Raw genomic sequence first — 45,304 nt, 5'->3', positions numbered from 1 at the left:
GTTGCCGGGGGAAGGTCGAGTCCGTCCGCCCTGCCCTGACCGGGCTGGGGCTGGGCCCGGCCGTCTTCGGCCGGGCCCCACGCCATACCCACGTCACCTTTCACCCGAAGTAGGGGATGGCCCGGGCGTATCGGGCGCAAGGCGGGGTACGTGTACGGCGCACCGGCTCCGCACGGGGCAGCAGTTGGGACCCTGCGCCTCCAGCTCTGCGGGGCCGGTGCTTTGTTGGTCGCCCGCCCGAATGGAACGCAGTACGTACGGTCTACATCAGAGCCGCCGAGGACGCTCCACTGGGTTCGCAGAGACGAACGACCTCAGGATCAGCGCGGTGAAGCCCAGGACGTCGGGACCTCAGGAGTGTGCGAGGAGTCCACGTTCCAGGGCGATGACGACGGTGCGTGTGCGGTCGCTGACGTCGAGTTTCGCGAAGATCCGCAGAAGATGCGTCTTCACCGTGGCCTCCCCGATCACCAGTCGACGGCCGATCTCGGCGTTGGACAAACCGTCGGCGACCGCGCGCAGCACGTCCCGCTCGCGGGGAGTGAGCGCGACCGGCTCGGGGCGGCGCATGCGGGCTACGAGACGCTCCGCGACCTTGGGTGCAAGGACCGTCTCACCGCGCGCCGCCGAGCGGATGGCATCGGCCAGTTGCTCGCGGGTGGTGTCCTTGAGGAGGTAGCCGACGGCACCGGTCTCAACGGCTCGTTCGATCTCCACGTCCGTGTCGTAGGTGGTGAGGATCAGCACCCGAGTGGGTGTCGTCCGGGCGACGATCTCGGCAGTGGCGGCCACACCGTCGAGGACCGGCATGCGCAGATCGAGGAGGGCCACCTCGGGGGCGAGCCGCTCGACGAGGCCGACGCCCTCGCGACCGTCGCTCGCCTCACCGACGATCTCTATCGTGGGTTCGTCGGCCAGCAGGGCGATGACTCCGGCGCGCATGACGGCGTGGTCGTCGACCACGACCACCCGGATACGGCCGTACGGTGTGTCGGTCACGGTCAGTCCTGACTGTGCGTGGGAAGGCAGGCGAGGACGAGGGTGCCGTCCCCGAGGGAGCTGGTGACGGTGAGTTCGCCGTCGAGTTCGGCCAGCCGTCGGCGCATGCCGTCGAGGCCGAACCCACGGGACTCCTCGACGACGAACCCGCGACCGTCGTCGGTGATCTCCAGCTCGACACCGCCCGCGCGCTCGGAGAGGACGACTCCGACGGCGGAGGCATCCGCGTGCTTGCGTATGTTGGCGAGGGATTCCTGCGTACAGCGCAGCAGGGCGACGCGTGTGCGCTGGTCCAGGTCGATGTCGGGCAGTTCGGCGGTGACGGTGAGTCCGGTGTCCTGGACGAAACGGTCCAGGGTCCTGCGCAGGGTGGCCGCCAGGGATCCGGCCGCGACGCCGCTCACGGGGGCGGAGCCGACGAGTACCCGGGCCTCGGCCAGGTTCTCACGCGCGGTCTGCTCGATGGAGGTGAGCTGCGCGGCGCAGCGTGCCGGGTCGGTGACGGTGGCGGCGCGGGCGTCCTCCGCGAGCACCACGATGGAGGCGAAGCCCTGGGCGAGGGTGTCGTGGATCTCCCGGGCGAGCCGTTCACGCTCCTCGGCGGCGCCCTGCCGCTGATACGCGGCGGCCAACTCCTGCTGGGCAACGGTCAGTTCGGCGGTGAGTCGCTCCTGTCGCTCGTTGCTCTGGCCGACGAAGCGGTGTATCCACAGTCCCAGACTCACCCCCGCGACGTAGGCGACGACGGTGGACACCGCGTTCCCGGTGAGGAATTGCGGGCTCCAGCCCTGGCCGAGCGTGCCGCCGGCCACGGTGAGCGCCGCTGCTGCCCCGCTGAGCCTGATCGCGTCCGCCGGAGTGCGGGTGAAGAGCCAGAACTGCGGCAGGGACACCACGTAGAAGGCGGCGCCACCGTTCAACAGGTAGGACGCCGCGCCAAGGACGAGGGGGAGGACGGCAAGGTAGATGCGCGGAGTCAGGACGGAGTTGCCCGGCCGGGCGAGAACGGCGCCGTGGCTTAGCGCGATCAGGGCGAGCAGGCCGAACATCCAGCCCGTCCGGGCCGCCGACGCGTCGAGCACGGCGATGGCCGGGGGGAACAGACCGAAGAGGATCCAGGCTGCCAGGTTCCAGCGGAGGGTACGGTCCTGGATGAGCTGGCCACCCGGCTGCTGCTGCCACTGACTCACGCTGATTCACTTCGTTCGTGGGGGAGTTGCGGGGCCCGCGGTCGAGTTGATCAGCTTACCGATGCGAGAGCGGATGGTCCCGACCGGCCTGGGCACATCGGTGGCCCGGTTCGGCCTCAGGTGAGAGAGGCGAAGGAGGGGGGAAAGCACGCCGTCATCAGCCTCCAGGCAGGCCGGTCGTCAGCGGGCTCCCGGTGAGGGGGTGTCGTCCCCGGGGCAGAGCAGATCGGGGTGCTCGCGAGTGGGCCCGTGCAGAGGGGGTCCCCATCCGGCGAGGGGGTCTGCGGCACGGGAGGCGTCGTCGGGGTGGCTTCCGGGGGCTGCGGGGTGGCTTCCGGGGGCTGCACCCCTGGGGAAGCGCAGATCGGGGTGGTCGCTAGCGGGGTGCCGTTGCAGACGGGGTTCGGCGGGGGGTCCTGAGCGGCCACTGCGGTAACGGTAGGGGTCGCGTGTGGGGCGGCCGCGGCGCCCGGTGCCACCGCGACGAATCCGGCTGTCGCAAGGAGAACCAGCGGCACCAATGGACGGCTGTGACGAGAACGCAGATGCACGGTGCAACACCTTTCCTCGGCCCGCGATGACCCGGCAGGGACACTGCGGACCACTGGACACCATCGAGGTCTGGCGCGCTCCCTGGATGAGCCGAACAGCGGATCGGCCCCGAGGTCCGCGCCCTGACCTGCCGCGTCCCGCGCTTCCGTGTGCCCATCCAGTACACCCACATGGGTGATACCCGAGGCCGCCCACGGCTGCTCGCCTCCGGCTCAGCCGTCCGTGTCGTCCGTGTCGTGCGGGCGAAGCAGGGGGCTGATGGTCATCTGTGGGGCAGAGTGTCCCGAAAGTTGGCGGAGGGGTTACGTGCGTGTGTGCCGGGCACCCGGTCGTCATCGCGAAAAGTCGCGTCGGCCGGGGATAACTACCGGTAGTACGACGTAAGGCCCGAGGAGTGACCTTGAACATGGGCATCAGCAGGGGAATGCCCCGGCACCGTGAGTCGGCACTTGTCCTCCCGCGAACGAAGCAGGTCTCCTGCCAGGGAGGCGGACCGCGATGTGTGGTCTGAGTGGCGAAGTCCGCTTCGACGGTGAGCGCCCCGATCTCGCGGCCGTGGAGCGCATGAGTGAGCAGCTGGCTGCTCGTGGACCCGACGGCCGCGGAATCTGGACAAGCGGCGCGGTGGCCCTCGGGCACCGCCGATTGAAGATCATCGACCTGTCGGACCGTGGAAGTCAGCCCATGACCGACGCCCAGGGAGGGATAACCGGCGTCTTCAACGGCTGCATCTACAACTACCGGGAGCTGCGCGAGGAACTGCGGGGGATGGGCCACCGCTTCGAGTCGACGTCCGACACCGAGGTGGTACTGAAGGCCTACCAGCAGTGGGGGACGGCCTGCGTCGAGCATTTCTTCGGCATGTTCGCCTTCGCCCTCGCCGAACACCGCACCGGCCGTGTGATCCTGGCTCGTGACCGGCTGGGCATCAAACCCCTGTACCTGGCGAGCACGCCGGGCCGTCTGCGGTTCGCCTCCTCACTGCCCGCCCTCCTCGCCGCCGGAGACGTGGACACCTCCCTCGACCCGGTCGCCGTCCACCAGTACCTGAGCTGGCATGCCACCGTCGCCGCACCGCGCACCGTCCTCAAGGGCGTGGGCAAGCTCCCACCGGCCACCGTGCGGGTCGTGGAGCCGGACGGGACGTACCGCGACCACCGGTACTGGCAGCCCTCGTACACGCGGCGGCCCGAGTACGCCGGTATGTCCCCGGACGAATGGCGTGACGCGGTGCTGGACGCCCTGCGTACCGCGGTGCGCCGCCGGATGGTCTCCGATGTCCCCGTCGGAGTCCTGCTCTCCGGTGGACTGGACTCCAGCCTGATCGTGGCGCTGCTGGCCGACGAGGGCCAGCACGACCTGATGACGTTCAGCGTGGGTTTCGAGACCGAGGGCGGTGAGAGGGGCGACGAGTTCCGGTACTCCGACCTGGTCGCCCGCGAGTTCCGCACCGCCCACCACCAGTTGCTGGTTCCCTCGGATCGCGTGTCGGCGGATCTGGACGCGGCTGTGGCGGCGATGAGCGAGCCGATGGTCAGCCATGACGTGGTCGCCTTCCATCTGCTCTCCGAGCAGGTGTCCAAGGAGGTGAAGGTGGTCCAGAGCGGGCAGGGGGCGGACGAGGTCTTCGCCGGATACCACTGGTACCCGGAACTGGCGGAGGTCGCCCGCGAGGACGAGGCGGAGAGGTACGCCAAGACGTATTTCGACCGTGCGCACGCCGACCTCGCACAGGTCCTGCAACCGCACATGCTGCCGACCGAGGACGTCTCGGGCCGCTTCGTCGAGGAGCACATGGCGGTGCCCGGGGCGGAGACCGCGCTGGACGCGGCTCTCCGGCTGGACACGCACGTCATGCTCGTCGAGGATCCGGTCAAGCGGGTCGACAACATGACCATGGCCTGGGGACTGGAGGCCCGTGTGCTGTTCCTCGACCACGAACTGGTGGAACTGGCCGCGGCCTGCCCACCGGAACTCAAGCTGGCGGACGGGGGCAAGGGTGTGCTGAAGGAGGCCGGCCGAAAGCTGCTGCCCCGCGAGATCGTCAACCGGCCCAAGGGGTATTTCCCGGTACCGGCGATCCGCCATATGGCGGGCCCCGTTCTGGACCGGGTGCGCGAGGCGATGGAGGCACCCGAGGCCAAGGGGCGCGGTCTGTTCCAGGAGGCATACGTGGCTGAGCTGCTCGCGTCGCCCGACGAACACCGCACCAGGCGCGGAAACAACGCGCTGTGGCAGGTGGCCCTGCTGGAGATATGGCTGCAGACGCACGGAATCACATGACCGGCGAGCCGTGGTCGCGGTCCTGGCAGGTGCTGCCCGACAGGACGGCCGCTCCTCCTTCAGGGGCCACCGGCGCTGCGGTGGATGCCCTCCAGCCGCCCGGCATCTCGGCGGCGCGCATGCCTGGGGCGGTCGACTTCGATCCCACGCCGGTGCTGCTGCCCGAGGCGAGCGGTCCGCGCGACACGGTGACCGTGCTGCGCACGCACGGATGCTGGTATCCCAGCTCCAACGCCGACGGTACCCAGGTGGCCTTCATCTGCGATCGCGGCGGAGTGCCGCAGCTGTGGGTCGCGTCCGTGGACCGTGACGACGCCCGGCTGCTGGACTCCTCGGCGGAACCCGTCACCGAAGTGTCCTGGTCCCCGGACAACCGCTGGATCGCGTACACCGCCTCCCCGGGTGGCGGTGAACACACGCGCGTGCTGTGCGTGCGGCCCGATGGTTCCGACCGCCGTGTCCTGGCCGGGGCCGATCCGGGCAGCTCCGCCCATCTGGGCTGCTGGACGCACGACGGCTCGGCCATCGCCGTGACCGTCGCCGCCCCGGCCGTCCGCCTGACGGCCGTCCGCCCGGCCCATGCGCCGCCGTCACCCACCTCGGTCACCACCTCACTCACGACCTCTCTACGAGCGCACCGGGCCGACCGGGACGGGCGGGCGACGCTCCTGGGGGAGGACCGGCTCCTCACCCCACCTGGGACGCCTCCGGCACCCGACCACCCGGATCTCGCGGCGCCGGCCACCACACCCTCCACGGCCCAGGCGGGCGGGGCCCTGTCGGCCTATCTGATCGACCCCGACGCCCACACCTCTCCGGTGTTGCTGGTCAGCGAATTGGGCGCCGCGTCCCTGCGCGTGTGCGACCTCAGCCATGACGGGACGCTCGCGCTGCTGCGCAGAGGGCCACGCGGGCGGCGCGAGGGGATCGTCTGGCGTACGGCCGACTGCGCGAGAACGTATACGGTGCCCGTCGCCGACGAGGATCCATGGATCGGCCGGTTCTCACCCGACGGGTCGACCCTGTGGCTGCGCAGCAACGCGGACCGGGAGTACGCGGCGCTGTTCGCGGTCGCCCTCGGCGCCGACGGCGGGCCCCGCGGCAGCTCTGTGGTGGCGGAACGCGCGGGCCATGACCTGGAGTTGCTCGCGATGGACCATGACGGCCGTACAGCCGTACTGGTATGGAACATGCAAGGCGCGAGCGAAGCCGAAGTCGTGGAAACGTTCCCGGCCGACGCGGCCCCGGGCCCGGGCAAGACCGGCCCGGTCACTCCGCTGGCCCTTCCCCACGAGGTCGTCACACGCGTCACCCTGGCAGGGCCCGGCAGGCTCCTGCTTGCGCTGTCCGGTTCGCAGCGCCGTCCGGGGGTGTGGTGGGCTCATGACGAGGGGTCCTCGGGGTCCTTGGGCTCCCTGTCGCGCACGCCCTGGTCCTCCCGCGACGTAACCGCCGTCGCGCCGGGCGGCCCGCCGGTACGGCCCGTCCCCCTGCGTTTCGCCGCACGCGACGGACTGCCCCTGAGCGGCTGGTACTACAAGGCCCCGGGGAGCGCGGCGGGGGAGCGGACACCGTGCGTGATCCACTTGCACGGCGGTCCCGAGGAACAGGAACGGCCCGTGTTCAACCCGCTCTACCAGGAGTTGCTCGGCCGAGGACTGGACGTCTTCGCTCCCGATGTCCGCGGCTCCTCCGGGCACGGCAGGTCGTTCGTCGACGCCGACCTGGGCAGCGGCCGCTTCGCCGCTCTCGACGACGTCGCGGACTGCGCGGCCCACCTCATCACGGCGGGCCTCGCCGACCCGGCCCGGCTGGCGGTCACGGGGCGCTCCTACGGCGGCTACCTGACGTTCGCCTCGCTCGTATGGCACCCCGACCTGTTCCGCACGGGGGTCGCCGTCTGCGGCATGTCCGACTTCTTGACGTTCTTCGCCGGCACGGAGCCGTGGATCGCGGAGTCCGCGGCACACAAGTACGGGCATCCCGAACATGACCGCCCGCTGCTGCGCGCCCTGTCCCCGATGAGTCGCATCGACAAGCTGCGCGTCCCCGTGCTCGCTGTACACGGCGAACACGATACGAATGTGCCGCCGGGAGAATCCGAGCAGTTCGTCCGGGCGGCCCGGGAACGCGGTGTGCCCGCCGAGCTCCTGACCTTGCACGAGGAAGGCCACGACTTCCTCCGCGCGGACAACCGTCGGCTGTTCCGCCGTACCGTGGCCGACTGGATGGAACGGTATCTGCGCACCTGACCACCTCGGCGCGCTCAGACACCCGTAACCAGCGTGCCGACGTGGTGGTGTGAGGCTCGGCGAGCAGGTGCAGGGCGGCCGGGTGCGGCCGCTGAGCGTCAACCGCTGTACCGAGGCTCCCCGAGGCCGGAACAGTCGCCCTGGGGCCCGTCCCGCCAGGTCACCTCGCCGCACGCACCCGACTCCGCCTCGGTCAGAAGGTCGATGACCGCCTCAAGGCCTCCCGACTCCAGCGCCCGGCGCTGGCGGTCCGCTCCTGTGCCCTGCCGCAGCAGCCGATCGACGAGAGAGGCGATCTCACGGCCGTCGCCCGCCTCCTCCAGCGCAGGCCCCACGTACTCCGTCAGCCTAGCCACGGCCTCACCGGCCCGACAGGGTTCCCCTGTGGGCAGGACCAGCTCGCCGCCGAGCCCGTAGCGTGCGGCCTGCCACATCGCCAGGTCCGCCAGCTCGGGAGGGAGGCCGGGGGAGGCGACCCCCGCCCGGGCCTCGTTCATGGCGGTCACGACGAGGGCGCGTACCAGCCCGGCGAACATCACCGCCTCGTCCGCGCGCAACTGCACGTCCAGGCTGCGCACTTCGATGGTGGGGTAGGAATCGGAGAGGCGCGCCTGCCAGTACAGCTGGCGAGTGTCCCGGATGACCCCGGTCGCCAGCAGCCGCTCCACCCGTGCGTCGTAGTCCGCGCCATCGGCGAAGGCGGGAGGCAGACCGCTGACCGGCCAGCGGTCGAACACCACGGTGCGCCAGCTCGCGAAACCGGTGTCACGTCCGTCCCAGAAGGGAGAGTTTGCCGCCATGGCGGTCAGGATCGGCAGCCATACGCGGATCCGGTTGAGTACCTCGACCCCCATGGGCCGGTCGGGTACGGCGACATGGACGTGCATGCCGTTGACCAGTTGCTCGACCACCAGTTGCGGTGCCTGCCGCTGGATGGCCCGGTAGCGGACCTGGTCCGTGACAGGCACCGGCAACGGCTGCCGCAGCGGTGGCGTCCCGCCGGCCATGACGCGGCAGCCGTATGCCTCCGCCGCCCCCGTCACGGCGAGCCGCAGACGCAGCAGATGACCGCCGACCTCCTCCAGCGAGTCACACACCGGCGTGGCCACCTCGACCTGCGCCTGGAGCAGCTCCGACTGGATCTCCTGGGTGGTGACGAAGGGCTCGAGCCCGGCGGCGGCACGCACCTTTTCGGCCAGCGCCACCAGCCGGCCCGTCGCCGGATCGAGCAGCATGTACTCCTCTTCCACGCCGACGGTCGTCATCCAAGACCTTCCTTCCGGCGACGCTGCCGTCGCGGGGAAACCCTGTCGAACGTTGTCGCGCGCCCCCATGGCGGACGCCCGCGCCGTTCCCGATGCCCTCATCGTGCCTGCTGAGCCCGCACTTCCCGTGGGCCACACGCCGGGCCGAAGAGGACGCGACCCGTCCCGGATCCCTCTCAGTCGTCGAGCAGGTTGGCCGGGGGTGCGTCGGGGAGCAGATGGGCGAGTTCGAGAGCGGGATTCACCTCGGTGGCGAGCAGCAGCAGCCTCAGTGGCTGGGGCGCGAGGTTGGTGACGGTCGTCTTGCGCGTCGGGCCCTGGGGTGACGGCTGCTCGAAGAGCAGGTGGAGGCCCGCGACGTCCATGAAGCGGGCATCGTGCAGGTCCCAGACCAGCTCGGTCACCTGCTGCGGCAGCCCCGCAGCGGCGGCGCGGAGCGTGGGCAGGGTGGCGTAGTCGATTTCTCCGTGCACGGTGACGTGGGCGGTGGTGCCGTCGATCCGCAGAGTGAAGTGCATGGTGGGCGAGCCCCCTTCTCGGGGGTGAGGAGCCCAAGGGCGAAGCGCCCTGTGTGAGGGGCGGGCCGACGATGGCGGGAGCTGGATGCCCTGAAAGGGGGCAACGCCCAGAACCCAAAGACCGGCACTAGCGGTGCCGGTCGGTCTCGTGTCCGTCCATTGTCGCACAGTGGACCCGCGGGGCCTCAGACGGCGATATCCGGTCATCACGTACGCCTGCCGAACACCGGCCCGCCCGTAGCTGCCCCAGCCGATGACGACCCTGGTCATCAGCTGGGGCGGCCGCGGGCGGGCCGGTGCTGGGCGCGTTGGTGCCGACGGGTGACCTACTCGGTGTGCAGCACCGAGGCGATGGTCATCCGGGCCGCCGACCGGGCAGGGAGCAGGGAGCCGAGGACGGCGATGGCCACACCCGCCAGGAGCATCGCCGCCAGCTGCGGCGCGTGCCACACGTCCTTCATGTACGTGGGGAAGTCGACCACCCCCACGTGGTCCACGACCAGGCGGTGCGCCACGATCCCGAGCGGGATGCCGAGCAACCCGCCGACCGCGCCCAGACCGGCGACCGAGGTCACCGTCATCACCACCACCTGCCGGGGGGTCATCCCGATCGACTTGAGCATGCCCAGGTCCCGGCGCCGCTCACGGGTGTTGAGGAGCACGGTGTTGAAGACACCGAGCGACGCGACGATGGTCAGCAGCACCGTGAACACCGTCGAGAAGGCGATGACGGTGGCGGTGCCGGCGTTGCCGGAGACCAGCACAGAGGTCTGTAGGCCCGGGTCGAGTGCCGCGACCGCCTCGGCATAGGCGCGCGCGTCGGCGCCACGAGCGAGCCGCACCGTGTATTCGGTGGCATGGGCGCCTGGGGAGAGCTGGCCAAGACTTGCCCAAGTAGCCTCCAGGGCACGGGCGTTGCCCTCCATGAGCTGACCCACGACGGTCGCGGTGATCTTCCTGCCGTTCAGCTCCAGCGTGACCCGGTCACCGAGCTTCAGGCCGCGCTGGGTCAGGAACGCGGGCCCCGCCACGATCTCACCCGCCGCGGCCGGTGCCCGGCCCCTGACGATGGTGTGCTCGTACAAGGAATCGTCGCCGCGGTAGAAGTCGGCGAAGACGGGCTGGGTCTGCCCGGTCATGTTCACCTGGGACAGCGCGCGGGCCCGTACTCCCTTGGCGCCCGGCAGGGACCTCAGCTCCTGCTCGATCTGCGGGTCGCTGAGCCGCGGCCGGGTCCGGTCGCTGCCCGGCCCCCCGGTCGTCACATGGATCCTGGCGCCCGCGTCCTCCCGCCCGGCGTTGTCGTACGCCACCATCGTGCTGGTCAGGCCGGTCGACAGGGTCACCGTGGTGACCCCCAGGACGATGGCCGCCATGGTCAGCAGGGTGCGGCCGGGGCGGGCGAACGGCTGGCCGAGGCCCAGGCTGACCGGGCGCGGCAGCCGGGTGGCGCCGAGCACCCGCTGGACGCGCAGGCCGCGCCCGGTCAGCGGCGCGCCACCCGCGCTGATCGCCCGAGCGGCGGGCAGCCGGTGGGCGCGCAGGGCGGGCACCAGCGCGGCCAGCACGACGAGGGCGGGCATACCGACGAGACAGGCCACGGACACCCAGGGGCTGACGTCGCCGATGGAGGCCCGGCCCACGTCGATGCCGGTGAAGGCGACCTTCAGGATCGGACGGGCCAGCGCGTTGCCGGCCAGCGTGCCCAGCACGCAGCCCGCCACCGCGGGTACGGAGAGCATTGTCAGGTAGACGGCGACGACCTGGTTCGGGGTGAAGCCCAGGGCCTTGAGCACCCCGATGTGCCGGAATCCCGAGACGACCGCCCCGCTGACCACGTTGCCGACGATCAGGGTGGAGACGAGCAGGCCGAGGATGCCGAAGAGCGTCATGAACGGCAGGTAGGAGTCGGCGAGCGCGGAGAAGGCGTCCTTGAGGGTGAGGTAGGTCTGCGTGCCGGTCAGCGAGCCCTTGGGCAGTCCTGTGGTGGCCCGGGCCAGTGAGGCGGTCAGCTGGGACTGCGTCGAGGCGTCCGTGAAGCGGTACAGCATCTGGGCGGAGGCCGGGTGCAGTGCCTCCACCTGCTCGGGCGAGACCCAGGCGCTCGCCGACTTGCTCATACTGGTGGCGAATCCGACGACGGTCAGCGTCGTTCCGCCGGGGGTCTTCAGTTCGGTACCGAGGAGCGCGGTGCCGGGGGAGCCCTGCGCGGACCAGTTGACGACGATCTCGCCGGGCGCGGTGGCCCAGTGGCCCTCCAGGAGTTCGATCCGGTCCACCGGGCCCGCCGGATCCGAGCGGCCCACCACGGTGAGGGTGCCGCCCGCCATCCAGAGCCAGTCCTTGGGGATGTCGACGACGGCTTGTCCGAACGGTCCGGCCGCGGCCTCCATCCCGGGCTGCCGGGCGGTCCTCGCCAACTGCTCCCGCGAGACCTTCGTGGCGTCGAAGGTCGCCACGGTGTGAGCGCCGTGCTGGGCGGCATAGGCCTTGTCGAAAGGGTCCGAGGCGGCGCCGAGCAGCGCCAGCGCGAGCAGGACGGTCGTGGTGGAGCAGAGTACGACGAGCCCGATGACGAAGGTCTGGAGCCGGCGGCGTTTCACGGCCGCGCGCGAGGCTCTCCATACGGCGCTCACGCGGTCGCCTCCAGCGTGCTCTCGCGGGCGACCCGGCCGTCGGCGACTTCGATCAGGCGGCTGGCGCAGCGGGTGGCGAGCTGCGGATCGTGGGTGACGATCAGCAGGGTCTGGCCGATCTGGTTGAGGTCGATCAGCAGATCCATCACCTGTTCACCCGACCGGCTGTCGAGGGCACCGGTGGGCTCGTCGGCAAGCAGCAGGGCAGGACGGTTCATCAACGCCCTGGCGACGGCGACGCGTTGGCGCTCCCCTCCGCTGAGCGTGGCCGGATAGTTGTTCCTTCGCTCGGCGACACCGAGTTCGTCCAGGAGTTCCAGGGCACGGCGCCGGGCCTGCCGGGCCGGGGTGCCGGTCAGTTGCGCGGCCAGTGCCACATTGTCCAGGACGGGCAGATCGTCGATGAGGTTGAAGAACTGGAAGATCATGCCGACGCTGCGCCGCCGGAACAGGGCCAAGCCGGTCTCGTTGAGTTTCCCGAGGTCATGACCGTGCACCTCGACGGTGCCCGAAGTGGGCCGGTCCAGGCCCGCCACCATGTTGAGCAGGGTGGACTTGCCGCAGCCGGAGGGGCCCATCACGGCGACCGCTTCTCCCGCCACGATCTCCAGCGACAGACCGTCCAGGGCCTTCGCGTCGCCGTACTCCTTGTGCACGTTGTCCAGCCGCACCACCGTTTGCCGGGCGCTGTCGTGATCAGTTGTCATGGCCAGAAACCTATGGCGGAGCCCCGGACGGGGCGTCACCCCCCGGATGTATCCGTCCGGGCGGGTCATCCCGGGGATGTACACGGGAGCGTACGGGGGCTGATGCGGGGCGCGCCGTACACCTGCGAAGATGGTCCGGTGTGGGGGTCCGGGACGGTCTGGCTGGTCATCGCCCTGGCGGCGGCGGTTGGCGCCGCCGGGTGTTTGGGCGTGGCGGTGGTACGGGCGCGACGGGCGCACCGGGCGGCCCTCGAGGAACGCGGCTGGCTGCTGGAGCGCGAACGCGAGAGCGCGACGCGGACCGCGGTCGACGCCGAGCGGGCCAGGATCGCCACCGAACTCCACGACATCGTCAGCCACAACGTGAGTGTGATGGTGGTCCAGGCCGGCGCCGCCCGTGAGGTGCTGGCGACGATGCCGGACGAGGCCGCGGCGGCGATGAGCGCCGTCGAGACCGCCGGGCGGAACACGATGACCGAGCTGCGGCACCTGCTCGGCCTGCTCGCGCCCGCGCAGAACGGCGACGACGAGCCCTACGACGTCGACCTGTCACCGCAGCCGAGCCTGAGCCGGCTCAGCCCGCTGATCGACCGGATCGCCTTTGCCGGCCTGCCCGTGGAGATGCGCGTCTCGGGCGAACCGCGCCCGCTGCCGAGCGGGATCGATGTCACCGCCTACCGGATCATCCAGGAGGCCCTGACCAATGCCCTCAAACACGCAGAGGGAGCGAAAGCCGAGGTGACGGTGCGATACGCGGACCACTCCCTACGCGTCGAGGTGCTGAACAGCGGACCGAGCATCCTGTCGGGCGGCCGGCCCGCGCCGGTAGAGGAGCCCGCGCCGGGAGAGCCCGTGCCGGGCCGGGCGGACGGAACGGGACGCGGGCTGATCGGCCTGCGCGAGCGGGTCGCCGTGTACGGCGGCGACCTGGACGCCCGCCGCCGTCTCGGCGGCGGCTACCGCGTCCGCGCCCGGATCCCGCTGGACCGCCCATGACGACGAACACCGCGTCCGCCCCGCGCGTCGTGATCGCCGACGACCAGGAGCTGGTACGCACCGGCTTCCGCCTGATTCTGAGCGCCCGCGGCATCGATGTGGTGGGCGAAGCCGGGGACGGGGTTGAGGCCGTGGCAGCCGTGCGGAGACTGCGGCCCGACGTCGTACTCCTGGACATCCGGATGCCCACCATGGACGGCCTGGAAGCCGCCCGCCACATACTCGCGCAGGTCCCGGACTGCCGGGTGATCATGCTGACCACCTTCGACCTCGACCACTACGTCTTCGCGGCCCTCGCAGCCGGGGCCAGCGGATTCCTGCTCAAGGACGTCACCCCGGCGCATCTGGCCGCCGCCGTACGCCTGGTCGACACCGGAGACGCGCTGCTCGCCCCCTCGATCACCCGCCGCCTGGTGGAGCGCTTCGCCTCCGGCGCCCCCGGAACCGGTCAGGGCCCGGCGACTCCGGCCGTCCACCGGGACCTGGCCGCGCTGACACCGCGCGAGCGTGAGGTGCTGACACTCATGGGGAGAGGTCTTTCCAATGCGGAACTGGCGCGGGAACTGACGCTCAGCGAGGCGACGGTGAAGACCCACGTGGCCCGGATCTTCGCCAAGCTGACCCTGCGCGACCGGGCCCAGGCGGTCGTCCTCGCCTACGAGACCGGCCTCGTCGCACCGGGCGAGGCTGCTGGCACCTCCCCTCCCCGCTGATAGCCGGCACGCGCACTCCGAAGACTGCATTTCCCGGCTTTTCCGGCTTTCCCGGCCGAGCGCCGACAGGCCAGGACGTCAGGCTCAGGAGTTCACTGTCAGTCGGTCCGGGGCCGTCCCCTCCCGGCTCCAGGCTGTGGCGATCTTCCGCGCAACGGCCCGGTAGACGACGTCCTCGATGCCGTCTTCAGGACGGAGTTTTTCGTTGGCCTTGTCGAGGATCAAAAAACGTTCCGGATCGGTTCCGTTCGAAAACGAGTAGCGCGCTTCCTGCGCGCTCTCGCCAACCTTCCTGATTGCGGCGGCAATTGCCATCATCCACTCCCAAGAGACGTTTGCGTGTCCGGCGTTGGGGAGGTGTGGCTCTTCCTCCCCGGCGTAGTCGTCATTGGCCGGTCGGGATGGCGCGGGACTGTGCAGAGGCGGTCGGTGGCGCGAACAGTGCCTCGATGGTTTCGACGGCCGTCTCGCGCAGCCAGGCGTGGGCGCGGTCGTCGTCGTAGCGCTGGTGCCACAGCAGGTACAGGGGGACGTCGGGCACCGGAAGCGGAAGCGGCAGCGTGACGAGACCGAGCTGGTCGCGGGCCGCACGGGTAACCGCCTCCGGAAGGGTGACGACCAGGTCAGTACCGAGGGCCAGTTGCAGAGCGAAGGCAGCGGTGGGACCGGCCGCGATGACACGGCGTTCGTGCCCGTACGTGGTCAGGGCGTCGTCGATCCGGTCGTGCAGGCTTCCACGCCGCGACACGGTGAGGTGTTCCGCGGCCGCGTAGCGCTCGAGGCTCAGGGTGCCTTCGGTGAGCGGATGGCCGGGGCGGACCGCGACGACCAGCCGGTCCTTGCCGACGAGGCGGTGGCGGATGTCGGGGAGCGTGGGCCGGCTGGAGCTTGATTCGAGGTCGACCTCGCCCCGGCGCAGCTCGGGGCCATCCGTGCCGGGTTCGGCGGGCAGGCGCAGTTGGACGCCAGGTGCCTGGCGGTGGACGGCGGCGATCAGAGCGGTGCCGCACGCGGCGATCAGGGAGTCATGCCAGCGCACGGTGAACACCCGCTCCAGACCCGCCAGATCGAGCTCCTGCTGCGCGGACATGAGCTGATGGGCCTGCTGCACGAGGGCGTGGACCTGTGCGCGCATGGCGAGCGCGCGGGTGGTCGGGACCATGCTGCGGCCGGTGCGCACCAGGATCTGGTCACCCGTGGCCTTGCGTATGCGGCCCAGGGAGCGGCTCATCGCCGGTGCGGTGACGTGGAGACGGGCGGCGGCACCGGCGACGCTGCCCTCTTCCAGCAGAGCGTCCAGAGCGGTGAGGAGGTTCAGATCCAGTTGCATGCGAGTAACTCTACGAGTAAATAGCATGCACTTGTTGTTAGTTGTCGCGGCATCTACCTTCGAAGTGCGGGTGCGGGACAAGCCGCCTCGCAGCAACCAACCCAGGGAAGTCCGCCATGAGCACAGCCATGCCTTTCGACGCCGACACGACGCTCCTGTCCGACGTGACCGCCGCGGTGAAGACCGCCGGTCTCACGCTGCGCGACCGCTACACCGCGCACACCCGGGGCGTGAGTCTGGACGAGATCGTCGACGAGATCCACGCCAACGACGACGCGGTGCTGGACGTCCTGCGGGAGCCGCTGCTGCGAGCCCGACGAGGATCGCAGTGGGCCGAGGACGAGCTGGCCGGCGGCGCTCTCCCGTCGGGGGAGTGGTGGATCGTCGACCCCGCCGAGGGCAACATCAACCACGTCCACGCCATGGACGACTGGGCCGTCACCGCCACATTGGTCCGTGACAACCAGCCGGTACTCACCGTCGTGCACCTGCCGCTGACCGGTGACACCTACACCGCAGTTGCGGGCGGCGGCGCCCGCCTCAACGACCGGCCCCTGAAGGTGTCCGCCAAGACCGACCTGGGCGCCGCGCTCACCGGCACCGGCCAGGCCAAACCGGGCGAGGACGAGCGCACCTTCCGGCAGATCGGTGACTCCGTCACCGCCATGCTCATCAACGGTCTGGTCGTGCGTGTCTCGGTTCCCGCCACGATGCAGCTCATCCACGTCGCCGCCGGACGCATGGACGCGTTCTGGCAATTCTCCGATGTCCGCTCCGGCCTGGTGGCCGGCGCCCTGCTGGTCTCCGAGGCCGGAGGCTCCGTCACCGACCTGGCGGGCGAGCCGTGGAATACGGGCAGCCGCGACTTCCTGGCCGCCGCCCCCGGCATCCACGCCGCCGCCCTCAAGATCCTGTCACCGATCGCCTGACGACCAAGCGGCCCGCCCTCCCGCCAAGTCCCACCCCACACAGCAAGGACGGTCTCACAACCTCATGACCACCATCGGCATCCTGGGTGCCGGACGCGTCGGCACCAACCTCGCCGGCAAGTTCGCCGCCACCGGACACCACGTCATCCTCGGCCACCGGAACCCGACAGAAAAGCCCGCGCCGGCCGCCGAAGGCACAAGCTCCCGCCTCTCCTTCGCCGACCAGCGCACCACCGCCCGCACCGCGGACATCGTGATCAACGCGACGCCCGGCGACAGCGCCCTGGAGCGCCTGGCCGGCTTGCGTACCGAACTCGCCGGCAAGATCCTCGTCGATGTCTCCAACGCGACCCGCGACGCCGGTGACGGCCTGCCCGGAGATCTGTGCTACCCCGGCAGCAGCCTGGCCGAGCAACTCCAGGCCGCTCTCCCCGACACCCAGGTCGTCAAGACCCTCAACACCATGTTGTACATGGTCATGACTGCCCCTGACACCCTGGCCTCCCCACCGACGGCCTATCTCTCCGGCAACGACGAACGCGCGAAGAGGACCGTCACCGGTCTGCTCGGCGACCTGGGCTGGCAACCCGCATGGATCGAGGACCTCGGCGACATCATCACGGCCCGCGCCACCGAAGCCATGATCCTCGTGGTTCCGCACATCCTGCGCCGCAACGGCTTCCAGCCCTTCGCCGTCTCGCTGGCCCGCTGATCCCGCCAAGGCTGAATTCGCTGTACCCACCCACGTGCCCGGGTATTTCAGGGCAGAGGATTCGGCCCCTGGGTTCTCCCCTTCGCCCCTCGTCCTGCCTGCGCGGACTCGTATAGGAAGGGACGGAGGAAGTGGGGGCGCGATGCGCACGAAGAAGCGGTCCGAGGAGCCGGAAGAGGACTCGGGTGCCGGTCGGCGGGGGTCGCTTGCGACGCGGCGCACGAGACAGCCGCGTCCCTGGCTTCCGGGGCTGTAGGGGCCGTGACGCCGCACAGCATGGCCGAGCTCCAGGGTGACGCCGGCAACGCCCGGCTCGCTCCGGCGATCGCGCAGCAGCGGCAGGGTGCGACACCGGCGTCGTCACCACGGCAGTCCGGAGGGCGCTGTTGGTCCAAAGGGCCCGGCGGAAGGCAAACCCCGGCGGACCGATGACTCCCTGGAGGGCGGCTCGGCGCACAAGCAGGTCAGGACGGATACCAGTGAGACCTCCTCCGACGAGGAGAGGGAATGGGCGCCGACCCACGCTGCACCCGAGCAGCAGAGAGTCAACATCGGGGCGAAGAGGGAGAAACGATACCGGCGGGACGCGACAGCGATCGAATACCGCCTGGACAGCACGAAGCGAGAGGCTCGCCGCGTGGCTGAGCTCCGTATGCTCGACCGTGTCGCCCGTGTGCTGATCTCGGGGCTGAAACGCCTCAACGCGGGAGCGTCGACACCCCACCTCGCGGTCGCCCTGACGGGTGGCACCCTGACCGTGCAGGGAAACTCGGACCACCCGGTCACCGCCGAGGCGAGAGCGGCGCGCAGCTCTTCTTGGACAAGGCCCCAGGGCCAGACCCCCGACAACGTCCTGGCCGACGACAAGAGGCGGTTAGCGAAGGACGCGCGGAAGCTGCACGCCTTCACGCTGGACCAGTACGGGACACCCCTGGACGCCGAGTGGCAGGTAGCTTCGGCAAGGCGCTGGCCGCGCACGTGACCTGGGGCGCGGTGACGGTCCGGGGGGGGGCGGGCACCACGTGAGACCGGGCCGTCGGGCAGCAGGGTGCACGGCGAGATGACCCTGCTGGGCCGCCTGGTCGCCGAACACACACGCCCCGGTCACACGCACGGTTCGGCCGCGGCGGCCTCCGGATCGGTGACCCCGGTCTATCTGGGCGGCTTCAAGAAACCGTGCCGGGCCTGTCGCTGGGTCATCGACGCGGTCAACGAGACCGTCGGCGCGCAACACGGCTTCCAGATCGTCGCACCGACCACGCACACGAACTACTACGCCCACTGGTCCCCTCCGGCGTGGCTGGCGGAGAGCGAGTACGAGGAGGTGTTCGACCGGGTCAAGGACAAGGCGCAACGCGACGGCCCGAAGTTCGTGGGGAACAGGCCGTCGGGCAGGACGGAACAATCCGCCGGGAGAGCAGGCGGCCGAGTCCGACTCGGATTACGCGTAGGTGTGGGGGCAGGCGGGGGGACGGGCTCCGGGTCCTAGGGCCCGCCGCCGGCCCCCCAACCCTGCCGCCTGGCGCATCCGCACAGGTGACCTGAACTGGCTGGGCCCTCCCGATCACCATGGATGAACCCCTAGCGTGGTTCCGAGAATCCGGCAAGCGTCGTGCGGACTTGGGGAGGCACCGATGGACACCAAACCCGTGATGGGAAAGCACCGCTCGCCGATCGGCGATGACGGGCAGCAGACGGGCCGACCGATCCCGCCGCCCAAGCCGTCGAAGTAAGGACCCCCTGCTGTGACGAGTGCTGGCCAGTCCGGCCCCTCCGTACGGCCGGACTCCGGGGAGCAGGGGCTGGTCGCTGAAGTCGCCCGACAGTTCGAGGAACCTCTGCCGCAGCGGTACGAGGATGCGCTGCGGAGGGTGTCGCGGCATTTGTTCTTGCCGGATGTGGTGTGGCCACGAGACGGCGTGGGCGGCTGGCGGCCGGTCACCCGTGAGAGCGAGCCCGCTGCCTGGTGGCAGGCGGCGTACGCGGATGCCCCGCTCGTCACCCAGTTCACCGACGGGCAGCCGTCGTCATCGGCTTCGATGCCTTCGTTGGTGGTGCGCGCCTTGATGCTGGCCGACCCCGCCCGCCACGTCGGCACGGCCGTCGACCGAGCGCCGGGTGCCGGTACCGGTCAAGGAAGGTTCCGGTTACTGGAGTTGGGCACTGGCACGGGCTACAACGCGGCCCTGCTGTGCGCCCTGCATGGCGACAGCGTCGTCACCACCCAAGAACTTGATCCGCAGCTCGTTCAGCGGGCGCGGCGAGCGCTCAAGAGCGCCGGATACACGCCGACAATCGTCATTGGCGACGCCTCCCGCGAACTCCCCCACCGGGAGGGGTTGTTCGACGTCATCGAGGCGACGTTCTCCGTCGACCATGTCCCGGACACATGGCGGGCAGCCGTACGGCCCGGCGGGCGCATCGTCACCCCCTGGTTCTCCGACTGGTCCGCCTTCGGCACCCTCGCCCTCGACGTGTACGCCGACGGTGCCGCCGTGGGCCGCTTCCATCCGTTCGGGTCGTTCATGACGATGCGCACCCCTGGCGCGCCATCAGAAGGGGCCACCACGCAAGATTCCGATGGCACGGGACAGCAGAGCCGTGCCGCCGCGGTGAGCACGACGTCACTGTCGCCGTGGCGCGTGGCCGGCGCAGGCCCGGATGCCGACTTCCACCTCGGGATCGCGGTCCCGCACGTCTCCTACGAGTGGGACACCAGCGGGCAGCACGCCCCCGTGCGGCTGTGGCTGGCCCACGTCGACCAGGAGTCGGTGGCCGCCATCGACTACGACGGCAAGGACGCGGACGCGTCCCGGTTCACGGTCCGTCAGTGGGGCCCGAAACGCCTGTGGGACGCCGCTGAGGCGGCCTACGCCCGGTGGGAGCTCCTCGGATGCCCGGGTGTTGGCGAGCACACCCTGGTGATCACGCCCGAGGGTGAGCACGTCGTCCACGTCCACGACGGGCAGACACCCGTCCTGCCGCGCCTCAGCCGCTGACCGACGGGCGCGGCACCCGGCGCGGGTGAAGCCGCCCCGCCGTGACGTTTCATGGCGCCTGGCGCTTCGACCGGCGTGGTCCTGACTGCCTGCCTGCCTCTCTTCCCCTGGCTCCGGGGATTTCGCGATCCGGCCATGGGTAGCGGGTGGTCGAGGAGGTTTGGTCACACCGTAGGCGGGTGGTCGACGAGAACGGCGCGGTTCGAGCGGAGCCAGGAGCGTTCGGCTTTCATCTCTTCCGCGTCGCCGCGGTTCAGGAAGGTCGCCCACGGCTCCTGGCCCAGGCTGCCCAGCCGTTGGATGCGCGCCGTCTCCCGGGCCTGGAGGCTGTCCAGCGCGTCCAGGACGGCTGCCGGGTGCGCACGGTAGGCGGTGCACAGGGCGTCGAGGCGGCTTCTCAGGGTGGAATCCCCGCTGATTGACTCCCTGCGCTGCTGCTCAAGGGGGCGCAGGGGCACCGTGTACCAGGCGAGTTGCGCGAGGTCGTCGAGGGCGTGACCGGGCGCGGCGAAGTCCCAGTCGATGAAGCCGACCAGTCGGTCACCGTTCCAGATGGAGTTCCAGGGGCCCAGGTCGCCGTGCCGGATGATCATGCCGGGCCGCCACGGCTCCTCCTGTGTGCGCCAGCGCGCGTCGGCGGGGGGACGGAAGTCGCGGACCGCTGTGTGGTACTCGCGCAGCCAGCATCCCAGTTCCTGGATGCCGGTGGTCGATCGCAGTGCGGCGGGCCAGGGGCTGAACGCCGGTTCGCCGTGCAGCAGTGAGACGACCTCGTCGGCGCCGTCGGTGCCGAGGGCCCGAGGGGCCCGGCTGAAGCCCGCCGCCTCCAGGTGGGCCAGCAGGGCGTGCACTGCCGGGGTCCACTCACCGGCGGGTCGGCGGATGGTCTCGCCGACGCGCCGCACGGTCGTCACACTGCCCTGGTCCGTGCCACCGTCTTCGATCATCGTGCCAGCTTAGGCGCCCGCCCACGCCACTGCCGGAGCGGCAACGGACCAGCGGCCGCGCGACAGTACTCGACGCCGTCCTCACCACTCCCGGAGACGTCATCTTCGCCCAGCGGGCCACCGCGGCGACGCGTGTAGTGCGTGGCGATCTGGGAGTCCGACGCCCGGTCGCCGTCACGGAGCCCGCGACGACTCAGTCACGCTGCCCGGTCCGACGCTCGTAGTCGGCGAAGCCGTCCTCGACCGTGGGCAATATCAACTCCACCCGGAAATACGGCACGCTCCACAGCGGACTGTCACGAAGCCCCTCGAACAGATCGGACCACGAGGTCAGGTCGTCAGTCGTTGCCACGAGAACATCGGACGGAGTGGCGGCCCAGGCTTCAGCGTCGAACCACCGGACCTGAACGGTGTCGTGTGCGTCCAGCAGAGGTTGCACGTGCTCGGCGATGATCTGCTGACGCTCAGGGCGCCCCAGTGCGAGCCACGAGGGCAAGGCGGTGAGGTGCACGAATATGGTGAACCGCGGACGCGGTTGGATGTTGGTCATAGCTTCATTGTGGATCAATCAACGCGACTGAAAGCCCGCTCAGCTCATGGGAGGGGGCACCCGCAGCGGTGAGAACGCTGGCGCCCCGGTGGCTCGGAGCGTCACGCCCGGTCAGGCGCGCCATCCAGGGTTGCTATTCGCGGAGGCTGACGAACCGTGACGTCCGCGGTCGGTCAGCTGGCTGGGGCACCGTTGCCCCCTGTGAAGGGGGTGGGTTCCAGCACGCGCTGGGCAGGAGGAAGTTGCTCAGCCGGCGCGCTGCCTGCCGGTAAGCACGCACAAATGAGTCGCGAACCAACCGCACCGGTGGTACTGACCAGCACGGTCACTTACGAGGAGATCCCATGAATCCGACCGGAGAGTCGACCACCCTGGCCTATAAGGGTTTAGACGGGATGCCCATGTGGATACTGGTGGGCATCGTCATTGTTCTCTTTGTGGGGTTCGCGGTCGGGAAACGAAAAGGTAAGTAGCGCTACCGGGCCAGGCCGCAAGTGGACAAGACCGTCGAGCGGCGGCCCCGCCTGCGGTCCAGCCCAGCTCGGAGCGCGGTCGGGGTGGGCTCCTCAGGGCGGTTCGCCGCTTCAGCGAACGATGACATTTTTCGTGGCGCGCCGACCGTCGAGTAGCCCGGTCGCCGCCAGCACACCCCACCAGTCCTGTCCAGAAGAGCAGCGCACTGGCCGGCCCTGCTGGGGTTACTCGGCCGTGTTCTGGGGAGCGGGTGGCTCTTGGGCGGATAGTTCTTCGGCCAGTTCCATACAGCGCAGGCGGGCTGCGGAGAAGTCGTAGGGCATCTTGCCGGTGGCTGCGAGCACGCTCATGGAGTCAGCCTCTCGTCTGCCGGGGCTGACGTCAGCCTTGTCCTCGCCGTCATCGGCGGTAGCGGGGTGCGAAGTGTCCCAGGCGTCGAAGAGGGCATCGTCGTCCTTCCCCAGGCCGGACTCCTCGATGACGGCCTGCAGGGCGCTTTCGAAGGCGTACCGCTCGACGGCCACTTGAGCCACCCGTGGATCATCGACGGCGACGCTGTCATCGAGTGCCTCCTCGGCGTCATCGATGCGGTCGGAATCCTCCCGCAGAGTGGGATGCGTGGCCAGGACGACGAAGCGGGTGGCCTGGATGGCCGCGCCGAGCGGGCCGAAGATCCGCTCAGTGACCAGCAGGCTGTCCAGGTCCGCCTGACGCAGAGAGCCCTCGGGCAGGCTCTTGAGGCGTTCGGTGACGAAGTCGGAGAGCAGGCCCCTCCGGCTGCCTTCGGTGCGCATCCGCCGCACGGCACTCCGCTGCCGCCGCAATTCCGCCTCCTGCTCGGCAAGGGTTTCCTCCAGCCGCTCCAGGATGCCCGCGATACCGTCTCCGCTGTCCGCACCGGCGGAAACCGTGCCAGTGGTAAAGGCGTCACGGATGTCGTCCAGGGCGATCCCGGCGTCGGCCATCTTGCGAATCCACAGCAGGCGGATCATGTCCTCGTACCCGTAGCGGCGGCGGTCATCGCCACCCCGCTCAGGCTCGGGGAGCAGGCCGATCTCGTGGTAATGGCGAATCGCCCGCGGCGTGGTGCCGGCGAAGGCCGCCGCGTCGCCGATCTTGACCTGGCGAGGTGGCATGAACGGCGCGTGCATGAGCAAGGACCTTTCCGCAAGGGACCGGGACGTAAGTCCACCGGATCACATGCCGCTACGGAAGGTGCAACCCCTCCACACCGCCCCGCGCCAATGTCATGGCTCCAGGGCGGTGACCACGCGGGTGATCATGTCTTCCTTCGCGTTCAACGGCATCGGCGTGTACGACAGCACGAAGCGAGTGCTGAGGTCTCGGGTGGCGAACATGCGGGTTCGGTAGCCGTAGGTGTCGCCGGTCTTGCCCCAGTAGGTTTTGCCGTTCACCGTGGCTGCCTGCAAGCCCATGCTGTAGCGAGCCGGGCTCCCGTCCAGCATGCGTACCGTCGACGGGGGGAGAGCGAACATCCTGTCCAGCGCCTGTGGTGCCAGAAGCGCCCCCGCGAACAGGGCCTGCTGGAAACGGAAGAGGTCCTCCGCAGTGGCGACGAGTTCGCCCTCGCCCCAGGAAGAGGACTGGTCATAGACCGTGATGTCGACCAGGCTGCCGTCCGTCATACGCAGATAGCCGCGCACCTGTGGGCCGTGCATGCGAAGGTCGTTTCCGGGGATCAGGGTACGGGTCAGCCCAAGGGGCCGCAGGACGCGGTCGGCGATCGCATCGCCGTAGCGCTGTCCGGTCAGCTCTTCGATGAGGAGGGCCAAGAACACGTAGTTGATACCCCGGTACTCCTGCCTGGTGCCGGGAGTGAACTTCAGGGAGTCGTGCGTCACGGTGTCGATCAGCGCCGCAGGTGTCCAGCGGTCGAAACGGTGCCGCAGCACCTTCTTCGGTGTGTCGAGGTCCGGCATGCCCCGGTGGTCGGGCAGGCCGCTCGTGTGGTGGAGCAGGTGCCCCACCGTGACGGAGGCGAACCGGGACGGAAGGCGGGTCCCGGGCAGGCAACGGATGATCGGTGCGTCAAGATCCAGCAGGCCCTCGGCCCACAGTTGCAGAACGACCGTCGCCACAAAGGCCTTGGTCACGCTTCCCGCGCGGAACCGGTCGTCTGCGCGCACCGGTCGCTCGTTCGCGAGGTCGGCCGTACCCGCGGTGCCGTACCAGTGGCCCTCCCTCCAGCTCAACATCAGTTGGGAGGAGGCGGCTTGCGGATGTGCGAGGTCGCTGATCGCGGCCTGGAGGTCACTGGTGTTGCCGGACGGCGCGGCGGACGACCGGCCAGTCACGCTCGCGGTGGCGAGCGCGAAGGCGCCGACGGCGCAACTGCCGGCGAACGCGCGCCGAGAGAAGTATCGGGTCATGGCGACCGATCTTCCACTCGCCCAGGCCCCACGGCATCCGGGGCGGCCCCCATCGCAGCCCTGACACATCCCCGAAAGACCCCTGAGGCGAGAAGGGTCCCGCAGCGTGATCCGGTCCGGTCCCATCCCATCCCATCCGAGCTTGTTGAGGGCGCCCACCGGCATTCCCCTTGAGTCACACTCAAGCGGCGCTCAAGTCATATTCAAGTTGGATGCCCAGGCGCAGGTCACCGCACGAATTGAGTGAGGAGGGCCAGCGCGAAGCCGACGCGGAATACCCCAACGCGCCGTACACAAACGGGAGTTGATGGATGTATCTATGTTGACCTTACGTGGTCATGCCACATAGCATCACGCCGCAAGCTATTGGCTGAGAGGAGTGCAAGATGGCACAGACTTACACCCCAGCAATCGGCACCACCACTGAACCAGCCACCTATGAATCCCTGGTCGAGGATGCGCTGCGTGAACTCGGCGCTGCCGAATCGGCCGAGGTGCTCGAACCGGTCGGGAGTGGCGAAGAAGGCCCGCTCATGGCTTGGTTCGTAGCCACCTGATCCATCCCGCAGGGCTCTGAGGGTTCCAGCCGCACCGGATTCCGCGGCTGGAACTCTCATGGAAACGACCACAGGACGGCAGGACAGGGGGAATAGGTTTTGAGTGTTGTGCAGTCGAGCCGCGAACTGCGGGATGGAGTCGATTCTCTCCTCGACCGGTACGTCGGAATAACCAACCACGATCACTGCGTCATCGCCTTCTCCCCGGACAGCCGGGAAGCGGCCGCCTGGCTCATGGCCGGCCTGAAGCAGCGCAATGTCAGAACACAGATCGTGGGGATGCGGCCGCTCGTGGATTACGAGTTCGCCGGACGCCTGAACTCGGCCGTGTCGGAAGCCGATCCCGACACTGGCCGGCTCATCATCTTCACTCTCGAGCGAGACACCATGTCCCACTTCTCGCCCCTGCTCGATGTGTTGCAACGGTTCGGCGCTGAACAGTGCATGGTGGTGCGTATCATCAGCGCGTCGCGCGACTTCTTCGAAAAGGCCCTCAACCTCGGCCCGGACGAACTCAGCGCACGCAATGCCGCACTGCTGACGCGGCTGACCAAGGCGCGTAGCGTCAGGGTCCGCACACGAAGTGGCACGGATCTGCGCATCGGCCTCGACTCCGATCGATTCGAATGGATCAGCAATCGCGGTGTGTGGCGGCCGGGCGGGTTCACCATTCTCCCGGCGGGGGAGATCGCCACGTATCCCGCCAGGATCGACGGCCGCCTGGTGGCCGACGGGGCCCTCAATTGCAACGTCATCACGCGGATAGACACCAGGCTGGCAGCCAACCCACTGACGGTCGACATCGAAGACGGTCGGGCCACCGGTTTCACGTGCGCCGACGACGATGTCCGCGAACTGGTGGAGCTCTGCTTCAAGCAGCCGCACGGCACCCGCGTGGGCGAGCTGGGTTTCGGGACGAACGCGGGAATCGACGCGTTCATCCCGGCCAACTCCCATATCAATGAGCGGCGAGTCGGCGTACACATCGGATTTGGACAGCACAATCAGGACCGTTCCGTGGTCGAGTACGAGGAGAAGGTGCATCTCGACCTCATCACCGATGGCGCCGAACTCTTCCTTGACGATGAGCCGGTACCGATCGACCTTGATGACCTGAAGTTGGTCGGGGACGAGCACCCGGCGCTGGTGAGGGACGAGGACATCACGGGCGACTGCTGCGGGTTCGGCTACGGGCAGTTGACCGATCCGGCTACGGCGGCACCGAGCGCCTGATCATGCCTATCCTGAGCAAAGCTCCTGCCTCGCGCATGGCCGACGGCGCCATGGGAGTGCGCGACTTCCGCTTCCTCTGGGCCGGACAAGCGGTCAGCGCCGTGGGAGACCAGCTTTTCACCATAGCCGTGTCTCTCCGGGTGATCGAGGTCGGCGGTGACGCCGGCGATGTCGGGCTGGTGATCGGCGGCCGGATGCTCGCGATGGTCCTGTTCGTGCTCGTCGGCGGGGTCTGGGCGGACCGTGTGCCCCGGCGAAGGGCCATGATCGTCGCTGATGGATTCCGGCTGGTGGCCATCACGGTGGTGGTGTTGGGCGCGTTCGACACGGCAACGCTTCCGCTCGCCGCCATGACCTTCCTCGTGGGCAGCGGAGAGGCATTCTTCCGCCCCGCATACGGCGGCCTTGTGCCCTCGGTCGTCCCCGAAGAGCGGTTGCTCAGCGCCAACGTATGGCGAGGCGGCATGGAGAGCGCCGCAGCCGTGCTGGGGCCGGCGCTGGGCGGGCTCCTGGTGGCCACCGCCGGGACCCGGTTGGCCTTCGCCATCAACGCTGCCACCTTCGCCGTCAGTCTGGTGTGCGTACTCGCGGTCGCCGAACCACCGATGCGGCGGCGGGACCCCCGCTCCTCCATCATCCGCGAGAGCCGAGAAGGACTGGCCGCCGTGCGCCGCGTTCGGTGGACGTGGGCCGTTCTCGTCATGACCGCACTGCAGACCATGCTCGTCGTCGCGCCTCACATGGTGCTGCTGCCGGTCATCACGCAGGAAAAGTTCGGAGGACCCTCGTCCTACGGTCTGGTCCTCGCCGCGTTCAGCCTCAGCGGCCTCGTCGGTACGATCATCGTCGGACGCATTCAGCTGAGGCATCCCGGAACGAGTGCGATCATCTTCAACGCGCTTTTCGCCACCGTTCCCCTGGTCTTGCTCACCCCGTTCTCCGTGGGCTGGGTCATGGGCGGATACATGGTCGCCGGATTCGCGATGATGCCCTTCAATACTCTTTTGCATACCGCTTTGCAGCGCCAGTTCTCCCCGTCCCTTCTCGGCCGGGTGACTGCGGTCGACTCGCTGTGCAGTCTCGCCCTGCTGCCGATCGGTCTCGCGAGCGCCGGGCCACTGGCAGATGCCCTGGGGCGCACGACAGTACTGTGCGTCGCCGCGGCCGTACAACTCGCCACCGCGGCATGGGTGCTGACTGTGCCCGGAGTACGCGATTTCCATCAGGACGAACGGTCAGATATCGAGCATTCGGAGGTAGAAGATGGCGCTGGAAGAAGTTCTTGACGATCCGTCGATGCTGGCATCCATTCGCGACAGGAAGCCGCACGTCAGTCGAGGTCTGGGCAAGCTGGACCACGTGTTCTCCACGGAGATCGCGCAGACGCTCCTTTTTGACCGCGGACTGCGCGCCCCCTATATCAGGCTGTGGCGCAAGGGCGAGGACATCGGAGTCCGGGACACCGCCAAGACCAAGGGCGGAGCCGACGAGCGCAGGGTGCTGTCCGGGCTCGTCGATCCTCAGTACGCGGTGTCGGAAATACGTGCTGGAGCGACGCTTGTCTTCCAGGCGATGTCCACGTACTGCCCCGAAGTGGCGTCATTTTGCGCGGACCTGAGTGACGACGTCGGTTGTCCCGTCGCCGCCAACGCCTTCCTGACTCCGCCCCACGCACAGGGTGCGCCGGTGCACTACGACATGGCGAGCGTCTTCATACGGCAGTTGGCGGGATCGAAAACATGGCGTCTTCACGAACCGCCAGCTACCTGGCCCATCAGGCGCTCGAAGCCGGGCGACACACCGAAGACCCCGCTGGCTCATGAAATCACCCTCCATCCCGGTGACTGCCTCTATCTGCCCCGCGGTTACTACCATGAGGGGATCACGGGCGAAGAGGGGTCCGTGCACATCACGTTCTCCGACGGAGTGGAGGACCATTGGGTCGAGGTCCTGCACGACGTACTGGACCTGGTGGCCGAGCGAACCGAATCGTTGCGAGGCCGACTGCCCGGCAGGGCAGAGGCGTTGAGCGGCCAGTCGAGGGAGCTGTGGCAATCCGTCCGGAAGGATGTCGTTCGCGCGCTCGACGGGCTGGGAGACGAGATGATATCCGCACTGATTGTGCGGCGTCTCCAAGCACGCGAAGAGGAGCTTTCCAGGTCGGAACCTGCCCGGCTCGCCGACATTCTGTCAGTGGAGTCGAAGCCGGGTGATGTGTGATGGGAGCCGGCCGGGACGAAGCGATCCGGGTCGGGATAACGTCTACCGGCACCATGAGCCTGGTCCGAAGCCACCAGAGAGCGGTATTCGGTCTCCTTGAGCCCTATCTCGAGGAGGGACAGCCTTCCTGCCTGCACCCCGGCTTGGTCTGGGAGTCGACGCAGACATCCGCCGCGGGGGTGGACTCCGAGCGCATGGCCGACCTGATCCGCAGCCTGGGCACCGCGGGTCTCATGCCTCCGCTCGAGCACCTCGCGCTTGACGCGCCGCTGTACCCCGACTGGTGCCGGTGGGGCATCCACCAACTCCTGACGGACATTCAACGTACGCGTGGCACCGATGACACTGTCTTCGGCACACCGGACACGAAGGAGGGCGTCGCACACCTGGAAGGCGCCCGGGAAGTCCTGCGAAGGGTATGGCCGGAGGCCGCCCTGGAAATGGATCTGCTGATCCGCGTCATCGTGTACGTGCAGGGTGGCGCCTTCCGCTCCGCCACACTTCGCCAGACCTTCGGTGCCATCTACCTCGGCACGGCCAGCGTCGAAAGCACTCCTGCCGCCTTCGAGGCACTCCTGCACGAAACCGGCCATCACGCCCTCTATCTCCGCAACCACTTCGAGACGTTCGTGACGAACGGTGACGCTCTGATGAGCCACGCCCTGCGTCCCGATCCACGACCAGTCGCCGGTGCCGTGCACGCCGCACATGTGCTCGCACGTATGACGTACGGGCTCACCCGCTGGGCAAGCGAGCCGACCGCGCCGCCCGAGGTCTCCGAACGACGCGACCAGGCCCTGCAACGTCTCCAGGCAACCATCGCGGCACTGGAACCGGTCGCCGAGTGGACGGAGAGGGGTCGGTTGTACTTCGACGATCTGCTCAAGTGGGAGCAGGAACTGACGGGCGTTCAAGGCTGACGGGTCTGGGCGTTGGGGCCGCCTCGGGTCGCCCTGGGGGGCGCAGACGCACCGAGGCGGAGGTGGGTCGTACAACGAGAGGGGCAGGCGGCCGGCGGCAGTAGCACTGGGGTTGAGGACGGAGTGGCAGAGTGCCCGTACGGCGCCTCACCTTGGACTGCCGCGCGCGCCGGCGCATGCCTCGCCTGCCACGGCGGGTGGCATCGCCGGCGCCTACCCGGGACCGGAGAACCGGCGATGCGTTGGTCGGACAGAACCCCTGCAGGTAGGGAGAGCAGGGCACACCTGCAGGGTCAGTGACCAGCCACCTCTAGCGGCCGGCGATGTACTGAATCTCCGGGTAGCGCGGCGAGGCCCCCATGAGCAGGTGCCCCGTGTCGGGGCGGCCGCGCAGGTGCGCGTCGAAGAACGTGCGCACGGTCGCGCGTACCGCTGCGACCGCACGTTCGGCGGGGATCGTCCCCAGTGGCAGGGGCAGCGGCACTCCCAACTGCGGTCCCATGGACACCAGGTCCGTGAACGAGAGGTGGTCCGCGTCGGCCAGGCGCAGGCACCGATGCCAGCCGCGCAGGTTTTCCCAGAGCGCGGACCAGGTCGGATCCTGGCGGAGGCCGTCGTGGACGGCGGTGTCCACCAGCAGGAACGGCTGGTCCAGCCCACGCTCGACCACCGGTCCGCGAACGGAGCCGTCGAGGTTGACGCCCGCTCGCACCCGAGGATCATCGGCCATGACGGCCGCCGTGGCGGCGCCGCCCTGGGAGTGCCCGAACGCCCCCACCCGGGACAGGTCCAGAACCTTCGACAGTCCGCGCGGCAGACGGCGCCGCTCGGCGTCGGGGTTTCCACCCCGGTCGAGGCAGGCCAGCTGGTCCAGTACGAACCGCAGGTCGGCGGCGCGTACCGCGACTGCCTTCCTGACGGTGTCCTCGTCCTCCTCGGGGCGTGTGAGTACGACGCGGCCGTCGGGGAACTCCACCTCGCCGGAGTCGTAGGGGTGGTCGACGGTGACGACCACATACCCCCAGGACACCAGGTCCTCGACGACGAGGGTGTTGAAGGTGCGGTCGGAGGCGTAGCCCGGCGAGTACAGGAGGACGGGGCGCCGGCCGGAGCGGGCGGGTGCGCGATCCGCGCTGTGCGTCGTCGGGAGGACGACTGCGTCCAAGGCACCGCCGTAACGGGCCTTCAGCGCACGTTCGGCGCCGGCCGGCAACCACGGCAGTCTCGTACGGCCCCGGGTGTCGTCCGCCGGATAGGTGACCGTCACCATCAGCTCACGCGGTTGCTTCGGATCCGCCCACGGGTCGGTCCTGGAAGGGTCGACCAGGTGCAGTTCCGCCGCGCCCACCGGGAGGGGGCCGGTCGGTCCGGCCAGCCGCACCGTGACGGGACCAGCTGTCGGCGCGCCAGACTGCGCGGGCGCCGTGGCGGCGAAGGCGGGATGCAGGGCGGAGGACGACGCGACTGCGGCGACGCCACCGGCTATGAGCACACGGCGAGTTGGGCGGACGGGAGACATGGCGCTCCTTCCATGGCCCGGCTCGACGCCGTGAAGAAGACCTCGATGGACCCGGCCTGGTGATCATCTAGTCCTCCGCAGCCTAGATCACTCCGCCCGGGACACCGGCGCCGCCCCCCTGCCTTCGCAGCCTTTCGCACCGATCACCTGACCTGACAACGACGTTGGGAGCTGTGGCTCCGGCGGCGATCAGGCGGACGACGGTCCTGGTCCCCGATCCTCCGGGGGTGTCGGAGCTCTGTCGGTGCCGGCCGTGATCTGTAGGGGGTGTGTCGGCGGCGCTTGCGACCGTGGCCGGGATGGTGCTCCCCACGAGCACACGTGTCCCCCAGAGCAAGGAGCCTGTCCTCATGCTTCCCGTATCCCAGAACCAACCATGGGACGTTCGCCGCCTGCCGTCAGCCGAGGGCAGGACTGTACTGGTGACCGGAGGCAACGCCGGGATCGGCTATTTCGTTGCGGAGCAGCTCGCCGCCACCGGCGCCGTCATCGTCCTCGGCAGCCGGGACGCCGCGAAGGCCGACGCCGCCATGGCCTCCATCCACGCCCGTGTACCCGGAGCTCGTGTACGGCACCTGCGACTGGACCTCGCCGACCTGTCGTCCCTCAGGGCATCCGTGGACGCACTGGGCCTCGACCGTCTCGACGCGGTGGTCCACAACGCCGGGGTCGCGCTCGACGACCCACCGCGTCAGGAGACCGGGGACGGCCACGAGCTGATGTTCGCCACCAACCACCTCGGCCACTTCGCACTCACCCGATGGCTGGCACCCCTGCTGTCCGCAGCGCCGGAGGGCCGCATCGTGACGGTGGGAAGCTTCGCCGCACGGTCCGAGCGACTGGACATGGATGATCTGCAGTCGAGACAGGACTACCGGCCCAAGCGCACCTACGGCCGGTCGAAGCTGGCGCAGATGTGCTTCGCCTTCGAGCTCGACCGCCGCCTGCGCGCCGCCGACAGCACGGTACTCAGCGTGGTGGCCCACCCCGGCGGCGCACTGGACGCCCTCACGCCGTCACGACCGCCCGTACACGTGACGACCCTCGCGAAGCGACTGCGGGCCATGCCTGCGGGGCTCGTGGTGCAGGGCAAGGACGCCGGAGCGTGGCCCATCGTCCGTGCCGTCCTCGACTCGGAGGTGGCAGGAGGGACGTTGTGGGGGCCGAGGGTCTTCGGCCTGCGTGGCACACCACGACGAGAGCCCGTCCCCTCGCACATGGCCGACCGGACCGTCGCGGCCCGCCTGTGGGACGCCAGCTGTGAACTGGCCGGCACCGCTCCCCTCCTCGGCTTCCGCCTCCGGTAGACGCGGAACCTTGCTGGTCGGGTCGGGTCGGGGGGCGGGGGGCAGCGCGAGTTCGGAGGCACGGACGACGGCTCGGCCCCCCGCTGCGGGACGCGCTGACGGAGCCACGCCAGCCCACCTGATCGGGGCCGGGGACAGCCCTCCGCCGCGTCATACGCCCACAGGGCGAAAGCACTCCCCGGGTCCCGTGGATGCGACAGGCTCCCGCCGCCGCTGGGCGCCGTCGCTGATGCGGATCAGGAGGGCGACCATGAGCCAGTTGGCGACCATGGAGGAGCCACCCTTGGCGAGGAAGGGCAGTGCCTTGCCGGTCAGCGGTATGAGGCCCATGACGCCGCCGGTGACGACGAACACCTGGAGGAGGAGGGCGCTGGAGAGGCCGACGGCGAGGAGTTTGCCGAACGGGTCGCGGGCCAGCAGGGCGGCGCTGAGGCCGCGTTGGGCCAGCAGACCGTACAGCATCAGCACCGCCATCACCCCGGTGAGGCCGAGTTCCTCGCCGACGGTGGTGAGGATGAAGTCGCTGTTGCCCGCGAATTTGATGAGCTCGGGATGGCCCTGACCGAGCCCGCTGCCGGTGATGCCGCCGCTACCGAAACTGAACAGGGCCTGGCCCAGCTGCTCGGAGACGCCCGCCTCCCTCCCCGCGTCGGTGAAAGCGTCCATGGGGTGCTGCCAGGCAACCACGCGGCCGTGGACGTGCGGCTCGATGGAGCCGACCACGGCTGCCCCGAGCACGGCCATGAGCAGGCCGCACACCACCCAACTGGTCCGCTCGGTGGCCAGGTACAGCATGATCACGAACAGCCCGAAGAAGATCAGCGAAGTGCCGAGGTCCCGCTCGAAGACCAGCACGAGCAGGCTCAGCCCCCAGATGGTCGCGATGGGCCCGAGCTGGCGCCCAGGTGGCAGACGCATCCCGAGGAAGCGGCGGCCGGTCAGGGTGAGCGCGTCGCGGTTGACGGTGAGGTACCCGGCGAAGAACACCGCGATCATGATCTTCACGAACTCACCGGGCTGTACCGACAACGGCCCCAGCATGATCCACCGCTTGGCGCCGAACTGGTCGGCACCGAAGAAGGCCGGTGCCATCAACAGCGCCAGGGCGACGGCCATCGTCACGTAGACGTACCGCTGCAGCCAGCGGTGTTCGCGCACCACCAGCAGCACCCCGACGCACACGGCGACCGCGATCACCGTCCACACCAACTGGCCGTTCCCCGTCGGGGCGATCTTCAAATCAGGCCTGGCCGTGTACGTCACGTCGAGCCGGTGCAGCAGCACCAGGCCCACACCGGTCAGGAGCAGGGCCACCGGCAGGATCAGCGGATCCGCCCGCGCCGCCCAGCGTCGTACGGCCAGATGCGGCACCAGAGCCAGCAAGACGGTGGAGACCGCGAACCCCGCCAGGCCCGACGGCAGCCGGCCCTCCATCGACAGACCCACGTACGCGTAGCCGCCCACCGAGATCGACACCGCGAGGACGAGCAGCCACGCCTCGGTACGCCGCCGGTTCGGTGCCTGCGCCAACGCCGCGAACGACATCGTGTGGGCGGCCGCGTCCTGCTCCGCCGGTTGATCCCTCCGCCGGTCGGCCCCTGTTAATCCCCGCACCGATCCCCCTCCCACTGGAACCTCCCCCATACCGACAACCGCCGCAGAACGGGTGCCCCACGGCGGTGACGTGTCGGGAGACGATGATCAACCCGGACCGGTTCCCCGATGTGGTGCTGCTCATCGCGACGTCCCGGGTGGGGAGAGATAGGGGGAGACGCGTGTCCCGGCCGACCGCCAACGATCGCCGGCCGTCATCGGTGAAGGGGACGAGAGGCGGTTGGCATGGCGGGGCAGGGTGACACGTTTGCAGGTGCCCGACAGACGGCCAGGCGCGGAGGCCGGCGAACTTTTTTTGAGAATTTCTCGCGACGCTGTCACACATCGGGGCGGACGCGGTTCAGCCAAGTGTGAGGGTGCACGGCGACGCCGACGCCTTCACACCGGATCGGCCCACCGGCCGTTCACCGAAGCCGCGTCACCACTCATAGGAGTACCCCATGTCCATGACCTACGTCATCGTCGCCGTTTTCACCGCCGCCTGGATCGGCTTTTCCGGATTCTCGCTCCTGCGCCGGGCGGAGTTCGTCACCGAGCCGCTGATGGACTACGGCGTGCCGCGTTCGTCGTGGACGCTGCTGGGGCTGGCCAAGGCGGCCGGGGCCGTCGGTCTGCTGGTCGGCCTGGCGGTCCCTGTGATTGGTGTCGTGGCCGGGGTCGCTCTGGTGCTGTACTTCCTGGGCGCGGTCGTCACGGTGCTGCGGGCCCGCTCGTACAAGACGGTCGTCTTCCCCGTCCTGTATCTCGCGCCCGCCGTGGCCACCCTGATCCTCGGCCACGCGGCTTGAGGGGGCCGGTGTGCCCTGGCCCCGGGCCGCCGGCAGGCGCGAATGCGCGCGCCTGTCGGCAGCCGGGTCCACCCGGTGTGCGCTGGCGAAAATGCCAGGAACCGGTTACACCGGGAACGCCGGGTTACACCGGAAACAAAGGGTCAGGCCGGGAACACCAGGAACGCTCGGAATCAGAAGAGCTCGCGGTACTGGTTGTAGCCGTAGCCGATCTTCACCTTGGCCTTGAAGGGCGCGGCTGCCTTGCCGGTGCCCTTGTACAGGTAGAGGTCGCCCTTGGTGTCACGGGCGACCAGGTCGCTGCGGCCGTCCTCGTCGACGTCGCCAGTGGCCACCAGCTTGTTGAACTGGTTCCAGCCGCCGCCGACGCGGACTCGCTGGGCGAAGGGCGTGCGCAGGTCACCGGTGCCCTTGTACAGCCACAGGATGCCCTCCTTGTCGCGGGCGACGATGTCCGGCCGGGTGTCGCCGGTGAGGTCGCCGAGGCCGGTGATCTGGGCGTACTGGTTCCAGCCGCCACCGATCCGGGTACGCGGGGCCAGCGAGCCGTCCGTCCTGCTCTGCCAGCGCCAGAGGTAACCCTGCTTGTCGCGCGCCAGCAGGTCGGGGTGCTTGGCGCTGCCGAGGGCGCCGGGCATGATGATGTTGTCGTACGGGCTCCAGCCGCCGCCAATGCGCTTGAGATCGCCGTGCAGCCACAGGTTCAGCGTTCCGTCGTTCATGACGTGGTAGGCGCCGTCCTGGGCGCCGGTCATCTCCAGGTCGATGGAGACGCCGTACTTGAAGTCCTTCCAGACGTACGCGCCGGAACGGGGGCCGTAGCCGCTCTTTCCGTCGGGCAGGTATACGTACATCTGGCCCGACGGGAGGATCCCGGACAGGAAGTAGGACGGCGCGGCGGGCGTCGGCTTGCGGGCCGCGGCGGCCTTGTCCGTGGCCAGGGAGGCGTTCTGCGCCGAGGGCGACGCGGCGGAGCCGTCGGCGACGGCCGTACCCGCGGCCGTCGCGGCCAGGATGACGGTCGTCGCCACCGTGGCCGTGCGCGCCAGGGCGCGCCGACGGCGGAAGAGGTGTTTCACAAGGAACTCCGGACGGTTGGTGGATGTGGTGATGGGTGTGGCGGAAGCAGTTCGGGCCGCACCACGTGTGGATGTGCCGCGCCGATGAACCTGAGCGGGCACGGTCGGGCCTGCCCTGCGGATCCCCCCACGAGGTCTGAACCGCAAGAATATCGACGGGCCGTCCGGCCACCCGGCCCGGGGCGCACCTCACATCTCTGCGTGCCAGGCACAGTCAGACGACGCGTCACAGTGACTGAGAGATCGACGCGGGAGCGACCAGCGGGCCTCCAGACCGCAGCACTTGGGTTTCCTCGTGGCGCAGCAGAAGTGTGGCTGGGCGCTCTTGGCGTCGGGCGGTACCGTGCGGTCCAGGACCGAGGGGGATGAGCTGATGCGCCCAGTGCTGTTGGTGGATGTGGACGGACCGCTCAACCCATATGCCGCGAAGCCGCACCGTCGGCCCGCGGGGTATCAGACGCACCGTCTGCTGACGCCTCGGTGGGAAGCCGCCGAGCGGCGCCGGCTGGCTGAGTGGGGGCTGCCGAACAAGCCCGTGAGGCCGCTGCGGGTGTGGCTCAACCCGGAGCACGGCCCGGCGCTGGATGCCCTTCCCTTCGACCTTGTGTGGGCGACCACTTGGGAGGAAGAAGCCAACTCTTTCATCGCGCCGGTTCTGGGACTACCCGAGCTGCCCTTCATTTCCTGGTCCTCTCGGCAAGTGCGGCCCGGGGGCGGTGTGTTCTAGAAGACGCCGGAAATCGTCGCGTGGGCGAAAGGCCGTGCGTTCGCCTGGATCGACGACGAGATCACAGAGACCGACCTCGCCTGGGTTGCGGAACACCACGACGGTGCTGCCCTACTACGCCGGATCGATCCTCGACACGGGCTCACCCCCGACGACTTTGCCGCGCTGACGGCATGGGCGACCGGCCTCGACTGACTTCCCAACCGCTCGACTACCGAGCGCGACACCGCTCCCCACGAACCCTGCAGGTCAGCTTATCGGTGGAGGCCGACGGGTTGCTGGAAAACGCGAGCCGGTACGCGCCTCGATCGGGGTGGGGCCCAGAATGGCAGGTGAGCAGAGCAGGGGGGAATGTCATGAGGGGATGGGTGTGAACCAGCGGCAGACCGGGCGGATGGTACGAGCCTCCGCAGGCCACCGGGCCGGGTTTCGGGCCTGCCACCATTTCGGCACTCTGGTGGCCTTGCCTCCGGCGAGTCGTGCCAGGCTGGGCCGTATGCGAGGCAGGGGGAGCGCCGTGGGAGTCCGTCAGGGTGGCAAAGGGCATCGGTGAATTCCTGGTCGAGACCGTGGGGGAGGCCGTGGGAGAGGTGATCCTGAGCGTGGTGGCCTGCGGCCTGCTCGCTTGCCTCGTCCTGCTCGTCTATCTGAGCTGGTCGCTCAGCCCGCGTCTGACCATCGCCGGAACTGGGGTGATCAGCTTGTTCCTCGCCCACGGCGCATGGAGGACGTTCCGCGCCTCCGAGAAGGGACGCGGCCATCGCGGCCTCGCCGCCGTGACAACCGCAGCCTTCACTCTGACAGCCATCACAGCTGTCTTCCTGTCTGCCTACGCCTCGAATTGCGGCTGCCTGTAAGAAATGGTGTGGTTGCCGGGCCTCGGCGTGCCTGCGCCCGAAGGTGGGGAGGCGGACGCACTCCATTCCTTCCACGAGCTGACTGCCTCCGGAGAGCACGTGCAGAAGATGTACGACGGACTCTCGCCCGAGGACGAGTTCGGCCTCCTCACCCATGTATGGGACCTGGTGAGCGACGCGCAGGACATCTTCATGTCCGTTCAGAGCAAGGATTTCGCGTTGCGGTCCTTCTTCCATGCCATCGGCCCCGCTCGAGCCGCGCTGCTGCCCGGATGGTGCGGCAACTTCTTGCTTACCTCAGCCCAGGTGCGACTGACGCGTGCCGCGGTCGAAGAGGCTCTGGCTTTCACTCCTGACGAGCGCGCGGCGGCAGAGGATCAGGACTGGCTGGACTACGGCGAAAGTGAGGAGAGCGTCCTTGCCGGTCCTCTGCGGATGTGGCGGCAGGCAGCGGCGGATGGACGTGGCCTGTGCGGGGTATCGGTGGTCGCCTACTGATCTGGGCGACTGGTGCGCGATGGCGCCCTGCCTGCGCGATCTACTGGTCTGTCTTCGCCCACGGTTTGACACCGAGCCTCCCGGTGGTTCCCAGGTCGAGGTTCAGGGTCAGCGTGACCGGCGAGGCGCCTGTTTTCGCACGGACTTTCACATAGGGCACGTTCACGGGCGAGCCGGACTCCGTGGTGTTGCGCCACACCAGGGCAGCGGCCGCAGACTGGCCGGGGCGCAGCGTGACGGGCCGGGGCTGCTTGTCGGGCCCGGCGCCTGTGGTGATCTCGCTGCTGCCATGGAGAATCTTGATGCCGTGGATGGTCTTGTAGTTGCCGTCCAGGAGTTCCAGCAGTGGGTAGCCCTCGATGCTGTAGTTGCGCTTGCCGCAGTTGTCGAGACGCAGACCTATGACGCGCAGCCCCATAGCCGCATCCCCGTTGTCGGCGCTGACGCGGATCCCGGAGGCGGGACATGCCCCGGGCTCGGCTGGCGCTTCATTCGCGGGGACCTTGGTCACTGTGAGGACCTTGGCCCGTGTCACCCGCGGTGCAGAGGGCGGTAGTTGCCCGGCCCGGACCGTACCCCTCACGATTTTTCCTGGGCCGACGTCGCGCACGGTCGTGGTCTGACTGGCCACTGCCCCACCATCACTGCTCATGAAGGTGATGACGACCGAGTAGGTGAGGGTCTCGGTGCCCTCGTTGGTGACCTCAAAGGACGCGACGGCGTCGCCTGAGTCCAGGGCAAGGCTGTCCGCGGAGACGGAAACGCGGCGGGTGGGCGTGGGGGAGGGGGAGGGGGACGCAACGGTCAGTGAGGTGATCCGTACGCCGTCCTTGCCCGCATCCTCGACCTGCGGACGGGACGGCGGCACGGATGCGGGAGCGCCAGAGGACCCGGCGCCCGCGCTCTCCGTACCGCAGGCCGTGAGCAGGACGGCGGTCGCGCCGAAGGCGGACAAGAGGGAGGCAGCTCTTCGCATTCGGTCACCTCATCAGCAAATGGACCACGGGCGTGTGGCGGAGGCCATAATTCCGGCCACAGACGTGTCACAACACTGGGTCCCGCAATGTCGATGAGAGTGGGCACCGGACGATGGGGCTGCGTCGCTGGATCAGCTGTTAGAAGGTGCCGTCTGCGGGTTCCCAGACCGAGCAGTCGTGGGCGAAGAGGACACGTCGTGGGTCGAAGTCGGCAAGCCGCTCCAGCCACGGCGCATAGTCGGGAAGAGGTTGTTCCGTGCCGTCGAGTGCGGCCTGGCGGGCCAGGTGGTCCGATGCGAAGTGAGAGGCGAAGTCGTGTGCCTGGCCGGCGAGGACCACGGTGCCGTCGTTTTGCCGAAGGACCAGCGACTGGTGTCCTGGGGTGTGCCCGGGAGTCGGGATGATCCAGACGCCCGGCCAGACCTCGGTCTCTCCTGCGAGTTCCTCATAGGTGGCACCGGGAAAGTCGATGAGTTCATCGATGGTGTAGTTGCCCCGGCGGGCGGTGGCCAGCTCCGTTTCCTGGACCAGGATCGGCTTGCCGCTCAGCAAGGGATTCCCGCCGCAGTGGTCGAAGTGGAGGTGGCAGTTCACGACCAGGGAGATGTCGTCGAGGGTGACTCCGGTCGCAGACAAGGCATCCTGTAGTGCGCGACGTTGGGGTCGGTAGTGCGCCTCGGTTTCAGCGTCGCCGCTGCCGATGCCGGTGTCGAAGAGGATCAGCCCCTGGTCGTGCCGCACCAGGTAGCCGAGCACGGGTTCTACGCGCGGTTGCGGGCCACCTGTCTCTGAAGCTGGTCGGATGAAGTACCCCAGGTCGAGTCGGCGCACTGCTGTGTTCTTCCCCATACGGCCATCCTGGCAGGCGGGGAAGGGCCGGCCAGCGAGTCCGCCCACAGCACAATCATTACCTCACCGCGAGACTGTCATCTGGGTGACCTCGGACGGAGTCGTCAGCTTCTCCGTGGCCCGGGGGACGTCGTCATGGGCAGGGCCGACTGTCCCCCGGGTTTCCGCTGTCTATGGCAGCGCCAGATGCTCTCCATGGAACTGCGTCCGCAGGGTGCGGTCATGGGTGACCAGCACGATCGCCCCCGTGTAACCGGTCAGAGCCTCTTGCAGCTCCTCGACCAGCGCCGGTGACAGGTGGTTGGTGGGCTCGTCGAGCAGCAGGAGGTCGGCCGGCTCCGAGACCAGGCGCGCCAGATCCACGCGGCGGCGTTGGCCATACGACAGCTCGCCCATGCGCAAGTGCAGTTCCGCCGGGCGAAAAAGGCCGAGGGCGAGCAGAGCATGGGCGTGCTCGTCGGGGTCGTCCACGCGGCCGAGCCCGAACGCCTCGATCACCGTCAGCTCCGGTGGCCACGGCGTCTCGTCCTGACGCAGATGACCCACCCGGCCGGGCACCCGCAGCGACCCCTCGTCCGGCCGCAGTTCACCGGCGAGCAATTTCAGCAGCGTCGTTTTGCCGGCGCCGTTGGGGCCGGTGATGAGAAGCCGCCCGCGGGGGCCGAGGGTGAGAGAGGCAAGGTGCAGGCGGTCTCCTATGCGTACGTCCGTCAGCTGTACGGCAGGAAGCTTCGCCGAAGCGGTATCGGTGCCGTCTCCGGCGACGTCCTGTGCTGTTCCCACGTACGCAGTGAAGGCCAGTTGGTCGGGCGGCGGCGTCACCGGGTTCGCCGTCAGCCGCTCGACCCGTTCGCGGGCGTTGCGGATACGGGCCATCGCGCCGTGCGCCCGGCCGCGGGCCCGGAAGCCACCGTGGCCGAAGTTGGCCAGCGGCGCCTTACGCGGAACCGCACTGAGACGTACGGCGTGGCCGGCGGCCAATTGCTCGTTGCGGGCCAGCTCGGACCGCCACTCCTCGTAATCCTGGAGCCGGCGGCGGCGATCCGCTGCCTTCGCCGTGCGGTAGCCGGTGTAGCCGTCGCCGTACCGGGTGACCTTTCCCGCTTCGGCCTCCAGGACGGTGGTGGTCAGGCGTTCCAGGAAGACGCGGTCGTGGGTGACCGCGAGCACCGTGCCGCTGTGTGCCTTGAGTTGTGCCTCCAGCCACTCCACGGCCTGATCGTCCAGGTCGTTCGTCGGCTCATCCAGAAGCAGCAGCTCGGGGCGGCCCGCGAGGACCCCGGCCAGGGCAAGACGAGAGCGCTCACCGCCGGAGAGGGTGCCTAGTCGGCGCTCACGGTCCAGTGCGGGCAGGCCGAGATGGTGCAGAGCGATGTCCACCCGGTGGTCGGCGTCGTAACCGTCCCGAGCCTCATAGCGAGCGAGGAGCGTGGCGTACGCGGCGAGTGCTGAGGGGGCCTGGCGGTCACTGAGCGACTGCTCGGCGCGGCGAAGCTCTGCCTCCAGAACCCGCAGGTCGGCAAGGGCCAGGTCGACGGCGTCCTGGACGGTGGCGGACGGGGGCAGGGAGAGAGTCTGCGGCAGGTAGCCGATGCCACCTGCGGCCGCCACGGTTATCTCACCGCTGTCGGGACGTTCCTGACCTGCGATGAGCCTGAGAAGGGTGGACTTGCCTGCCCCGTTGTCCCCGATGAGCCCGGCCTTCTCGCCCGGCTTGAGGGTGAAGGAAACCTGGTCGAGGACGGTGCGGCCGGGGTAGCGCTTCGTGACGTGGGAAAGGGTGAGTTGTGAGGTACGCAAGATAGGGGTCCCTCCTGGCCAGGCGGGTTGTTGCCCGGGCCGGATCGGGGTGGATGGCTGCACGGCGAGGCGCGGCGACGGCGGAGCGGTGCTCTACGCGGTCGGCGCGGGGAATTTCACAGGGAACCCATGCGAAGGACAGTACGGCACAACGAGGGCTTTGACAAGACGCTACGTCTCGTCTCGTTCCTCGTTCGGTGCGCCCGGATTCTCCTGGAGGTGGTGCTGAGTGCCGACCTGTACGACGCCGAAACCGCGGAGCGCTACGGCTGGGTCACCCGGGCCGTTCCCGCTGACGAACTCGATGCCATCGTCGACCGGCTCGCCCGGAACATCGCCGCCCTGCCCGAGGGTGTCATCGCGGCGGCCCAGCACGGCGGCGCGCGATGGCGCGCGCGGTCCTCTAGGGTTCAGCGGGAGCTTTGAGCAGAGGAACTACCGAGCCCGCCTCTTTGTACCGGCTGGTGTGGAACTGCCAGTGGTAGGTCGCCGCGATCTGGTCGGCGAGTGATTCGAGGTACCGCGTGGTCTGGTCGGCCATGGGTGTGGCGGCGAGGGTTTGTTGGCTCAGGAGGATCTCTTCGAACTCGTCCGTGAGTTGGTTGACATGGTCCACGGCGGCGTTGAACGCTTCCTGCGGCGAGCAGTGTAGGGCGGCCTGCATGACGGGGACGAGGTTGAACATTTGCCCATGGCGGACGACTTCTTTGTGGTACGAGAAGAGGTCGTTCATGAGTCCGCCGATGTGGACGGTGATGTCACGGGCCCGCTCGATCACGGGATGGCGGATCACTTCGTCGGGCAGGAGGAACCCACGGGCATAGTCGGCGAGTTCGACCTCCACCTTCATCCCCGAATCGCTGTAACGGATGCGCGTGTACCGCTCGATGTCGGGGGTTCCGTTCACGAAGATGTCCCTGACCGGGCGTTTCATGGCGTGCAGGCACTGCTCCACCGCTGTGCCCAGCCGCTCCAGGAGAAGGGGCGCGGCACTGCGCAAGAACAGTTCGCGCACCCGCGCGAAACCCGTGCTGATCGCTTTGCTGTCCGGTAGGGCGCCGGCCGACACGGCGCCGGTTCGCAGAGCCGCCACGGCCCTATTCATCATGTCGGCCACCTGTGGGGACATGGTGTCGTCGAGGCTTGAGCGGTGAGGGCTGTGCAAGTCGTCGACGTAGAAGAGTATGTCGTTGAGCAGGCCCATGGGGATGAGCCGGTCGGCTGGGGTCACGGGGAACAGGTACCTGGTCATGGAGGTGTAGGCCGCATGACTGGGTTGGGTCAGGCCTACCGCGAGGCACTCTCTGCGGATGACGGCCTCGGCCCGAGTGGCGTCGGGGTTGCCGTCGCGCGGCGGGAACCCTCGCAGGTGTGAGAGATCGAAGGCGGAGGGTGGCTTGCGTGGGGCCATAGGGTCTCGTTCCTCCTCCAGCTGCCGGCGGCGGAAGCGTGGCTTGCTGGTACGGAGCTTCGACGCCCCGCCCAGCGTGCGTCAAGGTCTGCCGGTGCCGGTGCCGGTGCCGGTGCCGGTGCCGGCGCCGGGGGAGGCGAGGGCGGGGCTCCGGACGACGGACTCGGTGCTCCGGGCCCCGTGCCGCGAGGGGGCATGGCCCCGTGCCGCGAGGGGGGGCATGCCCGGGGGTGGGCCCGGGGTTCGAGCGGGCCCACCCTGAGCGGCCTTCGCGGGTGTCAGGAGCAGCTGGCCAGGAGGATGGAAATCACGTTGCAGTTGGCCGTGGCGCTGTCGTTGACGGCGTTGGGGTCGGTCGGCGTCGACGCGGTGCGTGTGCCGGTCACCGACACGCGGCCCAGTGAGAGCAGATGCAGAGGAATGTCGAAGGACTTCGTCGCGCCCACACCGCTGGCGATGGCCCCCCAGGTGCAGGTGACGGTTTCCGCGTGAGTGGTGCATCCGGCAGACAGGCCCGTTGCGGTCGTACCCCGGGGCAGGGATGCGGTGATCGTGGCCGAAGTGACAGCGTTGGGCCCCGTGTTGTTGGCCGACAGGGTGTAGTGGAGATAGGGCACCAGGATGCCCAACTGCGGCTTGGCCGTGACGCGCACGCCGACGTCCGCGGATGACGGCGTGTAGGTGATGCTCACCGAGCCGTCGCCCGCGTGCACGCCCGTCTGGAAGACGGTGCCGGCCGGGCCGTACCCGCTGCCTCCGCCTCCCCCTGCCGAGCCGACCGTGGCGGAGGGGCTGCTCAGGATGCCGCCGCCACCCCCGCCACCGAACCAGCCCCCGCCTCCGCCGCCTCCGCCGGTACCGCTGGCACCGGCGCCGCCCGTGCCTCCGAGGCCCGGGGATCCGGCTGCCGCGGGCTCGGCGCCGTTCGCGCCGAGCCCGCCGGACCCGCCCGCGACGGCGGTTCCGGCCCCGCCGCCTGTCGCCCCGTCGCTCCCGTCGCCCCCGGGGGTAGCGGTGGTGCCGCCCCCGCTGCCGCCCATGCCGCTGACCGCGGTGCCTATCCAGTTACCGCCACCTCCGCCACCACCGGCCACCAGCAGCCGCTCGCTCAGGCCGTTGCCGCCCTGACGTACATCTGAGGCGCCTCCTCCGGCGCCGCCGTCGGTGTCCGGATCGATACCCTTGCCTGCCGCGCCCGAGCCGCCGAAACCGCCCGACCCACCGACGTTGATCTGGAGGGTCTGCCCCGGGGTGACCGGCAGCGAGCTCTGGGCCTCCCCGCCCAGTCCGCCCGCGCTGCCACCCGCAGGGCCGTCCTGGCCCTGGGCTCCGAAGGCGTCCACATCGATCGAGTACACCCCGGCGGGCACGGTGAAGGACTGGGAGCCGCCCGTATAGGCGAAGGTGACCGTCGTTGCGGCCAGCGCCGGTGGCGCGAATGCGACCAGACCGGCGCCGGCGAGCGCGAGCGTGATCGTGCCGGGCAGAACCAGCCTGGTCAGCCGCCTGGTCAGACCGCCTCGGAGCAGTCGTGAGGTCGAGGATCTGCTCTCGTGCGCGCAATGAGTTCTGAGTGACACGGGGATGGCCTCCCTTTTCTGAGGGCTGCGACCCTGCCCCGGCGGCCCCCCTCGGACCGACTGGACGCGGCAGGCCGCCATGGCCCACCGCCCGCTCCTGCCCCAAGCATGAACGGACGCCGGTCCGGTGTTCCGTCCTCACCAGTGCTCCGCCCATGGCCTCCTGGCCATGCCCCACGCAGAGGTCCTGAGGTGAGTCCGCTGCATACCGTTCACAGATCAACGAGCATGCCCGCCCGGAACCTGCGCCGAAAGGAGCCAACAGGCCACAGTCGCGGGGGGATGGACCCGTCCCGGTCCGCCGGCCTTCACACCTTCCGGTGGGCGAAGCAGCCTGTTGCCTGTGGTGTTGGTGTTGTAGGCAAGGTTGAAGACAGCGGCGTCGCCGGGCTTGAGTGGCTCCACCCCGCGGGCTGAGCTTTCAGTCGTCGTAGGACGGCAGTTGCGACACCAGGTTGCGCGGGGTGCAACCGCTGTTGCGACAGGCGTGAGTGCTCCGCAGGTTCCTTGCATACGGCGTAACTACCACGCGCCATAGGGGTATTGATCGGAAGGACTCCTTGAACGGAAAGCTCACGACGGCCAGACTCGCAGCGGTCGCGGTGACCTTGCTGGCAGGGGGGCGCTGACCGCCCCCGTGTCGGCCGCCAATCCCAATACAAGCTTCCGCCGGGGCTGTTACTCCGCCGGGGCTGTTACTCCGGCGGGGTAGTGGCCAGTGGCACCGCTCCCGACAGCAACACCTGGGTGACTGTCCAAGGCATCTGTTCTGGGGAGCAGTGACAGGGCCGACAACCAGGGCAGCGGTGAATGAGGGGCGCCGACCCAACCGGCGTCCTCGCGAGCCATCATTCCTTGTGGATGTCGGCTGCGACGATGGTGCCGTTGCGAACGGTGTACGTGCCGGCGAAGAACTGATGCGTTCC

General features: G+C 69.1%; 40 protein-coding genes and 1 pseudogene (1 of these 41 cut by a window edge). 20 read left to right on the top strand and 21 right to left on the bottom strand.

Features of this window, described 5'->3' with window-relative positions; translation table 11 throughout:
• Positions 1-351: 351 nt before the first annotated feature.
• Both ABZ404_RS25815 and ABZ404_RS25810 read right to left on the bottom strand, forming a co-directional pair.
• Positions 352-999, bottom strand: coding sequence for a response regulator transcription factor (locus tag ABZ404_RS25815; protein ID WP_358836370.1), 648 nt, complete (start codon positions 997-999; stop codon positions 352-354).
• A 2-nt stretch (positions 1,000-1,001) separates the two neighbouring features.
• Positions 1,002-2,189 (bottom strand): sensor histidine kinase, encoded by a 1,188-nt coding sequence (locus ABZ404_RS25810; RefSeq protein ID WP_358836371.1) that lies wholly within the window; start codon positions 2,187-2,189, stop codon positions 1,002-1,004.
• Positions 2,190-3,239: 1,050 nt separating this feature from the next.
• On the opposite strand from ABZ404_RS25810, the gene ABZ404_RS25805 reads away from it, so the two are divergent.
• Both ABZ404_RS25805 and ABZ404_RS25800 read left to right on the top strand, forming a co-directional pair.
• Complete coding sequence (locus tag ABZ404_RS25805) at positions 3,240-5,024, top strand: N-acetylglutaminylglutamine amidotransferase (RefSeq protein ID WP_358836372.1); 1,785 nt, start codon at positions 3,240-3,242, stop codon at positions 5,022-5,024.
• Positions 5,025-5,143: 119 nt separating this feature from the next.
• On the top strand, positions 5,144-7,276 hold the full coding sequence (locus tag ABZ404_RS25800; protein ID WP_358836376.1) for a prolyl oligopeptidase family serine peptidase: 2,133 nt from the start codon (positions 5,144-5,146) through the stop codon (positions 7,274-7,276).
• Between the two features lie 98 nt (positions 7,277-7,374).
• Here the strand turns inward: ABZ404_RS25800 and ABZ404_RS25795 are convergent, their stop codons facing one another.
• The 4 genes from ABZ404_RS25795 to ABZ404_RS25780 all read right to left on the bottom strand — a co-directional run bounded on the left by ABZ404_RS25795 (position 7,375) and on the right by ABZ404_RS25780 (position 12,402).
• Positions 7,375-8,541, bottom strand: a complete 1,167-nt coding sequence (locus tag ABZ404_RS25795; protein WP_358836373.1) for a glutamate--cysteine ligase — start codon at positions 8,539-8,541, stop codon at positions 7,375-7,377.
• Between the two features lie 176 nt (positions 8,542-8,717).
• Entirely contained in the window at positions 8,718-9,059 is a 342-nt protein-coding gene (locus ABZ404_RS25790) for an STAS domain-containing protein (RefSeq protein ID WP_358836374.1), read from the bottom strand.
• Positions 9,060-9,385: 326 nt separating this feature from the next.
• Positions 9,386-11,695, bottom strand: a complete 2,310-nt coding sequence (locus tag ABZ404_RS25785; protein WP_358990919.1) for an FtsX-like permease family protein — start codon at positions 11,693-11,695, stop codon at positions 9,386-9,388.
• Positions 11,692-12,402: an ABC transporter ATP-binding protein gene (locus ABZ404_RS25780; protein ID WP_358833190.1), complete on the bottom strand. Its 711-nt coding sequence runs from the start codon at positions 12,400-12,402 to the stop codon at positions 11,692-11,694. Before ABZ404_RS25780 ends, ABZ404_RS25785 begins: the two co-directional genes overlap by 4 nt.
• Before the next feature lie 138 nt (positions 12,403-12,540).
• Here ABZ404_RS25780 and ABZ404_RS25775 point away from each other — a divergent pair, with 138 nt between their 5' ends.
• Together ABZ404_RS25775 and ABZ404_RS25770 are read left to right on the top strand one after the other, a co-directional pair.
• Positions 12,541-13,398 (top strand): histidine kinase, encoded by an 858-nt coding sequence (locus ABZ404_RS25775; RefSeq protein WP_358833191.1) that lies wholly within the window; start codon positions 12,541-12,543, stop codon positions 13,396-13,398.
• The gene (locus ABZ404_RS25770; RefSeq protein ID WP_358833192.1) at positions 13,395-14,111 is read left to right on the top strand and encodes a response regulator transcription factor; all 717 of its coding nucleotides are present in this window, start codon (positions 13,395-13,397) and stop codon (positions 14,109-14,111) included. The genes ABZ404_RS25775 and ABZ404_RS25770 overlap by 4 nt, the downstream gene beginning before the upstream one ends.
• 84 nt (positions 14,112-14,195) lie before the next feature.
• Here the strand turns inward: ABZ404_RS25770 and ABZ404_RS25765 are convergent, their stop codons facing one another.
• On the bottom strand, positions 14,196-14,429 hold the full coding sequence (locus tag ABZ404_RS25765) for a hypothetical protein (RefSeq protein ID WP_358833193.1): 234 nt from the start codon (positions 14,427-14,429) through the stop codon (positions 14,196-14,198).
• Between the two features lie 67 nt (positions 14,430-14,496).
• Positions 14,497-15,441: a LysR family transcriptional regulator gene (locus tag ABZ404_RS25760; protein ID WP_358833194.1), complete on the bottom strand. Its 945-nt coding sequence runs from the start codon at positions 15,439-15,441 to the stop codon at positions 14,497-14,499.
• A gap of 116 nt (positions 15,442-15,557) precedes the next feature.
• Between ABZ404_RS25760 and ABZ404_RS25755 the strand changes: the two genes are divergently transcribed.
• The 5 genes from ABZ404_RS25755 (at position 15,558) to ABZ404_RS25735 (ending at position 20,081) form a co-directional block, all read left to right on the top strand.
• On the top strand, positions 15,558-16,370 hold the full coding sequence (locus ABZ404_RS25755) for an inositol monophosphatase family protein (protein ID WP_358833195.1): 813 nt from the start codon (positions 15,558-15,560) through the stop codon (positions 16,368-16,370).
• 64 nt (positions 16,371-16,434) lie between these two features.
• A complete protein-coding gene (locus ABZ404_RS25750; protein WP_358833196.1) occupies positions 16,435-17,082 on the top strand; it encodes an NAD(P)-binding domain-containing protein in 648 nt (215 codons plus the stop codon).
• A gap of 637 nt (positions 17,083-17,719) precedes the next feature.
• Positions 17,720-18,064, top strand: a complete 345-nt coding sequence (locus ABZ404_RS25745; RefSeq protein WP_358833197.1) for a hypothetical protein — start codon at positions 17,720-17,722, stop codon at positions 18,062-18,064.
• A gap of 78 nt (positions 18,065-18,142) precedes the next feature.
• On the top strand, positions 18,143-18,571 hold the full coding sequence (locus ABZ404_RS25740; protein ID WP_358833198.1) for a hypothetical protein: 429 nt from the start codon (positions 18,143-18,145) through the stop codon (positions 18,569-18,571).
• Between the two features lie 256 nt (positions 18,572-18,827).
• A complete protein-coding gene (locus tag ABZ404_RS25735; RefSeq protein ID WP_358833199.1) occupies positions 18,828-20,081 on the top strand; it encodes a methyltransferase domain-containing protein in 1,254 nt (417 codons plus the stop codon).
• Positions 20,082-20,245: 164 nt separating this feature from the next.
• Here ABZ404_RS25735 and ABZ404_RS25730 read toward each other — a convergent pair whose 3' ends face one another.
• From ABZ404_RS25730 to ABZ404_RS25715, 4 genes are all read right to left on the bottom strand, one after another.
• The gene (locus ABZ404_RS25730; RefSeq protein ID WP_358833200.1) at positions 20,246-21,028 is read right to left on the bottom strand and encodes a phosphotransferase; all 783 of its coding nucleotides are present in this window, start codon (positions 21,026-21,028) and stop codon (positions 20,246-20,248) included.
• Between the two features lie 193 nt (positions 21,029-21,221).
• The gene (locus tag ABZ404_RS25725; RefSeq protein WP_358833201.1) at positions 21,222-21,578 is read right to left on the bottom strand and encodes a darcynin family protein; all 357 of its coding nucleotides are present in this window, start codon (positions 21,576-21,578) and stop codon (positions 21,222-21,224) included.
• A 698-nt stretch (positions 21,579-22,276) separates the two neighbouring features.
• On the bottom strand, positions 22,277-23,203 hold the full coding sequence (locus ABZ404_RS25720; RefSeq protein WP_358833202.1) for a MerR family transcriptional regulator: 927 nt from the start codon (positions 23,201-23,203) through the stop codon (positions 22,277-22,279).
• Between the two features lie 96 nt (positions 23,204-23,299).
• Positions 23,300-24,442, bottom strand: coding sequence for a serine hydrolase domain-containing protein (locus ABZ404_RS25715; RefSeq protein WP_358833203.1), 1,143 nt, complete (start codon positions 24,440-24,442; stop codon positions 23,300-23,302).
• Positions 24,443-24,828: 386 nt separating this feature from the next.
• Here ABZ404_RS25715 and ABZ404_RS25710 point away from each other — a divergent pair, with 386 nt between their 5' ends.
• The 5 genes from ABZ404_RS25710 (at position 24,829) to ABZ404_RS25690 (ending at position 29,372) form a co-directional block, all read left to right on the top strand.
• Positions 24,829-24,999, top strand: coding sequence for a hypothetical protein (locus ABZ404_RS25710; protein ID WP_358833204.1), 171 nt, complete (start codon positions 24,829-24,831; stop codon positions 24,997-24,999).
• 99 nt (positions 25,000-25,098) lie between these two features.
• Positions 25,099-26,232, top strand: a complete 1,134-nt coding sequence (locus tag ABZ404_RS25705; RefSeq protein ID WP_358833205.1) for a hypothetical protein — start codon at positions 25,099-25,101, stop codon at positions 26,230-26,232.
• 2 nt (positions 26,233-26,234) lie between these two features.
• Positions 26,235-27,518, top strand: a complete 1,284-nt coding sequence (locus tag ABZ404_RS25700; protein ID WP_358833206.1) for an MFS transporter — start codon at positions 26,235-26,237, stop codon at positions 27,516-27,518.
• Positions 27,496-28,452: a cupin domain-containing protein gene (locus ABZ404_RS25695; RefSeq protein ID WP_358833207.1), complete on the top strand. Its 957-nt coding sequence runs from the start codon at positions 27,496-27,498 to the stop codon at positions 28,450-28,452. Before ABZ404_RS25700 ends, ABZ404_RS25695 begins: the two co-directional genes overlap by 23 nt.
• 194 nt (positions 28,453-28,646) lie before the next feature.
• Entirely contained in the window at positions 28,647-29,372 is a 726-nt protein-coding gene (locus ABZ404_RS25690) for an HEXXH motif-containing putative peptide modification protein (RefSeq protein ID WP_358833208.1), read from the top strand.
• Positions 29,373-29,682: 310 nt separating this feature from the next.
• On the opposite strand, the gene ABZ404_RS25685 is transcribed toward ABZ404_RS25690, so the two are convergent.
• Complete coding sequence (locus tag ABZ404_RS25685) at positions 29,683-30,891, bottom strand: lipase (protein WP_358833209.1); 1,209 nt, start codon at positions 30,889-30,891, stop codon at positions 29,683-29,685.
• Positions 30,892-31,241: 350 nt separating this feature from the next.
• On the opposite strand from ABZ404_RS25685, the gene ABZ404_RS25680 reads away from it, so the two are divergent.
• Entirely contained in the window at positions 31,242-32,198 is a 957-nt protein-coding gene (locus ABZ404_RS25680) for an SDR family NAD(P)-dependent oxidoreductase (RefSeq protein ID WP_358833210.1), read from the top strand.
• A 150-nt stretch (positions 32,199-32,348) separates the two neighbouring features.
• Here the strand turns inward: ABZ404_RS25680 and ABZ404_RS25675 are convergent, their stop codons facing one another.
• Positions 32,349-33,743 carry an FtsW/RodA/SpoVE family cell cycle protein gene (locus tag ABZ404_RS25675; RefSeq protein ID WP_358833221.1) on the bottom strand — a complete coding sequence of 465 codons (1,395 nt, stop codon included), beginning with the start codon at positions 33,741-33,743 and terminating at the stop codon, positions 32,349-32,351.
• A gap of 509 nt (positions 33,744-34,252) precedes the next feature.
• Here ABZ404_RS25675 and ABZ404_RS25670 point away from each other — a divergent pair.
• Entirely contained in the window at positions 34,253-34,600 is a 348-nt protein-coding gene (locus ABZ404_RS25670; RefSeq protein WP_358833211.1) for a DoxX family protein, read from the top strand.
• Between the two features lie 173 nt (positions 34,601-34,773).
• Here the strand turns inward: ABZ404_RS25670 and ABZ404_RS25665 are convergent, their stop codons facing one another.
• Entirely contained in the window at positions 34,774-35,679 is a 906-nt protein-coding gene (locus ABZ404_RS25665) for a VCBS repeat-containing protein (RefSeq protein WP_358833212.1), read from the bottom strand.
• A gap of 373 nt (positions 35,680-36,052) precedes the next feature.
• Here ABZ404_RS25665 and ABZ404_RS25660 point away from each other — a divergent pair.
• The 3 genes and pseudogenes from ABZ404_RS25660 (at position 36,053) to ABZ404_RS25650 (ending at position 37,761) form a co-directional block, all read left to right on the top strand.
• Positions 36,053-36,601: pseudogene (locus ABZ404_RS25660) on the top strand (HAD domain-containing protein).
• Between the two features lie 338 nt (positions 36,602-36,939).
• Positions 36,940-37,263 (top strand): lysine transporter LysE, encoded by a 324-nt coding sequence (locus ABZ404_RS25655; RefSeq protein ID WP_358833213.1) that lies wholly within the window; start codon positions 36,940-36,942, stop codon positions 37,261-37,263.
• 3 nt (positions 37,264-37,266) lie between these two features.
• Entirely contained in the window at positions 37,267-37,761 is a 495-nt protein-coding gene (locus ABZ404_RS25650) for a hypothetical protein (protein WP_358833214.1), read from the top strand.
• A 40-nt stretch (positions 37,762-37,801) separates the two neighbouring features.
• Here the strand turns inward: ABZ404_RS25650 and ABZ404_RS25645 are convergent, their stop codons facing one another.
• The 3 genes from ABZ404_RS25645 to ABZ404_RS25635 all read right to left on the bottom strand — a co-directional run bounded on the left by ABZ404_RS25645 (position 37,802) and on the right by ABZ404_RS25635 (position 41,387).
• Complete coding sequence (locus tag ABZ404_RS25645; RefSeq protein ID WP_358833215.1) at positions 37,802-38,737, bottom strand: DUF4232 domain-containing protein; 936 nt, start codon at positions 38,735-38,737, stop codon at positions 37,802-37,804.
• A 139-nt stretch (positions 38,738-38,876) separates the two neighbouring features.
• A complete protein-coding gene (locus tag ABZ404_RS25640; RefSeq protein ID WP_358833216.1) occupies positions 38,877-39,587 on the bottom strand; it encodes an N-acyl homoserine lactonase family protein in 711 nt (236 codons plus the stop codon).
• 171 nt (positions 39,588-39,758) lie between these two features.
• The gene (locus tag ABZ404_RS25635; protein ID WP_358833217.1) at positions 39,759-41,387 is read right to left on the bottom strand and encodes a TlrC/CarA/OleB/SrmB family ABC-F type ribosomal protection protein; all 1,629 of its coding nucleotides are present in this window, start codon (positions 41,385-41,387) and stop codon (positions 39,759-39,761) included.
• Positions 41,388-41,516: 129 nt separating this feature from the next.
• Here ABZ404_RS25635 and ABZ404_RS25630 point away from each other — a divergent pair, with 129 nt between their 5' ends.
• Complete coding sequence (locus ABZ404_RS25630; protein ID WP_358833218.1) at positions 41,517-41,813, top strand: hypothetical protein; 297 nt, start codon at positions 41,517-41,519, stop codon at positions 41,811-41,813.
• Here ABZ404_RS25630 and ABZ404_RS25625 read toward each other — a convergent pair.
• The 3 genes from ABZ404_RS25625 to ABZ404_RS25615 all read right to left on the bottom strand — a co-directional run.
• Positions 41,791-42,798 carry a terpene synthase family protein gene (locus ABZ404_RS25625; protein ID WP_358833219.1) on the bottom strand — a complete coding sequence of 336 codons (1,008 nt, stop codon included), beginning with the start codon at positions 42,796-42,798 and terminating at the stop codon, positions 41,791-41,793. The genes ABZ404_RS25630 and ABZ404_RS25625 overlap by 23 nt on opposite strands.
• A 278-nt stretch (positions 42,799-43,076) precedes the next feature.
• Complete coding sequence (locus tag ABZ404_RS25620; protein ID WP_358990916.1) at positions 43,077-44,378, bottom strand: glycine-rich protein; 1,302 nt, start codon at positions 44,376-44,378, stop codon at positions 43,077-43,079.
• 848 nt (positions 44,379-45,226) lie between these two features.
• Positions 45,227-45,304 carry the 3' portion of a protein kinase gene (locus ABZ404_RS25615; RefSeq protein ID WP_358835940.1) on the bottom strand. The gene runs 1,566 nt beyond the window's last position, so only the last 78 of its 1,644 coding nucleotides appear in the window; its start codon lies off the right edge, out of view; it ends in the stop codon at positions 45,227-45,229.

The organism is Streptomyces sp. NPDC005878 (assembly GCF_040629815.1).
Lineage (GTDB): Bacteria > Actinomycetota > Actinomycetes > Streptomycetales > Streptomycetaceae > Streptomyces.
The sequence above is the reverse complement of the archived record's forward strand: the minus strand, read 5'-3'. Positions and strand labels throughout refer to the sequence as shown.

Bases quoted from the DNA above. Each gene is read 5' to 3' on its own strand.
- ABZ404_RS25805 (WP_358836372.1), top strand. From the start codon at position 3,240: ATGTGTGGTCTGAGTGGCGAAGTCCGCTTCGACGGTGAGCGCCCCGAT.
- ABZ404_RS25800 (WP_358836376.1), top strand. From the start codon at position 5,144: ATGCCTGGGGCGGTCGACTTCGATCCCACGCCGGTGCTGCTGCCCGAG.
- ABZ404_RS25795 (WP_358836373.1), bottom strand. From the start codon at position 8,541: ATGACGACCGTCGGCGTGGAAGAGGAGTACATGCTGCTCGATCCGGCG.
- ABZ404_RS25790 (WP_358836374.1), bottom strand. From the start codon at position 9,059: ATGCACTTCACTCTGCGGATCGACGGCACCACCGCCCACGTCACCGTG.
- ABZ404_RS25780 (WP_358833190.1), bottom strand. From the start codon at position 12,402: ATGACAACTGATCACGACAGCGCCCGGCAAACGGTGGTGCGGCTGGAC.
- ABZ404_RS25770 (WP_358833192.1), top strand. From the start codon at position 13,395: ATGACGACGAACACCGCGTCCGCCCCGCGCGTCGTGATCGCCGACGAC.
- ABZ404_RS25765 (WP_358833193.1), bottom strand. From the start codon at position 14,429: ATGATGGCAATTGCCGCCGCAATCAGGAAGGTTGGCGAGAGCGCGCAG.
- ABZ404_RS25760 (WP_358833194.1), bottom strand. From the start codon at position 15,441: ATGCAACTGGATCTGAACCTCCTCACCGCTCTGGACGCTCTGCTGGAA.
- ABZ404_RS25755 (WP_358833195.1), top strand. From the start codon at position 15,558: ATGAGCACAGCCATGCCTTTCGACGCCGACACGACGCTCCTGTCCGAC.
- ABZ404_RS25750 (WP_358833196.1), top strand. From the start codon at position 16,435: ATGACCACCATCGGCATCCTGGGTGCCGGACGCGTCGGCACCAACCTC.
- ABZ404_RS25740 (WP_358833198.1), top strand. From the start codon at position 18,143: ATGACCCTGCTGGGCCGCCTGGTCGCCGAACACACACGCCCCGGTCAC.
- ABZ404_RS25730 (WP_358833200.1), bottom strand. From the start codon at position 21,028: ATGATCGAAGACGGTGGCACGGACCAGGGCAGTGTGACGACCGTGCGG.
- ABZ404_RS25725 (WP_358833201.1), bottom strand. From the start codon at position 21,578: ATGACCAACATCCAACCGCGTCCGCGGTTCACCATATTCGTGCACCTC.
- ABZ404_RS25720 (WP_358833202.1), bottom strand. From the start codon at position 23,203: ATGCACGCGCCGTTCATGCCACCTCGCCAGGTCAAGATCGGCGACGCG.
- ABZ404_RS25715 (WP_358833203.1), bottom strand. From the start codon at position 24,442: ATGACCCGATACTTCTCTCGGCGCGCGTTCGCCGGCAGTTGCGCCGTC.
- ABZ404_RS25710 (WP_358833204.1), top strand. From the start codon at position 24,829: ATGGCACAGACTTACACCCCAGCAATCGGCACCACCACTGAACCAGCC.
- ABZ404_RS25700 (WP_358833206.1), top strand. From the start codon at position 26,235: ATGCCTATCCTGAGCAAAGCTCCTGCCTCGCGCATGGCCGACGGCGCC.
- ABZ404_RS25695 (WP_358833207.1), top strand. From the start codon at position 27,496: ATGGCGCTGGAAGAAGTTCTTGACGATCCGTCGATGCTGGCATCCATT.
- ABZ404_RS25690 (WP_358833208.1), top strand. From the start codon at position 28,647: ATGGCCGACCTGATCCGCAGCCTGGGCACCGCGGGTCTCATGCCTCCG.
- ABZ404_RS25685 (WP_358833209.1), bottom strand. From the start codon at position 30,891: ATGTCTCCCGTCCGCCCAACTCGCCGTGTGCTCATAGCCGGTGGCGTC.
- ABZ404_RS25680 (WP_358833210.1), top strand. From the start codon at position 31,242: ATGCTTCCCGTATCCCAGAACCAACCATGGGACGTTCGCCGCCTGCCG.
- ABZ404_RS25675 (WP_358833221.1), bottom strand. From the start codon at position 33,743: ATGTCGTTCGCGGCGTTGGCGCAGGCACCGAACCGGCGGCGTACCGAG.
- ABZ404_RS25670 (WP_358833211.1), top strand. From the start codon at position 34,253: ATGTCCATGACCTACGTCATCGTCGCCGTTTTCACCGCCGCCTGGATC.
- ABZ404_RS25650 (WP_358833214.1), top strand. From the start codon at position 37,267: ATGGTGTGGTTGCCGGGCCTCGGCGTGCCTGCGCCCGAAGGTGGGGAG.
- ABZ404_RS25645 (WP_358833215.1), bottom strand. From the start codon at position 38,737: ATGCGAAGAGCTGCCTCCCTCTTGTCCGCCTTCGGCGCGACCGCCGTC.
- ABZ404_RS25640 (WP_358833216.1), bottom strand. From the start codon at position 39,587: ATGGGGAAGAACACAGCAGTGCGCCGACTCGACCTGGGGTACTTCATC.
- ABZ404_RS25630 (WP_358833218.1), top strand. From the start codon at position 41,517: ATGCGAAGGACAGTACGGCACAACGAGGGCTTTGACAAGACGCTACGT.
- ABZ404_RS25625 (WP_358833219.1), bottom strand. From the start codon at position 42,798: ATGGCCCCACGCAAGCCACCCTCCGCCTTCGATCTCTCACACCTGCGA.